This is a genomic window from Bdellovibrio sp. CKG001 (genome assembly GCF_055397465.1).
Genome location: NZ_AP029173.1, coordinates 170017 through 227687, shown reverse-complemented (window position 1 = coordinate 227687; position 57671 = coordinate 170017). Strand labels below are relative to the sequence as shown.

Here is a 57671-nt window from a genome sequence, read left to right as displayed (position 1 = left end):
AAGGCCTCTGATTCGACTTGAGCCCCCGCAAACGAGGAAAATGCAATAAGAATAACCGGAAGAAGACGCCACATATAAACAAGGTATGTTTCAAGTTGCGCCGTGGGCAAGGAAAACCGAGTTCATTTTAAATTTTTGCTATCGCGTTTAGCAGTGGTTTGTGATTGATTAGAGCCTGTGAGAAAAGTGTCTTTGGATGTCCGACAATTTGCCCTGCCCTGCCCCCGCCGAGGAAGTATTGAGCTGCACTCGGGTTATGGCGCGCCTCCGATGAGTGGTCAGGAAATTCATCAATCCATCCAACGCCGTCGCCAAAAAGAATTTGACGACTACACCCCGGAAAAACGCATGAGCTGCGTGTTCACAGCCGGCCCCTATGAGTTCCATGTCTCAGGTCGTGCGGATGGCATCACCGCCAACCCCGTTCAAATTGAAGAAATCAAAACTGCCTTCGACGTGGAAGAACTATGGCGCAAACTTCGCGCCGATGACAATCATCCTTATATCTGGCAGCTGCGCACCTACGGCTATTTCCACTATAAAGACACCGGCCACATTCCCTTTTTGAATCTGCATCTGGTTTCCTCACGCAATTTCAAATCCATGGATCTGCGTGTGACATTGGATATTGCGCACTACGAACTGTGGCTTGCACTGCGCCTGGAAGAACTGGTGGAAGAAACCAAGGTCAAAGAAAAACTTTTCAAATCCCGTCAGAAGATGGCGGAGGAAATGACCTTCCCGTTTGCCACCCCCCGTCCCGGGCAGCGCGAGCTGATTGAAAGCATCGAAGCTCAGGTGGCCAGCAAACATCCTTTATTGGTTCAGGCCCCCACAGGTTTGGGAAAAACCGTGGGCGTTCTTTATCCGAACTTAAAGGATTCCCTGGCGCGAGGACAGAAGACTGTCTATGTAACACCGAAAAACTCCCAGCACATCGTTGCGGAGGAGGCCGTTGAAAAGCTGCAAGAGCAAGGCAGCAAGCTGCGTTCGCTGACGTTAACGGCAAAAAGTAAGATGTGTCTGAAGGCCGAAACCCTGTGCAATCCCGGTTACTGTGAGTTTGCCCGGGGTTATTACACCAAACTGGCCGATCATGACCTGGTGAACAAGCTTAGCAAAAAACGCAAGCTGACCCAGGAAAAGCTGATCGAGATGGGGAAAGAATACGAAGTCTGTCCTTTTGAGCTTTCCGTGGAAGCCATCGAGCAGGCCGACGTGGTGATTGGTGATTACAATTATGCCTTTTCCCCCCGAAGTTTGCTGGGACGACTGTCAGAGCCTCTTTTAGAATCCGCAGAAAAACCCAACCTGGTGATCGATGAAGCTCACAACCTGCCCAGTCGCGCGCAGGACTATTTCTCGCCTTCGTTAAGCGTGCAGGATCTGGATATTCTGGAATCTGACTTTACTAAACTGCCGGCCACGTTTTCTTTGCAGGCCGGGACACTGATCCGCAGAGCCAAGTCGTTGATTCAGGAGTACGGTGAAGACGGTGGTTCCCGCAAGGTTGACATCGACATTGAGCCTTTCCTTGATCTGGAGAGATCCATCCGCGCCTTGACCACAGAATACCTGGACAGTGAGACCGAAATTATTCAGCGTGACCCGATGTTACGCATGATGAATATGTGGAGTGATTTCATCGCGGCCCTGGACTATCGCGGGCCCGAATTCTTCACGACCTATCAGAACACCCGCTTCAGTGAAATGCTGAAGGTCACTTGCTGTGATGCTTCTGAGCAATTAAAGTTGGCTTATAAAGAATTTAAAAATGTCGTGGCTTTTTCAGCGACACTCAAGCCCTTTGCCTATTATCAGGAACTGCTGGGCTTCCCGAAAGAAAGTCAGACTCTGGAATTCCAGTCCCCGTTTAAGGTTGAAAATCGCCAGCTGATGATCATCCCGCAGATTTCCACCAAGCTGAATGACCGCGCGCTGAACTCCGGCAAGGTCGCTGAGGTCATTGCCAGAGTCACGCGCGTGAAGGCCGGCAACTACATAGCTCTTTTCCCAAGTTTTGAATTTCTGGCCCAGGTAGAGAAGCTGTTACAGGTCCCGCATATGCGCGTTCTGCGCCAGGAACGTGACATGAAACAGCTGGATGTGCAGATCTACCTGGAAGAGTTGAAATCAGCCACCGAGCCAATTTTGCTTCTGGGAGTGCAGGGCGGAGTTTTCTCTGAAGGCGTGGATTTCCCTGGGGATATGTTGATTGGAGCCTTCGTTATCGGTCCGGCTCTGCCAAGTTTTGATTTTGAACGTGAACAGATCCGTTCTTATTTCGACAGTCGCTATGGGAAAGAACACGGTTTTAATTACACCTACGTGTATCCAGCCATGGCGAAAGCCATTCAATCGGCCGGCCGCGTGATCCGCTCTGAAACCGACAAAGGTGTGATTATCCTGATGGATTCACGCTTCTTAAATTCAGTCTATGCCGAGGCTATGCCCAGCGGCTGGTTCAAAGAAAGCCCGAAAGAGCTGGTGTCACAAAAGATCATTTCTGATCTGGAGTCTTTCTGGAAGAGCACGGAGGAAACTTCGTGCGATTAAAAGACCTGCCCGTTTTCTTTTTGGATCTGCAAACCACCGGAGCAAAACCAGGGGCCGCCAATATTCTGGAAATGGCCTGGGCCTTGTCGGATCTTTCCGAAGCTCGCAGTCACCTGGTGGCACAACCAGATGACCAGCCCGTGCCCAAAAGAATCCTGTCTCTGACCGGCATTCGCAGCGAAGAACTTGAAAGTGCCAAACCATTGCCGCAGGTCTTTGAGATTCTTTACAGTGAAATCTCTGATCGCCCGGCAGTCATTCACTTTGCTCAATTTGAAAAGCCGTTTCTGGCGGCCAGCTTTGAAGCCTTAAACCTTCGCGAGTTCCCGGTGATCTGCACCCATGCGATTGCCAAAAGGCTTTTTCCGAATCTTCCGGCAAAAGGTATCAAAGGGCTTGCGGGATACTTTGGTCATGCAGCGGGCGAGTTCAAGCGAGGCCATAGCCACGTGGAAGCCACCCAAGTTATCTGGAAACACTTGCTCGACGAACTTGAAAAACAACACATCATGACGCTGGAAGATCTGAATCTCTGGCTGAATCAGGAAGCTCCAAAGAAGACCAAGTACGAATATCCGATGCCCAAGGAAAAACGACTGAATCTTCCGAAAGTTCCCGGCGTCTATCGCTATCTTTCCCAGTGGGGTGAAATCCTTTATGTCGGCAAAGCCACATCCCTGCACGATCGGGTGAACAGCTATTTCCGCGGGCAAAAAGGCAGAGACTCTTTTAAGCTCGAGATGCTGACGCAGGCCTATGATTTGATTGTGACCCCTTGTCGTACGCCTTTGGAAGCTGCCCTGCTAGAAACAGATGAAATCAAAAGACACAACCCCCGCTACAACATCAGTTTAAAAGCCGGTGAACGCAGTTTGGTTTTCTTTAGCCGCGATTTTCTCTCTATGAGTCCTGAACAGGACGAACAACATTTTATCGGTCCTTTTTCAAACGCTTTAGTTTTTGATTCAATTTTAAAGTTGAATGCGTCTTTGCGCACGGAAGATCAAACATTTGATCCCAATATGTTCTATGAGCCTTTGGATTCCAATCTTCTTAAGGCCGGATTTGAAATATTCTGTGCACGCCATCAAGAATCCATGCAGACCTTTAAATCCATGCGGTCTATTTTTGCCCTGGGCTTATACTTTGTGAAGAATGCTGCGCCGGAAGAATCGACGGAAGAAGAAGACCTGTCGGAGCAGGATAAAGAGACTGACACCTCAGAGACAGAAGATATCGAGGTCGAACTGACTGCAGAAGATATCGCAGATAAGTTTGAGCGCCACTTCATGCGGGCCGCTCAGGCGTATTTGCGGGCACGCAAGCTGACGAAACTTCTGAACTCAGATATTGAATACGCTCTTTCAAGTAAAGGCCCCCGCTATGTTCTTCACTTCAGGAATGGACAGCTGATCGAAGACTCCCCGGCGGACGAAGTAACCTCTTCATCTCGACGCTGGCAGGACTCTTCAGTGTTGACATACGATCGTATGGCCGTTCTTTTGTCCGAGTTAGAACGTGTGCGCTCCAAAAAGGGATACTACATTCTTACTTAGACCCTCCTGACTCTTTCAGAAGGGTCCTGAGTGCTCAGTGTTTACATGGCATAGAAGAATTCTTCTTTGATAATCTTACCGTTATGAACGGTGTAAAGACCCACCTCATTCATCTTCATGCGCTTTTTAGTCTTCTTATCAGTGGCATCAACCTTAAAATAGACGGCAAAGCGATCTCCACAGGGAAAGGGACCATCCACTTCCATGGAATGAACATCCATGGTTTCTTCCCACTCTTTGTTTTTCTTACGGATGGCTTCAATTCCGTTCACCCCCTCAGGCATCCCCGGCATTGACATCGCTTCATGACTCTCGATTTTATCAGAATAAAGCTGTTCCACGGCTTTGAGGTTTTGACCTTTTTTACAGAGCTCCACCAGCTTCTGTCCGACTTGTAGGGTGTCCGATTGTCTTTCCATATCTCCTCCTTAAAGGTTAATGAAAACAATACTGAACCTACGACGGGACCGAGGGAATATGTTTGAATACAGGAACCGCCTCAATAAACAGGTTGCAACAAATTAGCCCGACGGAATCGGTCCAAATAGCTGTGCCCTTGATATTTGCCAATCTCCCGGGCCCAGAACTCCCCATTCTTCTGTTTACGGAATGTGGGATGACTGAGTTCAAGCATGTTCGCGATGTTAGTGGTCAGCCAGATGTTCTCGTCACGAGTAAACCGTCGCAGTTGCGACACCATCTCGGCTTTTTTTCCGGTCAGATCCTCCAACAGACTTAAAAGATCTTTGGCCTGGGCTTCCAGCGTATAAAGCTTTCCGAAGGTGGTCACCTCGCGGTCCATGGCCTTTAAAAGCTTCTGCGCCTTGTGACTGATGCCTTCACGCGGATCATTTCCGGCAGAATCATCACCGTAACGAGCCCCCGGCACGAGATAATCCAGGTTGTTGATATTCGTGGCCGCCGTCAGGATGTCCCGCAGAGCCTTCTTCGAGATCTGCCAGCGCATCGTGCCTACCAGTTCAGGATAAGCATCCAGTTCATCAGGCATTTGGAAACGAATGTAGCCGTCGATACCAGCCCTTTTGTTAAAAAACTTCTTAAAGGTTTTTTCAAATTCTTTGCGAGTGCAATAGTTGTCAAAAATTGATTGAGTCAAAGTCACTTCAATCTCAGCAAAACGCCTTGCTTTGTCATCCACAACGGCTTCCAAAGCCATGCCAATCTGAACGCCTTCGCCCCAAAAATCTGTCACAACATCCGTCGTCGGCTTGAAGAAGCCAATATCAAGCTTATCTTCCCACAGACGACTGAGCCCTCGATCATAAGATCGCGATTTATGCCCCAGCACCAGTCTTTGCCCATCTACCAGCAGATCACTGACACCGGTGTCAGAAGACCGCTTCCAGACCATAAAAGCCAGATTGAAGCTTTTGCTTTTCGCCGACTCAATCCACTCATGGGGTTTGACCATCTTGGCAAGGGCTGTAAAGTCGGTGTCCACCAGTGCTGACTCCACCGCATCCTGCAATTGCATCTGCTTTTCCAAAGACTCATTCAGCAGATCGACCCGGTACATGCGATAGACTTTCTTCGTTCGTTCTGCCCTCACGTTGGCGGCCAAACGCAGATAAGTCCTAATATCAATTCCACTATAGGCAGATGCCACGTCCACGTGATCCGTACTGATCTCAAAAAGCGTGGGATGAGGCTTGGAATAATAGATGGATTTAACCGAGGCATAGCCCAAGCCAAGCAAGGCCGCTTCGATCTGAACGTCCTCAATCACCTTCAACTTGGTCTTTCCGACCGAGGCACCAAACGAATGGCTGACACGCAGTTGTTCACCCACAGCCAAAGATCTTCGGATTTCGCGAATACTGAACGGATTCAGCAGACTGAAGAATCGGCTGGTGCCAACTTCCTTCATTGTCGAAACGCTGTGCAGGTACTCAAACGTGTAGGTATAATAAAGCCCCACCGGCGCTGTGACACGGTCGTTGAATATCCCGACCGGAAGACTGATGCTCAGTTTGTCGTTCAGAAGATACCGCTTCTGGCCGGGGCCCAGTTCCGGATTCACGCTGACGCCTCTGGAAGCTTCAAATCCAATCCCGCCCTCCAAAGTCCCGTTGCCCAAATCAACGACGAAGTCCGCCTTGCCGTAGTTTGCCGGATTAAACAGAGATAAAAATTTATTCTGAAGAGTGTTAATGGTGAGAACTATCGCCCCTTGAAACGGGGTAAAACGATTTCCCAGAATCGGCAGGGTATTGCCGGGATATTCTTGCGCGCCTTCCTTCAAAAAGCCGTGCTCATTGATATAGTCCGGATATGCTGACGCCAGGTCCTGCTTGGACTGCACCGGATGCGGTTGGAACCCCTCTTTAAGCAAATCAAAATCCACCATCATCTTGTTCAGTCGGGATTTCAGTTTTTCCGCATAAAGTCTTTGCACCGGCTCGGGGAATCCTGATGTCTGCATAATACCATCAATTTGATCTGTGCGAATCTGCGCCATACGACGGGCCATCCACTTCACATCGCTGTACGTGGTGTCCTTCCAAGTTCGCGAATTAAAGACCGAGAACCAGAACAGACGAACTTGCCCGTTGTTTCGTTTTGTGAACTCCCACGTAAACTCGTTCACAGCCCCTACGTTTCCAAGCATGGCCGGAAGCCCCAATGCAGAACTGGTGTCCGACAGGAAGAAGATCGGCAACCATCCCCGCCGCTCGTCGCGAACGGCGTCCACACGGGCCTGATATTCAAACTGGTCCTGCAACGAGATCAAAGCATTATAAAGAACCATGGCCCGGTACTCGCGGCGATTGCGCAATCCATTGTCCCCCATGCGGAACGGACCCATCCGGCGATAGTCGTCCTTGTCTGGGTAGGCCTCCAGGGTCACGTTCTTCATGATGACGGCATTTTCACCAGGAATTCGTTCAACATGCGTCATCGCTGAGCCCATTTCCAGTCCATGCACATTGCGCCACTGAGTCAGGAACTCTTCAAACGAGGTATCCCCCAGTTCCAGCTTGATCGCCGACCGAAATGTTGTCGGATTGGCCGGATATCCAATGATTCGTGCCAGATGGTTCACCACAGAGGCATTGTAGGCTTCAAAGCCCACACGCAAGGTGACGTCTTTCTTTTTGGGAAAGCCTTTTTTATTTAGCTCCTGATCGTCGAACCAGTGGGTCTTAAACTTGATCGTTCCATTCCCCATGCGCTCATAGTGAAAGACCGGCAGAGGGTTGTTCCTTGGAGGGAAAAACTTTCTTTTCCAATAAATCTCTAAATAAGGATCGTAAGCGGCGATGTCATTGTCCGTCCAAATCGCCGAGGAGGGAGGATCCAGCTTCGAAAGATCATTCCCTGCCTGCTGATAGGCTCGCAGTTCTTTTTGATTTGCGAAGTGTCCGTTTAGAAGTAAATTGCTAGCTTGGGTTTTGGCGGAATCATCAATGGAAAACTCAAAGAAATTTTCCGCAAGATTCTTCACTCTCTCTACCAAAGAAGTAAAGATCGTCATCGGATAAGGGGTGTAACCAGCAGCAATAAAAAGAAGAATCAATTCAACCTTTTCATGGATTTCATTGGGGCTCATTCGCGAATAGCGCGCCTGCAAGTCTCGCGTGTGCTCCAGGGCAAAGATCAAAGGTGCGATGGCTTCGGACTCGCTGCTTTGGGCTTCCAGGCCCTCTTTTTCGGCCTTATCGTTTTCATAGCCGTGCACCAGAATCAAATTGGTCTTGCGGTTCATCTTGGCCGAATCCATCAACAACGACTTTTGAAGCTCCAGAAACTGCACCAGAGACTCAAGCTTGCGCGGGGACAAGGTCCCTTCTGAATTGTAGAAGAACTTAGTGCGATAAAGCTGCAGGGCCGGGTCATGGCCTTTCTCAAGGACCCCCTCTGACGGAGAGTACGGGCTTGTCGCCAGGACGGACAGAGGAACAGAAAGGACAAGGATCAAAAGGGACAAAAAGCGATTCATGGCATTCACCTGCGACTTGTTAAAGGTCACTTTCTAGTGAATTCCACTGCCGAACGCCAGTTGCGAAGAGTTCAGGTCTGTTACTTATCAGAAAGGCAGGCCCCTCAAGGCCCTAACTGGACGAAGGATTGTTTGTGGCGTCTTATGGCAGGCGGAATGAGGACAAAACCCCCGTTTAGCCTTTAAGATAGACTTACGGAGATCCCACAGCATGAGCAAATCAGGTGCAACATCCAAAGCTTCCCGTAAAAACCAAACCACCATCCCCGCCCGCGTCCGCCAAGCCCTAGGAATCGCCAAAGGCGACACCTTGTTGTGGACCGTGAATGGGAACGAGGTCTCTATCCGCATCATCAACCGCAAACAGGTTGATTGGTCCAAAACCTCAGAATTGTCGTTATTGGAGTGGTCCCCAGAAACTGAGAAGCCTACAGAACCCGACGCGGGTCTGTAGTTAGACCCTCACTAATGATCTGATAAATCTAGAATATAGATCTCATAAAGAACATCATCTTTAGTATCATCCGAGTACTCTTCCATGTGCTGCCCCATATGTACAAAAGAGTTTCTCTTTAAGCCTTTTACAGAAGCAACATTGCTTGCTCTTGTCACAGCCCTTAATTCACGAATCCCGGAGAAGGTCGACCGACATGCACTTGCGTGCGATTGCAGATTGTCGGATGACTGCTATTTGTCCGAAGGTTTCTACAAATGAGTTGTAGAATGGAAGTCCGCGAGACACCATTTTGGCTTCTGGATTCAGCTTTAGGTAGGCATCTAAAAACTGCTTAGTCGGCAGATGTGAATACCCGGTCATCACGTCCGTAATAAACTGAGCATGAATCTTTAGTTTAAAATCATTGGCCTCATTCAGCATCTTAAACTTATTGCGAATCCGTTTCTTACTAAATGGATTCAGATAAGAAGCCTGGTAGCCTCCGTTCTTTAGCTTATAAATTGAAACTTCAACCTCTTCTCTCATAATACCCTCCAAGGCTAGCATCGTCGCACCATTGCTCCGTTTTTGTTGTCCCATATTCTGCATGTACCTTTTTTCGAGGAAACTCCGCAATATGCAAAAGTTTGACAGTGGCCTGATACAAATTCGAATGAAAAGCGCAAGAGTAAAAGAGAGATGTTCTTTAAGGGAGAGATTGAAAAACGGTCGTGCCTAATTTTGAGACTTATTATTTTTGCCTTCGATTTTTAAAAACAAAAACCCAGAACTTTTTTAGAATTCTGGGTTCGTTTTAGGCACGGGGTTTATGATGGCTATTTTCGACCAGGCACGTTTTCAAATTAAACTACACACTAGAGCTTGAAATCAGGAAACCATCCAAGCCGTGCCCCAACCGAATAGGCCAATGTAAAAAGCAAAAAAACACAACAGAAGACTCCGAGGCCCAGCCAGAAAAGAACAAACTTGCGCATTCCAGGCGTGGTCTTGGGGTTAATGCGGTCCTTCAGAACAATTTTAAAGGTATTTAAAATTGGCTTGAATCCTAAGATACAAGCCAACATTAAAATGACTACTATAACTATGTCTTTCGTACTCATAAAGCTATCCTACCTGCAAGCTCCGGCCCCCTCAATCGTCGTTCCAATTGCAGTTCCAGTCAAGAGCGACGCCCAGAACTCATTTGTTCGCGCAAGACCAACCCCAATACTTCTTCCAATAACCGGCGTACCGTAAAATACAGCAGTCCCAGCTCCCAATCCGACACCGGCCCCAATTCCACCAGCGAGAGCGCCAATGCCAATTTGGGAATAATTTAGGGCGCTAATCGAAGTTCCTGTGGCTACCTGAGTAGCAACACTGGTGCTACCTCCTATAACGGCGTTCGCCGCAATAATACCTGTGGCTGATGAAGTAAATGCACTTACCCCCATAGATGCAGCGCCAGCAACAGCACCAACCGCAGCAGAAACAGCTACAGTCCGAGCGTCTCCCCCTGCCAAATATGCCGAAACCCCTGAGGCAACTCCGCCCACAACTGCACCTATACACCAAGGACAGTTCCCAGTTGGGTCAATTAAATTCACGGGGTCATTTTGCACGTATCCGAAGAGGTTAGTATCTCCCCCATTGAATAAAATAGGGTCTTTAGAGGTCCATCTACCAGTTTCTGGGTCGTAGTCGCGTGCTCCGAACCGAACCAGCTGTGTGTGGTTGTCATAATGGCCCCCAGCAAACCCAAAAGGAAGATAACCAGGATTTGTATCCTCAGTCACTCGCCCGAACTCATCGTGATTCATTCTTTGAATCACGGTACCGTCAGATTGCTTTACCACTAGTCTCGGAGAGCCAAGATGATCGGAAATGATTCGATACTTCACACCAGAAGCGATCAAATAGTCCGGAACATTTGCTTTTGATCCCCAAACAAATCTCTTCGTAATTGCCCCTGAAGAATTTAGTTCGGCCGCAATTCTGTAGCGGTCCATATAGACCCAACGCTTTTGAACTGTCCCATTTACTTTTTTCGCAATTCTACGGTTCAAACCGTCGATCTCATAGGTGATAGCGGTTGACGGTGGCACATTTACCTGACGAAGATTCCCAAAAACATCGTAACTGTAAGTCGTTGTTTGCGATGTCGTATTGTTTGTCTTGCATCGGAAGTCTCCCCAGATTAGATGATAGAGAGTGGAAAGGTGCAGCCCTAGAAACAGAGAGAGATGTCGAAGTGAACTTCTTAGAACCTCTATTGTTAGAATTAGGGTTCACCGAAACCGACTGGGAACGCCAAGTAAAGTTACGTATTGGGAGATCAGAAAAAGTCATTCCCGACTACTTACTTCATGTATGTAGAAACCCACAAACCAAAACAATTAACGCCTCATGGGTTTGGGAAGCAAAGCTAAGTATCTCAACAAATGAACAACTAGGGAAAGATTTCGGGCAAGTTTCCTCCTATGCGAAACTCGTTAATGCCGAAGGCATTGGACTTATCAGCAGAGAAGGTGTTTGGATTAGCTTTCGCAGGGATAACTACAGCCTCACCAAAGCGCTGTATTGGCCTGCATCGCAACTATCAGAAAGAGATCGACTCAATGAGCTTCGTGCTCGCATCGGAAGTGCAGCATTCAATATGAAGAAATCCGCCAACAAATAGTCAGTTAGTAGCTACTGACTATTTGTTGGCGACAAGGTTTCATCTACAGACTCACGATCCAGGTTAGCATAATCAATCAACTTTTTTAGAATGGGAGTGAACTCGAAGGTGTCCCCACTATCGTCCATAAAGCCTTGTGCTCTTTGGACCAAGCCTGTTCTTTGCATTCTAATGAAAAGTGCGACCATCTCTATAGGAGGGATTTCTGGAAATCTCGCATGAAGTTCAGTCCAAGTTTTTATGTCTGGAGCAACTAAAGAATCTTTTCGCTCTTTACCAATAGAATCTTTCTTGTCGTATAGTTCATATGCAGTCATGAGTAAATTAAGCTCTGGCTCGTTGAGTTCACTAACCATATCAATAAAGTCCAGAACAGAGTATGCATAAACAGATTGCACCATTCCCGAGGCAGTCAGCTTCGCGATCATGTTGTTTCGCCTTGATCCCTGTTTTTTAAGACTAGCTTGAATCGAAAACTTTAACAGATGCTGCCCCTCATCGGATTGAAAGAACTGTTCAACCGAAGGCTTTTTCTTGAGTGAGTTAATTTCACGCATTAGTCTTAAAACAAGCTCCATGGCATTGTCTTGCTCAACCTTAGAGAGCGACGCCAAATAATACTTCATAGTGCTGCGGAGATGCCTGTGGCTATGCCCGCAAACTCAGGGTTCATTGCAAAGATACTTGTAACCGTTTCGACAGCAGGAAGAGTTGCTTCGACGACCTCTTTAAACTTTGAACTCATGTATAACCCTCAATTTCTATGGGACGCCCATTCTTTGCCTCAACGAAAGTGACGGTGATATGATTATCTCCGGCTGTCTCTCGCTGCGACGACTCGACAGATTTACGTTTCGGATAAATATAATCCATAAGGCTCAAAAGAATGGTGGCTTGCTTATCAGGGGACAGCTTTGGTAAGAGGCTAATTAACTGTTCTGGAACATTAAAGTTATTCGAGGCAAAAATATCCTCAAGAAGCTGACTCTTCTTATTGGGAGTACCTTTTTTCCGACCGCTACCTGAAGGCTTTTCCTGTCCACATTTAAACTGTGCCATATTACTATCTTAGCTTAACATCTAATTTTATTGAATAATAATTACCCAATTCTATTCTTAACAAAAATTTCACACTAAAACACATTATTATTTATCTCAAAATGCCGATAATTTTGCCTATAGAATCACAGCAGAACTAAAAGGAGAAGTCCAATAGTTCGGCGCAAGCGAATAGGCTGACTGATTTCTCATTTGTACTTGAAGGGACAACTATGAATTATACTGATTTTAAAAGACACATTTATGGTTCCTCCGCCTCCGACTGGCTTTACGACGATGACAAAGGTATTTATACATTTAAAAATGATTTGAATATTACCATCCGAGCCGATCGAAGCGACATCGACAGGTCTTTCACTGAGCCGTGGCACCAGGGACTTCCAGATCCCACTGCATATCGAACAATTTATGAGCTTTATTACGGCTCATCTTATGTTGACTACGAACTAGTGGTAAATGTTGATGGCGGAAGAGCAAGCATTCCATTGCCAGAAGAAGGATACGGCAACCCTTGGATTACAACAGATCAGAAGGCATTCGGTGAAATTATAGATCGTCTCAACACTCTGAGTGAGTATTTAAGACGCTGTAATGTGTCCGTGCGTTGAGCGCTCAAAGGTATTATATGGATAATCTAACCTTCGTAGCCGAAATGACAAAGGCACTCGCTTGGCCTGCAGTGTTTTTGATCGTGATGATTCTATTCAAGAAACAATTACTCAATCTATTGAATGGAATAAAACTGAGGAGAATTGAGAAAGGTGAATTCAAAGCTGAGTTTGAAGCTGTAGCGCAAGAAATTCGGGGAGAAATTCCTTCTACTAGCAAAGGGCAAACCACTAAGGCAATCCCCTCAGGTATACAGAAAAAGATTGAGGTCTTAGTCAGTACATCTCCCACTCAAGCTATTCTTGAAGCTTGGAATCAAGTCGAGGGCCTAGTCAACTCTGTCGCAATAAGGTCTGGAGTAAAAAGAGGTACGGTTCAGACACTGCTCGATATGCTAGTAAAAAAGGGGGTAATAGAAAGTGCAAGCCGTGATTCGGTTCTTGGGCTGTATAGGCTTCGTAATTTAGCCGCACATGGCCCCCCTAGTAAAATATCACCCAAACAAGCTCGTGACTTCGTAGTTATGTCAGAAGCGATTTTATGGACTCTCGAGCAAGAAAATAAAAAGTTCATTTAATATCTTTGGGGGGGACCGATCTCAAAACATTAGCAGTCGCTCCCCCGTCAAATCCTCGCCTCTATTAAGCACTACTTTAACGGGTCATCCGCCCACAGCTGTAGAGGACTCTGTCAGAGTTTTTAACGTTCTGACCATGACTCTGACAGGACTCTAGCAACTCCCGTTATTTACTATGATTTTGAGTGATTTGACTGAGCGGCTATCAGCATCAGTTACTCTTACTTAATTTATTGTTTTTATTACTTCTTTTAAAAAGAAAGGCCACCTTCCGGCGGCCATCTTGATCCCAATGTTATTTTTGGTAGGGGGCGAGGGACTTGAACCCCCGATCCCAGTGTTATGAGCACCGTGCTTTAACCAACTAAGCTAGCCCCCCACGAACTGGAATGAAAAGAGCCTATCAAACTAAAAAAGACTTGGCAAAACCACAGTGCATCAGCCTAAACGAAAAAAGGCTCCCGAAAGGGAGCCTTTTGAGCAATCTAGCTATCAACAAACGCTTTAAGTTTATTAGACCGGGATGGATGACGAAGCTTGCGCAACGCCTTCGCCTCGATCTGACGGATACGCTCACGGGTGACGTTGAAGTCCTGACCCACTTCTTCCAAAGTATGATCTGACTCTTCCCCGATACCGAAACGCATACGCAGGACTTTTTCTTCTCTTGGAGTCAAAGTCGACAGCACACGGCGGGTTTGTTCAGCAAGGTTCAGGTTCACAATCGCTTCTGCAGGATTGATGACCTTTTTGTCCTCGATAAAGTCGCCCAGGTGTGAATCTTCCTCTTCACCCACTGGAGTTTCCAAAGAGATAGGTTCTTTCGCAATTTTCAGAACTTTACGAACCTTATCAACCGGCATGTCCATTTTATCCGCGATCTCTTCCGGGGTCGGCTCACGGCCAAGTTCCTGGATCAGGTAACGGGATGTACGAACAAGTTTGTTGATGGTTTCGATCATGTGCACAGGGATACGGATCGTGCGCGCCTGATCGGCAATAGCACGAGTGATCGCCTGACGGATCCACCAAGTCGCATAAGTCGAGAATTTGTAACCACGACGGTATTCGAACTTATCAACGGCTTTCATCAAACCGATGTTACCTTCCTGGATCAGATCCAGGAATTGCAGACCGCGGTTGGTGTACTTCTTCGCGATGGATACAACCAGACGAAGATTGGCTTCAACCAACTCGGATTTCGCCGCATCGGCCTCACGCTCACCTTTCCAGATGGCCGTGTAGGTTTCTTTCACCCAGTTGTGATTCATTTCGGTTTCTGAATCCAAACGGCTGATACGCTTTTCCGCTTCCTGAGCCTGCAATACGTAGGATTTGAACTTCTGATAGTTCAAACCAGTATCACGGGTCATGCGGGTCAGTTCTTTTTCATTCGCATCGATCAGCTTCATACGCTCAGCCATGGCTGCAACGTCTTTGGAGAACGTACGCTCCACACCGTCTTTGATACGACGGCGAAGAGTTCCGATACGGTTTACCAAGTTTTTAAACTTGATCACAATACGGTTGATCGTCTTACGGTTGAAGTTCACGGATTCAAAGTTCGCCATCAGCTTGTCATTCATGACAACAAGCTCTTTCATGGCAGCCTGGCGAGCTGGCGTGTTGGTTTCTTCTTTACGAAGAACCACGAACAGCTTTTCTGCGGCCTTCTGATACTCTGTGACCTTACCGATCAATTCGTGAATTTTGTCGATGTATTCCTTTTCGTCGTACTGAGTGTCCTCGTCCTCAAGACCACGGAAGATCGATTTAACTTTGATACGGCCTTCATCAAGGCGCTTACCAAGCTGGATGATCTCGTAGGTGCCCAGTGGGGACAAAAGGATCGCACGAACGATCTCGCGTTCCCCTTTTTCAATACGACGGGCAATTTCCACTTCCCCTTCACGGGTCAGTAGGGAAACGCTACCCATTTTGCGCAGGTAAAGGCGTACAGGGTCATTGCCCTTAACGTCTTCACTTTCGGCCAATTCTTCTTCATCAACTTCTTCGTCTTCAGAATCGACATTTTCAAGGAAGGAACCTTCGCCTTCCTCCGCTTTCGAACTTTCAGACAAGTCTGAAATAACTACACCACCGCCCTCAAGGCCATGCATGAACATGTCCAGGACTGACGGAGCGATAATTTCAGGGGGAAGGAGCTCATTGATCTCTTCGATCGTGAGCGCACCCTTCTCCTTCGCAAGCTTCAGGAATCTCTGGATTTCTTCTTTAATCAGAGACTCTTGTTCTTGCAAAGAAAGCACCTTTACAGGCTCTTTCTCTTGTTTGTTTGGTAGGTTCGGTTTCATCAATACCCCGCCTTTTACCCTTTATTCAGAGAGATTCGGTTTCTCTGAATATTCATAATCTGTTCCAACTTTTCCGAACTAGGTTCGTTTTTAAGATCTCGTGCCAGGCGCTTTGCTTGTTCGCGCAGGAAATTTTCTTTTACGCGCTTAAAGCAATCGCGCAGGAGTTTCAGTTCTGCCTCTTCGTCAAACCCTGGATCGCCCTCATTCGCTGGGCTCACTTGGAATAAATATTCAGGCTGATCGACGTAAGAGACAAGGAGACTGGTCAATTTATCAAACTTACTAAGATCTTGTCTATACACATCCGTGGCTTTTTCGAGGATCTTCTTCACTCCTTCATGGGCCGTGCTCTCGAGAAGATTTTCATTCACAAACGACTCGAAATTGGCACGACTTTTGAGTACCAACCCCAAGAGCATCAGCTCCGCTTTAGAGGCTCCCTGGAGGCTGATTTTGCCCCCATCCACTGACTGGGACACCTCCGAAGAGGCTTTTGGGTTAGCTGCGCCCACAGAAGGGCTTGGCTGCACCGTCCTAGTCATTCCTGGGCGACTTTGTGAACTTACAGGACCACTGCCCTGTATTCCCACAGCCTGACGCAACCAGGGAAGGCCTACGCCCATTTTCTGAGCGGCCTCTGCCAAGTACAAATCCCGCAATCGAAGGTCGGGAATGGACTCAAACAGTGGCTTTAGCTTATCGGCTAATTTTACTTTTTCCGAAGCCTCGCCACGGTATCCTTCCATCCAACGCGACAGAATCATCACAAATAGATCCGGAGCGCGATCCAGCTCGATTTTCAAGGCTTCAGATCCGTATTTTTTCACATAATCGTCCGGATCCATTCCATTCGGCAATGTGAGACCTTTTGGATATAAATCCGCCGCCAGCAAAATCGGCAAACTGCGCTCGGCCGCTTCCATTCCCGCGGAATCCCCGTCAAACAGGGCCACCACGTTCTTGGTCATTCGCTTTAGCATCTTGCCGTGATCCGGCGTCAAAGCCGTGCCCATGGTGGCCACGACGTTGCGAATGCCCGCCTGATACAAGGACACCAGGTCCATGTATCCTTCCACAATCAAAGCCAGATCTTCACTGCGAATGTAGCGCGCCGTCTGCGACAGACCGTACAACACACGGCCTTTCACGAACACCGGCGTCTCTGGAGAGTTCAGATATTTCGGCTCGTTTTCTTTTTTCTCTAAATAACGTCCACCGAACGCAATGGGCTCCCCCATCGCCGAGAGAATCGGGAACATCAAACGATCACGGAAAATATCAAAATGCCCGGACTTGTTGTTGCGAGCCTTCACCAAGCGCGCCTCTTCCGCCAAGGCCATCGGCACGTTTTTACTGAGCAGGTACTGCTCCAGCCCGTCCCACTCTGGCAGGGCATAACCCACACCAAAAGCCTCGATCACCTCTTGCGACAAACCACGACTGGCGATGTAGCGTTTCACCGGGTGATCGTGAGGAACGCGCTTAAGTTGCTCTGAAAAATAATCAGCCGCGAGCTTATTTACTTTTAACAACAACTTCTTTTTGTCGTGCGCCTGGTCTCTTTGGGCGTCTTCTTTTTCCGGCGCTGGCATGGGGATGCTGGCGCGATCGGCAAGGTATTCCACCGCTTCAGGGAAACTCATCCCCTGATAGTCGCGCAAAAACGAAAACAGGTTGCCGGATTTATGACAACCGAAACAGTGATAGACCTGTTTTGTTTCAGAAACGGAAAAAGACGCCGTTTTTTCGGCGTGATCAGGAAACGGACAGCGGCCCATAAGGCCGCTACCGCTAGGTTTCAATTGAGTGTATTGGGAGATGATGTCTACGAGGTTATTGGCCTCTGACACCTTCTCGATAAAGTCTTGAGAAAATCGCATGCCTCTCCAACAAATTAAGAAAGCTTAGATTTAATAACTTCGCTCACTACTTTGTTGTCGGCGGCGCCACCGGATTTCGCGATGACTTCTTTCATCACAGGACCCATGTCCTTCACGGATTTAGCACCCAATGCTGCAATTACTTCTGTAACAAGAGCTTCGATTTGTTCACGGCTCATTTGCGCTGGCAAATAAACTTCCAGAACTTTCAGTTCGGCAGTTTCCTGCTCGACCAGATCCGTGCGGCCTGCGGCCTGGAACTGTTCGATGGATTCTTTGCGTTGCTTAACAAGCTTTTTAACCACATTCATCACTTCTTCCGGAGTGATGGGATCTGGTCTCATGTCGATTTCGCGGTTTTTGATCGCAGACTGGAGCATACGAAGAGCTCCCAACTTTGCAGATTCTTTTGCGATCATGGCAGCTTTAACATCTGCGGCGATTTTATCTCTGAGTTCCATAGTGCCTCCAAAGGGACTTAAGAAGAGATTTGGTCATAAAACAGAGGCGACCAGTGGTCGCCTCTTGAAAAAACAAACTTTCAAAAAGGGAACTAGTCGTTCCAACCTTTTCTGGATTTTTTTACAGCGCGTTTACGAGCTGAAAGAGACTTCTTTTTAAGTCTTACAGAAGGTTTTTCAAAGTGTTCGCGTTTTTTAACTTCAGAAAGAATACCTGCTTTTTCGCAAGACTTTTTGAATTTTCTGAACGCTGATTCAAAAGACTCACCGTCTTTGATCTTAACCATTGCCACGACAATCACCTTCCCTTCTGATGTGGAATTAGAATTTGAGAGAAAGAGTGTATAACAAAGCGGCAGAAAAGGGGCAAGTCTCGGGGTCCTGACGCGACGAATTATTCACGCCTTTGCACAATTTGATTGAAACACCCCCCAAGGAATGCGGAAATTGCAACAGAGGGGACCCTATGAAATTACTTATCTATTTGATATCACTAATATTCGTCGGAACTAACCACGCCCATGCCTGGGAGGATTTTTATATCCTGCAACCAGGCCAACTGCGCTTTGAGCGCGCCGCTACTCAAAAGTTCACTCACTTTTCCCAGTCCGACTGCCGTGCGCGCATACAACAGATCACCTGCATCGTGAATCCGTCTCAGAATCCTCAAGAGCCCCGAACGTGCCAAGAGGACAGCCCCACAGCCGCCCCGGCCCTCGAAAAGATCTACGATATTCTGCCCCCGAAACTGCAAAAGGTCTTCTGCGGACTGGATGTCATTTACATCGAAAATCAATTGGAGGCTTTGGCCTATGCCGGAGTCATCCAGGCTGATGCCCAAGGCCATGTGCAAGGCTCTTTCATGGGCATCCGCCGCACCCTGATTGAACAAAACTACGACGCCACCTCTGTCTTTGGCTGGAAGGAACAAAAAGCCTTCGGGATTAAGGCACCTCCGTTTGTTCATCTGCCAGAAGGACCTCGCGTGGACGTGACCCTGCCCGTTTCCCTTTCCGCCCTTCATTATATTGTCGTGCATGAATTCGCGCATATTCTGGATTTCGCGAACTCTGCCAACAACTTTGTCTGCCCGGAGGGGGAAACCTGCAACCTTTCCCAAGGCCAGATGGAAGAGTTCAAAAAACTCATACCCAAAGAAGGCTCCTGGGGCACTTTGAGCTGGAAAAGCCTGATGGAACCGCTGCCAGAGCAAAGCTTTCCCCTGTGGAATAAACTCTGCTTCTATGGCTGCACCGAGCAGCTGGGACTGCAGGATATCGAGGCCTTCTACCACCAGCTGAATCCGACCAACTTTGTATCCACTTATGCCGCCATCAGTCCGTATGAAGACTTCGCCGAAAGCCTGACTTTTGCGGTGATGGCTGAACACGAAGACTTCCAGTACCGGATCCAAACCCCCTATGCGTCTTACTCCCTGGATGCCAAGTGGCGAAGTATCGGGCCGAAAAAAATCTGGATGCAGGACTTCCTGAACCGCGATCTGAAATACCCAAGCCCGATGAAGTAGTTTATAAAAAAGAGAACGACTTAACAGGAGTTCTCTTTTTTTATGACCGAAATGCTTGCGAACCCACAAATCTGGATCGCCTTTTTCACCCTTTTTGCCCTGGAACTTGTTCTGGGAATCGACAACGTCATCTTCATCTCCATTCTGGCTGGAAAGCTCCCCAAAGAGCAGCAAAGCAAAGCGCGCATGATGGGCTTGGGATTGGCCGTGATCACTCGTGTGATTCTGCTATTCTCCTTGTCCTGGATCATCGGACTGACCGAGCCTTTGTTTGAAGTTCTGGGTCAGAAGATCTCAGGACGGGATCTCATTCTGCTGCTGGGCGGTTTATTCCTGATCGTCAAAAGCACAATGGAAATCCATCACAAGCTGGAGGGTGTTGAGGGCAGTCAATCCAATGCGGTGGCCCACTCCTTCAATGCCGTGATTGTGCAGATTTTGCTTTTGGATGTGGTGTTCTCTTTGGATTCTGTCATCACCGCCGTGGGCATGGTGAATGAAATTGCCGTGATGATTGCTGCCGTCGTTTTGTCAGCTGTCGTCATGATTGTATCCGCGAAGACCATCAGCGACTTTGTGGACTCACATCCTTCCTTGAAGATCCTTGCCTTAAGCTTCCTATTGATGATCGGCTTTACGTTGATCGTTGAGTCTTTGGAAGTTCACATACCGAAAGGATATGTTTACTTTGCGATGGCCTTCTCTGTCGGTGTGGAAATGTTAAACATTCGCATGCGTCGCAAAAAGCCAGTTGAACCGGTCAAACTTCGCGAAAGAATTGCTGAGGAAGCGTAATGAGCACCACGTCCCACGACGAAAAATGGATGAAGAAGGCTTTGCAATTAGCACGCAAAGCCGCCGCCCGGGATGAAGTTCCCGTAGCCGCCATTGTCGTGGGTCCCGAGGGGCTGATTTCCTATGCGATCAACACGCGCGAACGCCAGCAAACTCCACTGGGACATGCGGAAATGCTGGCCCTGCACAAGGCCTCGCAAAAACGCGGAAGCTGGCGACTGAGTGACTGCACTTTGTACGTCACACTTGAACCCTGCATCATGTGTGCAGGAGCTATTCAGCAATCCCGTGTGGCGCGCGTGGTGTATGGCGCCACCGACCCCAAAGCTGGCGGGGTCGGCAGTTTGTATCAAATCCTGAACGACCCACGCCTGAACCATCAGGTGGAGGTCACCAGTGGCATCCTGGAAGACGAATGCAGCGATCTGCTGCAAAGTTTCTTTAAGGACCGCCGTGATGAAAAAAAAATCGACAAGGCTCTAAAAATTTACCGTGAAAGATCTTCTGTCGTGGTTCTGCATAAGAATCAGGTCCTTGGTTTTCACGCTGTTGACCCCACTTCAGAGGTGCCTTACTTCTTCCTGCCTGGAGGGGCGATCGAAGAGGGTGAAACACCGGCCGAATCAGCGGCGCGTGAATGTCTGGAGGAAACCGGCTATCGCGTGCGCATTCTGGAAGAAACTGCTTTTGAACGAAAGTATGACTTCCCCTGGGATGGAAAAGTTCACGCCTGCAAGACCACCTTCTTTGTCGGCGTCTTGGATCAAGAGTGGGTCGCACCGACACAAGTTGAGGATGCCTCTTATCACCGGGGTGTGGAGTGGATTGACGCCAAGACCGCCTCCACGGCGTTTGCCTATAGCAAAGATATCCTGTGGGCCGTGCAAAAACTTCTGAAAACAGCCCAAAAGAAAAATCAATCCAGACGATAACCCCTCGAAACCAGAATTAAATTTACAGGAAGCAGGGCCCCTGTTAGAAGTCTGATCCAATGACGACTACAAAATTTACTGATCTCCCCCTTATTGCCCCTCTTCAATTTTCCTTAAAAGAAGCAGGTTACGAAACTCCAACTCCCATTCAGTTGGCAGCCATCCCTGTGATTCTTGAGGGGCATGACCTGCTGGGAATCGCCCAAACAGGCACCGGAAAGACGGCAGCCTTTTCACTGCCTATTTTGCAGAATCTGGCAAAACACACACGCAAGATTGAACCCAAGTCTCCACGCTGCCTGATTCTGACCCCCACACGTGAGCTGGCGATTCAGATCCACGAAAACATCGAGGCCTACAGCAAGCATCTGAAGATGAAACACACTGTGATCTTTGGTGGTGTTGGACAAAGCCCGCAAGTGCGCGCCCTGCAAGGAGGCGTGGATGTTCTGGTGGCAACACCAGGTCGCCTGCTGGATCTGCACGAACAAAAACATCTGAAGCTGGATCGCGTGGAAATCTTCGTCCTGGATGAAGCCGACCGCATGCTGGACATGGGCTTCATGCAGGATATTAAAAAGATCCTCCCTCTGCTGCCGCAGAAACGTCACAACCTGTTCTTCTCTGCGACGATGCCGCACGAGATTCAGACTCTTGCCAATCGTATTTTGGTGAATCCTAGGAAAGTGGAAGTGACTCCGGTTTCCTCCACCGCCGAAAAAGTCGAGCAGCGTGTGATGTTTGTTGAAAAACCGCAGAAGCTGGATCTATTGCTGCACCTTTTGAAGGACCCGGCTCTTCACAAAGTTCTGGTGTTCTCGGCGATGAAATTTGGCGCTAATAAAGTTGTGGATAAACTGACCAAGGCTGGCGTCAAGGCGGCAGGCATTCACGGTGACAAATCACAAAATGCCCGTCAACGCGCCCTGGAAGATTTCAAAAGCGGTGATGTGCGTGTTCTGGTTGCCACAGATATCGCCGCTCGTGGTATCGACATTGACGGCATCACACATGTTATCAACATGGAACTGCCACACATTCCTGAAAGCTATGTGCATCGTATTGGAAGAACAGCCCGCGCTGGCGCTGAGGGCATTTCCATTTCCTTCTGCACCGCCGAAGAAAAGTCTTTCCTTTTCGCAATTGAAAAAGTCACGCGCACAAAAGTCACCGTGATCGAGGACCAACCGTTCCATTCTGTTGAAGCTGCCAATGCGGCCGTTATGACTGTTGGAAAAGCCAAAGCGATTTTGGAAGGTCAGCGTTTGCAAAACAAGGCAAAACACAGACCTTCTGGCGGGAATAAACGCCCAGTTGCCAAAGGCGAAGGCGGTCGCGTAAAATCGACTCCATGGCACAAAAGGAAGCGATCCAAAAACTAGATGACGTATTGAAACAATGGACCAGCACCCCGATGGGGCGAAGAACCTTCTTGGCTTCGCTCCCACTTCTGATGGCGGCGTGTGCAACAGAACAGCATCGCCAACGCGAGGGCAACCTACGCGGGGATGAAACCTCTCTGACTGTGGCCGATGAAAAGCGTATGACTTCGGAAGTTCTTCCGCAAATGCGCAAAGACTATCCGGCCATTCAAAATCCCCAACTTCAATCTTATATCAGCCAACTGGGCCGCAAGATCGTGACGGCCAACGGTTTGGAAGGTCAACCCTACAATTACAACTTCACAGCCGTCGATGTGGGCTATGTGAATGCCTTTGCGCTGCCGGCAGGAACTGTGTTTGTCACTGCTCCACTGATTGCCATGGCTGATTCTGAAGCTGAACTGGCGGGCGTGATCGGGCATGAAGTCGGCCACATCAAAGCCCGGCATACGGCCATTCGCATGGATGCCGCGAAGAAAGCCGAAAGCAAGTCCTGGATCTATGCTGCTGGCGGGGGCCTGCTTGGAGGCGCCTTGGGTTACGGACTTGGTAAAATGCTGTGCAAACAAGGCGACGATGAATGTATGCAGAAGGCGACTCTGTACGGAGCTGCCGCCGGAGCTGGTGGTGGTCTTCTGATTCAAAAGTATGCCTTTATGGCCAATTCCCGCGAAGACGAGATGGAAGCAGATCGTATCGGTTTCAGAACCTCGGTGGCGGCGGGTTATGACAAAGACAAAGTCGGTCTTTTCTATGACAAACTTCTAAAAATGGAAGAGCAGAACAAAGGTCAGCAGAACCCCCTGATGATTTCACTGGCTGATGCCATGAGCACTCACCCGCCAAGTCGCGAGCGCGTGACTCAGATGAATCAGATGGCGTCCGATCAACCTCGCAACCCAAGAGCCATCACTTCGACCAAGGAATTTGATCGCATGAAAGCCCTTTGCACCGAGCTTGCGAAAAAGAAGCAGCAAAAAAGCTAAAGATCGTAGGATTTTTCGACAGTTTTCGGGAGGCCCCGGCAGGCCTCCAGGAACTTTTTCACCAGAGGCTCCGACGACAAGAAACGAGCCTCATCATCAATATGAAATTCCGGGTGCCATTGCACTCCCACAAAAAAACCATCTTCCGTGGAACTGAAGGCTTCAACCAGACCATCGGGAGAGCGCGCTTCCACACGCAACCCATGCCCCAGCTTTTTCACCCCTTGATGGTGAATCGAAACAATCTCACCGCCGGATGAATACATGTCTTGCAACATTCCACCGGGCTCAATATCCACGGTGTGAGTCAGTTTTTCATAAAGTTCAGATTTGAAGTGCGAAAGATTGCTGGGAAGTTGAGTCGGCAGATCTTGGAACAAAGTGCCGCCTTTAAAAACGTTCATCAGCTGAAAACCCCGGCAGATTCCCAGAACCGGTTTGTTGCGAGTGACGAAAGCTTTCAGAAGTTTCAATTCATAGCGATCGCGAATGGGATCAATCTGGTGCTTTGCCATGATCTCGATGGGTTCTTCCCCATAGACGGTCGGGGAAATGTCCACCCCGCCTTGCAAGACCAAGCCATCCAGAATTTCCGCATATTGATGCACATTCAGATCATCTTTTTCCAGAAGACCGGAGGATTCCAAAGAAGGAACCATAAAGACAAGGCCGCCGTGCTTGGCAATCAAATGCGCCAGGCTTTGCTCAAGATACTGAATAGTTTTGCTCTTAATTTCAAAACCATCCGGCGTCCGGTGCAAAAGACGAGGAGAAAGTCCAATGAGTAAAGGTTTTACTGCGTCCACACTCTAAGTGTGGCCCCAAAACCAGTCGATGTCGATAGACTTTGTCTCTTCTCAAGAATTCACGACCCATCGCAAACACACCCTTTACCCAAACCCAAAGGTCGGTCAAAAGGGTTCAGCCGCGAGGCGGAGGGCTTTTTACGAAACGGAGGCGTGCTCCAAGCACGTCGGAGAGAAGTAAAAGGCCCAACAACGAAGTGGATGAGCCCTTTTCACCGACCGCGCCTAGTCTTGGGCTTCTAGGCGGTATCCTAGAGACGGCACAGCCACGATACGGCCGTTGAAATTCTGGATCTTGCGCTTCAGATAATTGATCTGAGAATCGACATTTCGGGACGTCACTTCTGTGTCACCCCAGATTTCAGACAAACACTTTTCACGAGTGACAAGGTTGTTTTTGCCAGCCACCAAAAGTTTCAGGATGTCGAATTGTTTTGGTGTCAGATTCACCTCATTGCCATCGACAAACACCTGGCGAGACAGAAGATTCATCTTCAGGTTCGCTGCGTTTAATTCAGACGCTGTTTCGGTCTCTTTTTCTGAAAGACGAGCTTTGATTCGCAAAATCAGTTCTTTGACATGGAATGGCTTGGAAATGAAGTCATCCGCACCAGTTTCAAAAGCCTTGATACGTTCATCAATAGTCGCTGCACCAGAAACAAAGATGATCGGTGTGTTCTTGGTTGTATCGCTTTCGCGAACCATGCGGCACACATCCACACCCATCACTCCAGGCATCTTATAATCTAATAAAATCAAATCGGGACGCTTTTCGTTGATTAAACGAAATGCTGAAGTGCTGTCCGATGTATAGGAGCACTCGTAGGTAGAGCTGAGAATCTCGGCAAGAAGCTTACAGCTCTCTTCATAGTCATCTACAATTACGATTTTTTTTGCGCCCAAGTCCGTTCCCCTTAAAGGAGTGGAAGTTGTAAACATATTCATATTTGAAGAATCCCCCGTTCAGGCGAAAAGTGCAAGCGGCAAGGGGTCTAGTTTTACATTCCCTTAAATTTGATGCGCTTACCTTCTAGGATTTTCTTCAATTGATCACGTTTGTCACCCTGAATTTCAATCATCCCGGACTTCTCACCCAGGATATGGGTTCCTCCCACCCCGCATTTGGCCTTTAGTTCCTTTGCCAGAGTCTTCAAATAAGTCTCATTCCTTGGAAACCCATCCAAGACCGTGACGATCTTACCGCCCCGTCCGCTTTTTTCCATTCGGAAAATCACTGTAAATTGTCCGTCCTGCACCGCTTCTTCAGGCTGGCAGCGACATTCGGCCTTTAATTCTTTGCAATCGGGACAAGTGACATTGTCCCGAGGGTCTGTACTAAAAACTAAGCGAGTATTTTTCACGAACCTGAGCTCTCTTGATTGGATGGATTGGGGCTGGGCTGCTCTCCCAGCTTGTGCTGAGTATACTCTTTTCCATCGAATCTAAAAAGCTGCGGGGTTTCATCCATCACCGTGGCGATGTTGACCGGTCTCTTCCAAATCTTGAAAACGTTCTTCAACGTTTCGCTCATAAAATCCGGCTGCATATCAATGCCCTCATGCAGGTGGGTCAAAAGCAACTCGCCCCGGTTTTCAAAGTTGGCATCCTCAATCCGAATAATCGGCTGACCGAAGTTCGTCATGTGGAACAACAACTGAGCTTTGATAGCCTTAAAGTCCTTGGTATCCACCTCAAACTTCTGGGTCTTTTTATTGAACTTATAAACGAACATTTTATTACGAACACAGAAGTCCTCGGTCAGGAACTGATCGATAAAGGTCACATCGTTGCAGACCTTTCTGACTTCAAAGATCTTCTCGCGCCCCAGGCCCAGCTTACGGTCCCAGTGCTTTCTTTCGCGAACGTCATCACATTCTTCCCATTCGCGACCGAACTGACCTTTGTTCCACCGGTCTTCGATATCGCGCATAAGCTCGATACCAACTTTGTATGGGTTGTAACCGTTCGGGGCCATCGCCATCGTGCCGGCGTGATGATCCGCAAAATCGATAATTTCGGAATCATTCAAAATCTTGGTCGTCATCAGCTTGGAATGCCAGTAAGACGCCCACCCTTCATTCATGGTCTTCGTCATACCCTGCGGAGAGAAGTAGTAAGCCTCATCCCGGATGATCGACAGCACGTCCTGCTGCCAATCCGTCAGCGGTGCATAGTGAATGAAGAAATTCAGCACATCCTTTTCAGGTTCACTGGGGAATCTCTGAGCCTTGGCCTGTGCTTCTTCATCCGCCTTGCGGCGTTGTTCTTCAACAAAAGAGGGCGGATTGATATAGTCGCGCATGTAAGAGCGATCCACTCTTAACAAATAGTTTGGTTCCTGCTGTGGGCGCGGCTCTTGTGCTTTAACCACAGACTTTTCCACATAGGGACTGTATCGGTCGATCAGATTTTCCAAAGACAAACAGACGTCGATAAAGTTTTCCACCACATCCTGACCATAGCGATCCATATAACGGCGGATGCGAGTCGCATGGTTGGCCATCTGATCCATCATTTTACGATTGGTCTTTGAGAACCAGATATTATTCTTAAAGAAATCACAGTGACCGTACACATGCGCCATGACCAGCTTCTGGTCCATCATGGCATTACCTTCCATCAGGTAAGCGTAACAAGGGTCCGTGTTGATCACCATTTCATAGATCTTGGAAAGGCCGTATTCATAGCTCTTCGACAGATGTTCGTATTCCATCCCGAACTTCCAGTGCGGGTAGCGCACCGGGAATCCACCATAAGCGGCAAACTGATTGATCTGATCGTAGGTAATCAACTCAAAGATTGTTTCAAAGAAGTCCAGACCCGCATCTTTGGCGATTTGGCAGATTCTTTTTCGTTCGGCTTCAAGTTCGGGTGTCAGATTAGCCATGTTCGCTCCGCTTCGCTACTTCCCTTTCCCAAGGAAGTCTTTAATGGAATCCAGGATCTTGTCGCGGTTCTCAATCTGACTGAGCGTCAGTCGTTCGTCCTCGCCAAATTCCTTTTGCAGATCTTTTAGGAACTGCCCGCTGCCATATTTACTTTCCACCTGGCCGTAACTAAAGACGTTACAGTTTGGCAGGAAGAATTCCTGCAACATCTTAATACATAGACGCGTATCTTCGCCGGACCAGTTATCGCCATCTGAAAAATGAAATGGATAAATATTCCATTCATTCACCGGATAGTCCGTCTGAATGATTTCCTGGCAAAGCTTATAAGCCGAACTGATCAGCGTTCCCCCGGATTCACTGGTACGGAAGAACGTGTCTTCATCCACCTCTTTTGCCGCGGCATCGTGAATAATGAATCGCGTTTCAAGGCCCTTGTAGTGTTTTCGCAACCACGTGTTGATCCAGAAGCTTTCCAAACGAACGATTTCTTTTTGTTCGTCACCCATACTTCCGGAAACGTCCATCATGTAAATAACCACCGCTTGAGTTTGCGGCTGTTCCACACGCTTGAAGGACTTGTACTGCATGTCCCGGCGAATCGGCAGAACCAACGGTTCTTCGGAATCATAGGTTCCGGAACCCACCATGCGCTTTAAAGCCCGCTTATACGACGACTTAAAGTGGCGAAGTCCTTCCGGACCTACCGGCGCCAAGCCCGTGAACTTTGTCTTTAAAGAATCTATATTTTTCGCACCCTTAGGCTGGATCAAAGGAAGTTCCAGTTTTTCACCCAGAATGTTGGCCAGCTCCTCCATCGACATCTCGATTTCTACAAGATGTTCGCCAGGAGCCTCCCCCGCCTGTCCCTGTCCGCCCTCACCAGGGTCACCGACATCCTGACCAGGCTGACCTTCCCCCTGACCGACGCCCCCTTGCTGTTTGGGGCCGTAGCGGAAGTTGGGGATATCGATACGAGGAAGCGGAATTTTCACAAATTCATCTTCACGCTTCCCGATCATCTCACCCTGAGAGACGTACTTGCGCAGATCCTCTTTGACCTTACCCTTAACAATCTCTCTGAATCTGTTATGGTCTTCACGTATCGACATTATTTATTCTTTACGTCCCCTCGGGCGAAGATACTTGCCACGTAATGCAAAACATCCGTAGCAGAGATTTCATCGTATCCGAAGTCCTTGATGAGACGGGTTTTAACAATATCAATTTTCTCTTGTGTGTCCTTGTCAGCAACATTGCTCACCAAAGTGGTCAGCTTGATGCTGTCCTTCTGATCCTCAAAGAGCTTCAGTTCGATGGCTTTGTGCAGACGTTCGTTCATCTTGTAATTGAACTTCTTGCCTTCCAAAGCCAGGGCCCCGATATAGTTCATAATCTCGCGACGGAAATCGTCCTTGCGGGACTCTGGAATCTCGATCTTCTCCTCGATGGATCTCATCAGACGCTCATCGGGCTCTTCGTCGTTTCCAGTGAACTGATTGCGAACTCGTTCTCTCTGCGTATAGGCTTTGACGTTATCTATATAATTAGCACACAGGCGCTGCATCGCACTTTCATCCGCGCTGATGGCTCTTTGCACTTCAGCTTTGATGATTTCTTCGTACTCTTGCATGACCACACCCAAAAGCTCTTTGAATTCGGTCTTTAGCTCCTCGTTGGCAATCAACGAGTGATTCTTCAGACCCGATTCCAGCTCCTTAAAGACCATGAACGGATTCACAGATCCTTTATTGGACTGCTGTGCCGCCACCAGGGCATTGGAAAGTTTGTCCTGAATATAACGGGCCGAAATCCCCTCAAGACCCTCGCGCACAGTTTCTTTGCGAAGCTCGCGCACGTTGTCTTCGGTATAGTTCGGCAACGTCTTACCGTTATACAGTTTTAGTTTCTGCAAGCGGGTCAAGTTGGCTTTCTTCGGCTTTTCCAGTCGGGTCAGAATCGCCCACATCGCCGCCATTTCCACAGTGTGAGGAGCAATACTGATTCCACGCACTTTCTGAGAATTGAAATCACGCTTGTAAATATTGATCTCATCTCTCCAGCGCGTGATGTATGGAATGTCAATTTTCACAGTACGGTCACGAAGAGCTTCCATGAACTCGTTGTCCTGCAGACGACGGTACTCCGGTTCATTCGTGTGACCGATAATGACCTCATCAATATGGGTCTGTGCGAACTTCTTGGGTTTCACACGGTGTTCCTGCGAAGCACCCAACAGATCATACAAGAAGGCCACATCCAGCTTCAGAACCTCGACAAATTCAATCATTCCGCGATTGGCAACGTTGAATTCTCCATCGAAGTTGAACGCCCGCGGATCTGAGTCCGATCCATATTCGGCGATCTTACGATAGTTGATATCCCCGGTAAGCTCCGTGGAGTCCTGATTCTTTTCATCCTTCGGCTGGAAGGTGCCGATCCCCACGCGGTCGGCTTCTGAAATGAACAGTCTTTTCACACGCACATGTGACAGAACCTTCATCAGATTGCCATCATATCTTTCCATCAGGGCTTTAAAGATAAAGCGTGACGGCGGACTGAGTTCCCCATCCACATGCACACGGAAGCTGCCCTCTTGTCCTTTATTGATGGAATCATAAACTGCACCACGCAGTTCTTCCGGAATCAAAAGCAGAGGCTCTTCATTCATCGGCGAGTGGAACACTTTCACACCCTTACCCAGAAGACCATCCAGCTCAAGCTTTTCATCGATCCATTCAAAGGTGTAAAGTGCGCCTTGCTTTGAGTGAGAGTAGCGCTCAAGGCCCTTCTTCAGCATGCGGCAGATGGTGGATTTCGCACTTCCCACCGGGCCGTGCAGCAGGATCACACGCTTTTCTGTTCCGTATCCCAGAGCCGCTGCCTTTAAGACGTTCACCAATTTCATCAACTGCACATCCAAACCGAAGACAGCATCTTTGCCGTTGTTATGGACATCGTCGAAGAACTTATAGCGAATCACTTCTTTTTTGAAGTCGATGTAAGTTTCCGTGCCTTCTTCAACGATCATGTCATACATTCGCTGATAGGCATTTCTTGTGATTTTCGGATTTTGTTTTACCAGGTCGAGATATTCCTCGAAGGTACCACTCCAATGCTCTTTGGCATGAGTGCTTGAGTTTTGCCAGTTGGCGACCAGTGATTGCAGATCAAACTTCGAGGCCATATTCTCTCCCCAAGGTGATTGGTGACACACCTACTCTGTTAGAGTATGCCTCATTACTAGACGGTTAACGAGTTTTTTAATTTAGTTGTATTGCTTTGAACCCCTGAGGCTGTCTCAAGGTGAAAAGATCTGATTTGAACTGGACCTCAGTCTTGGGCGCAGAGAAAAGCCACTGCATTTCAAATTGCGGTGCCGTAATCACAACCTTCTTCTGTCCCTCTTTTCGATCCAGCCACTCGACACGGGTCCTCTTGGTCAAATTCTCACATTGATAAATCAGGCCTGCCGGATCCAGTCCGCATTTCCAACCAGGCCCACGCACGGGCTCATCAAATGCGATATTTGTCAGATTCATGGGATGCAGGGGCATGCCCACCACATTCAGGAAGGCGCGCTCAGAATTGCGACCGTAATAAAAGGCCTTCTGAGGATAAACAGCATAAGAGATCTCAGACGGACTCATCACGAGACTTGCAACCTGAAACCCCAGCAAAGCTGTGATTTCAAAACGCGCTCTTTCGTTCTTTATCGCAAAGATATCTATATTCAGAGATTGGGTTTTGTTTTCTTTCTGATTCTTGATCAACGCCTTGGTTTCCCACTGCGCTTTCTGAAAAGAACCCTCCTTCACCATCTTCGTGACACATCCGGAAAGGAAAAGGGTTAATACGATCATGAAAAAAGCATTGAACCTGTTCATCATTGCCTTAGCATAGAGAAATGAATTCCCTTAAACAAGCCTTGATTCAATTAAAAGAAGACTGGCGCAACAGCCTTCTTTTAGGGTGTATTGCCACTATATTCGTTCTGCTGGTGCGTTTTGTGCCTTATGTAAGCGCTTTCCTGATCTCCTTGGGTTTGCTCTTTCTTCAGGAAGTCAGCAATCAGTACTCTCAAACCCGGAAGTGGCCTCAGAACTTTTCTTTCCTTAAACAGCATCTGCTGTCGTTTGTGGTCACTGCGCTGATCCTTTTGCCCACCAGCGCCCTTCTGGGGTCCGCGATGGGACTATTGCAAAGCCCTCAGAACTTTTTGCAGACGGTCCCACTATCATTAGGCCTTCTGATCCTGGCATTATACTTCTATCTGATACTGAATCACGCCTTGCGCTTAAGTATGGAAAGCGGCACCTCGCTGGCCAAGTCGATTGATGTGGCGGCTCTGGCCTCTGTCAAAAAATTCAAAGACTACTTTCTAGTCAGCTTCTATCTTGGTGTCGCTGTCCTGCTTGCAGGACTGCTCTGGGGCCTTGGCTTTATCATCGCCCTGCCCTTTGTCTTTTTTGCCACCAACTATATCTATGCCCACATCAAAAGTTCAGGCGTCTTAAATAAAAATCCCGCATAAATGCGGGATTTTTCATCTGAATTTTCGCTTTAATTATTTTTCGGTGTGTTCTGCGATTGGCTTATCAACAGATGCTGGCAGGCGAGGCGCGCCGTTCAGCTCTTGCTTTTCAATCGCAGTGATTTTGCTGCGGATCTCTTGAACCTTTTTCGTGTCGGTTTCAAGGTCAGCGGCCTTCTTGTACATTTTCTTGGCTTTATCCACCATGGACTGCTTGTAGTAAGCATCACCCAAGTGTTCTGCAATAATGCTCACCGTGGACTGATGTTTGTGAGCGGCTTCCAGGAACTTCACCGATTCGGAATACTTGGATTGTTTGTACAAGATCCATCCCAGTGTATCCAGGATGTAGCCGTCCGTAGGCTCTAGCTCCAAAGCCCGACGAGCCAGCTTTTCTGCCTCTGGAAGTTTGACGCCCATTTCAGCCCAGGTGAACGCCAGATAGTTCATACCCTGAACATGATTTGGATCCAATTCCAGCACCTTTTGCATTTCCTCCACGACCACATCTTTGTTGCCCATGCGATCGTTGATTGTTCCATAGTAGAATCGCAACTGCGCATTATCCGGGAACTTCTGCAGACCTTGCTCCAAAGTTTTGGATGCATTCTTGTAATCACCTTTTTCATCCAGCAAAGAAGCATACATCGCAAAGACCTGCGGCTGATCCTGGCGAGATTTCAAGCCTGCCGCCGCCACCTCGATACCTTCATCCAAGCGACCCAAACCTTTTAGAAGGTAAGCAGCATGAACAACGGATTCACCGTAATAGGTGCTGGACATCGGGATCTTGCGATATTCTTTTACAGCCTTTTCATGCTGACGAGTTTCCTCATACACTGCCGCCAGATAGAAGCGAACCTTGTCAGACTCTGGAGCATCCTTCAGAATTTCTTCCAGTTTCTGCACGGCTGTATCGTAGCGCTTTTGTTCAATCAGGATCAAAGCCATCTTCATGCGCACATTCAGTGGCTCATCAGAATCGCTTTCCATCACTTCCAATTGGGCATAGGCATTTTCATAGTCGCCGCGCTCAATATAGATTTGCGCCAAAACCTCGGCCACACGCGGGCTGGGGGTGTTTTCCTTTTGGAAAGAACGATAAAGGCTGACCGCCTTGTCTTCATTTTTCTGTTTTGAATAAAGCACACCCAAAGACAATACGGCGTCGGCAAAATCAGGCTTTAGCTCCAAAGCCTTCTTGAAAGAGGCTTCGGCCACTTTAGCGAACTTTGCCTCAGACTGTTCCATACGAACGCGGCCGATGTAGTAGTGCGCCAGATACGGAGTTGTGTATTCCGGATTCTTCAGCAAGGTTTCGAAATACTTTACGGCCTTGTCTGATTGTTTTTGCTCAGAATACAGCGCCCCAATGTACAACGGAGCTTCCGTGTTATCCGGTTGAAGCTTCATCACCGTGTGATATTGCTCCATCGCCTTTGGATAGACTTTCAGGGACGAATATAAACCACCCAACAACAGGTGGGCGTCCACATTCTTCGGATCCTTCTTCACGGCCTCTTCCGCCTGCGCCAAGGATTCCGTGATCATACCCTGCTTCAGGTATTCCGCAGCCAGACGCATATTCACCGCAGGAGAATTGGTGTCATAAACCAAAACCATCTTGAAGGATTCAATAGCCTTCTGGGAGTTGCCTTCCAGTGCGTAAGCCTCACCCATCGCGAAGTAGTAATCGGCCTGAGTGCGCATATAGAGCGGATCTAATGTGCTGCCGCCATCCAAGGAAAGCACTGCGGGAGCAAAGGAAGCCGGAGCCCGGTTTTTATCGTCAAAAGACGCCTCAAAATACGGAGCCTTGTCTGAGTCATTCGAAGTGAATGTCGCACAAGCCGTGAGGGAAAGAAGAAGCGGAGCGATTATCGCGGTCCTAGTGTATGGAAACATTAGATCTCCTTGGTCACTAGGCTGATCGGCTTTTTATGAGATTTGCTTGATGCAACTTAAACGGGCAGAATGGAATCACGACCAAGATCGCGCTCCACCGGCAGTCTAGTTATGAGACACACTCAACAGGACCCCGATGTCGTCCCCTTCATAAAGGGGCTGGTTGTCCAGGGGCTTGTCTTCATCATCCAACGACGCAGTTTCGATTCTCTGATTTGGCCCGGTGGACCAGACCAGGATGCGGATCTTTCCCGTCTTGGCTTCGGTCGACAAAATGCGATAACGATACGGCTGGCCCCATGGGTCGGTGCCCATTGTGCCCGTGCTTCTCAGGTTTTCCGGGGAAAGACCTGCTTCCTCGGAAAGTGAAGCTGGAAGCCGTCCTGAAGGCTGCTCCCCCATATTTTGGGTTTTTGCTGCTTCGCGGTAAATTTGTACAACTTGATAGCCCACAACCTCTGCTTTTTGACGAGCTTTCTCAGTTCGAGCGTCCTGAACCTGACGATTCCAAGGAGTTGCGATTATCGCCGTGGAAAAGCCCACAAGGCCCAGTAGGGCCAAGACTCCAGAGGACTTAAACTCTTGTTTTTGCTCGTTTTTCATCAATTTTCTTTCCGAAAATAAGGGACGTCATTTAACATTTCGGCGGCCTTTGGAAAAAACTTTAGACAAAGGTCTGTAAAATCTTAGAAAACTAATGGCTATTTGCAGAAAAAATAACGCCTAGAGTCTTTTCTTTTGATTTTAGGACCCCTTGACAAGGGGTGGCGGCAGGGATAGGTTGCGCCCATCTGCAAGGGGACGCCGAATCATAAGGCACCGTTAACCCCTTGGGACTTTGGGGAAATTTCAAATTGGGAGGCACTTTTGATCAACCAAAACGAAACTATGACATCTAAGCCAAATTCTAAAGTTAAAATCATCAAGCGCTATCAGAACCGCAAACTCTACGACACTCAACAAAGCTGCTATGTGACTTTGGACGATATCGCTAAGATGATCCGCACTAACGAAGAAGTGATGGTTATCGACAACAAGTCTAAAAATGACATCACTGCTGCGACTCTGACTCAGATCATCTTCGAAGCTGAAAAGAAAGCATCTCAATACGCTCCTCTTTTCACACTGCGTGAGATCATCCAGAACGGTAACGGCAGCATCTCTGGTTACTTGGCTAAACTTGGCGCGTTCCCTCAGGACTACATGACCAAGCAACAAGTAAACACAGTTGTTGAAAACGCTTCTACTGACAGCGTTAAACAAAACTTGGAAAACCGCGTTGCAACTGCAGCGACTCGCTACAACACAGACACTACTGCTAAAGTAGCTGCTGAAAAAGCGACTGTACTTCCAGGTCTTCAGCAAGACGACGAAACTCCAAACCTGCCAGGCACTTCTTTGTTGAACAACTAAGAAGACCTTCCAGCAAGGGTTTCAAAAAAGGCTCCGCAAAGCGGGGCCTTTTTTATTTTTCTTAACAGAATTAACGAGAACAGCTGAAAGACTGTGTTCTACCGTAGCTATTTCAGCGATCGCCAGATCACGAATTTCTTCTGACCGGCTTTGATTTCCACGTCACGGGAATCAAGACCTTCCCCGGTGGCTGTGTTGCTGTAGTCCACACCTTCCAGGCGGAACTTGTAGGTTCCCGCGCGCAACGGCACACGGATGATTTGAATAGTCTGTGGCAGGAAAGACCACTGTCGCACATCCGCGCGATCGGCCACCAACAACGCGATGTAAGCCAAATCCCCCAAGGCCTGATTCTGCTGACGGATCTGATCTGATAGAACCGCTTTGGTCGCAATCCCGCCCATCCGTTTGGCAAACAAGATTCCGTAGTCCTCTTCCAGGGTTTTCATTGCGGCGGACTGCACATCATAAACCTCGCGGCTTAACAGCGGCTCGATTTGGCTTGATAGATACAGCCGTGCCCTTTGAGTCTGACTGCGCACCGGCACCAGCGTCGGCAAAGTGTGCCCGTTGTTTTTACCCGCGGATTTTCTCGGTCCCCAACCCTGTTGATAAATGATCACGAGCTCTCCATTGGAGCGGTCATACCAAGAGTCTGATTCCACAACGTCAGGGAATTTCTTTTTCCAGTCTTTGTAACTGTCCATGCGACGGGCCAGCTTCGCCGAACGAATCAGGTCCTCGCGGATCGTGGAAATGGACGGGTCAATTTTGTAGGCTTCCGCGTAAGCGATATAAGCATCATCATAACTGCGGCTGGCTTCCCAGATCACGGCAGACAGATACTTACTAAACGAGTTCAGTTCAAACGCCTGCTTTTCGTCGGCGCGGTATTTCAGATATTTTTCATTAATACGACGAGCTTCAACCAAAGCATCATCCAACTGTCCCATCTGCAGGAAGTTCATCGCCAGATACGCATTGATAAAGATCTTTTCGAAGGTGTCGCCCTTGTACTGAACCATTTCCTCACTCAACGCCAAAGATCCGGCGATGCGCGACACCGACTGATAGTCGACCAGTTCAGCCAGGCGATCCGCCTGCATGAAAACCTGATTGCTTTCTTTTAGTTTTCCCGCCACCTGCAAAGTCACAGCATAATCCAACAAATACACCAACTGATCATCACTGGATTTTTCGGCCAATGACTTAAGATCCTCGATGGCTTTTGAGTATTCGTGACGAACCAATGCTTCGCGCGCTGGTTGCACCTTAACCTGATAAGTGGCGCAACCCAAAAGAGGCAAAACTAAAAAAAGACCCATGACAGGCATGAGTCTTTGAGCAATCCGCTTCATCAATTATAGACCAATGGATTTCTTTTTGAAGGTTTTACGAATCTGCTTCTGGTCAGACCAGGTGATCATGCTGCTTTTCAGGTTCGTCAGATTCAAAGTCAGTTTGTAGTAGACAGACTTGTCTTTGCCTACTTCTTGAACGATGGAATCCAAACGTCCGTTGATGATGAAGTCAGCACCCACTTGGCCACCTGGACCTTTTTTGCTGGTTTCTTCCACCATGCCGGAATTCTGATAGTTGTATTCATCGGCGATATCCTGACGCGCTTCTTTGTCGATAAAGCCCACCTTGCCGGATTTCATCAGCTCAACACGAACCATATCCATGATGCTTTGAGTATCGATGTGTTCGCTGGTTTTGTTCTGCAAGTTTGTCACCATAACCACCGGCATTTTCTTAGCGCTATTGATGGCTGGAGAACTCATCAAGCTGGCAACCAGATCTTGAACGGCTTTTTGCATATCTGTTTCGGACCATTGGTCATTCAGCAGATTTTCACGGTTTACGTCATCGTACTGGCCTTTAACAAAGGCTTTCGGACCACAACTGGTCATCGCCAAGAAAGAAAGAGCCACAGCTGCGAAAGTCAGATTCTTTTTCATATTACCTTCCTGTCCCTTTGGACACTTCCAAAGTCTATGCTCGGGGACTTTCAGACGCAAGTCATGCCCCCCCGTTTCAGGACGGCTGTCCAAAATCCGACCATCAGCTTGCTCCTACTTACGCCCTGCTTCCCTTATATATTGCAATACAGACCTTCATGAAAGAAGTCGCCACAAGTCTCCAAGCCTATGAATCCCTTCGCCCCCACATCAATCCTTATGCCGAGGAACTTTGGCTTCTGGCTTTGGACTCACAAATGAATTTGATCCGAAAAGAGATGGTGTTTCGAGGAACCGCTGACTATTGCCTTATTCATCCCCGGGACATTTTTCGGATTCTGATTGCCTCTAATGCCAGCTCTTTTATCCTGGCCCACAATCATCCCAGCAACAGCGCGCTGCCGTCCGAACAGGATTTGGTCCTCACACGAAAAATTCACCAACTGTCTTTGTTATTTGAAATTCCCCTGAATGATCATCTGGTCCTCTGCACAAGCAGCTACTTCAGCATGGCTGATCATGGATACTTTAAGAAATGGAAGCGAACAAGGAGCTCTCAGGTTCTTTACTGAATCGCTTCCAAAGTGCTTTGATACTGATTGTTGCTCGGGTTGCGAATCGGCGTCACCGACAGAACGCGGGACAAGTCCTCACTCAGAATGATTTTATAACCACCACGACGGGCATTTTCAACGAACTGTCGTGCGTATTCTTCCTTATAAGCCTGCGAGTACTCTTGCGCTTGCTCCGCATTGAACAGTTCTTTCTGAACGATGTCGTGAGGTGAAAGGGCCTCTTCATGACGAGCTCCGCGCCCCAGCTCTTCTGCCAGCTCTTGCGCACGAGTATCCATGGAAAGATCCAAACGACGGTCGTTTTCGTAAGCAGCCTGTGCTTTGGTTTGACTGAAGTCACTATTCATCAGTTGTGCATTTTCCACCTGCATGCGCTGACGGGCCATTTCCATCTTTTCATTGGTCAGCATCAAATGTCTGTTGACTGACTTCTCGAATTTTTCAGATTTTACTGCGGCTGGTGTCCCGGCAACTTTTTGGGGCGCATCAGATGTACCCAAATAGACAAAAACCATCGCGGCTGCCCCAACAAAGAGCAACAAAGCCAACCACATGGAGTTTTCTTTTTCAGTCTTTTGCGAATCCATAAAAACCTTATCGGAGTTCCCTAAACAAATCTAAAGAGCTCCATCTCTCACTTTGAAACGCTCCGTCGCTAACCGTTCCGGTATCTTCCGGCTTCTAATGATCAAGACTTGGTAAAAATATGAGTCTGATTTCTATAATAATGTTCAGGACCAGCTCAACACTAGGTCTAACCCGAAGAGGTGATCGGAATTTACGGCACAAACGTCAAAGTTTTAGACAGCATTTAGGTCTTATTAATCAAATTACAGTGAATCCATGTCGGGCACAAAACGTGAAGTAAAGAAACTGTCAATGATGACAACCTCCCCCCTCCACTTAGTGAAAGGAACTCTTGTATGAAAATGTTCAAAACTCTAGCTGCTGTGAGTGCTCTTGTTGTATCCACAAATGCGTTTGCCGCAAGCTCCGGTCAGCTCCTGATTACCGGAACTGTTGCTGAAACAACTTATCTGTCTTTGACAGCCACGGGAACCGATCCCCTTGAAAATGTGGATCAGACCCTGAACGTTGACGACATCGTTAACGGTGCAGCGACTCAGTTGTCGTTCGCAAACATCATGCACGAAATTTCCAACTCGACAGCGGGTTACAAAATCACATTGTCATCGGTGAACGCTGGTGAATTGCAAGGTCCGGGCACCAGTAAAGTAAAGTACTCCTTGGACTATAACTCGGCAAAAATCGGCATTTCCAACTGCGCTCTTACCAGCTCCTGCACAGCCTCTTCCGGTGCGCTGACTGCGAAAACAAGCAGTGCCGTTTCTGTCAATGTTAAGGCAACCTCCACTGCGGCTGAAATCGCGGCTTTACAGTCTGGTGTTTACTCAGACACAGTCACTGTAACCATTGAAGCTCTTTAAGAAGTTCTGAATAGGCTGAGTAGGCAAAAGCCGGTCTTTTGAGGCCGGCTTTTTTATTGATTGGATTGAATAGTCAGATTGATCGTATCCTGATAAGAACCCTGGGACTTGCCGGTGGTATTCCCGATAATGATCTCAACCGGATTGACCAGTCCGCTCGCGGGTGAAGCCCCTGAACCCGAGGCAATCAGTGTCCACCAAGGAATGGCGATGACATTTCCGTTGATCTTGAAAGTATAATCAATCGTATCTGTGCCCCCGACCTTCTTCAACTTTCCGCCATTGTCTGTCCAGGCATACAAAGAAAATCCAGCATTGTACTTCAAAATAATATCCGCCGTTCCCTTCGCCCCGGTGACAAGTCCATTAGCAAAGTTCATTGTGTGTGTGGTTTTGTTGATATCAAAAGAGCCGCCAGAGGAAACCACGGAAATATCGGCCTTGCGATGAGACCCAAAAGTTAACGTTTGTGAGTGTGACGCCACCAGGGTGGCATTATTCACGGGCCCTTGATATAACCTGACCGTCAACGTATCGACATAGGTGCCCGCCGCTCTCCAGTCATTGCTTGTATCGATGGAAATTGTGTATGAATGCGTTTGCGTATTATACGAATTATTCCCCTGAAGTTTATCACAGATAAAATCACCGCAAGAAACCCCTTCGGGAAACTTCTTCAGAATCTGCATGCCAGAGGCATCCTTTGAAACCTGATAAGGCCACGTGTTAGAAGCGAATTTCAAGGAACGTGTCGTATAAGAAGTTGAAGAACCATAATCAAACGTCAAAAAATAGTTGCAGGCCCCTTTGGTGGTGTCGCCATTGACGACCACTCCGAAGGTTTCCTTCATGCTGCCACCGGTCTGAAAGTAAGGCGCTGGCTGGGTCAGATAAAATCCCATATCAGAGCAGGCCTCGACCAACTCTGCGAAGAACAAGGGTAACGCCAGGAAAAGAATCCACTTTTTCATTATCGCGTCTCCTGAGGTTTCAGCTTAACGGTTTCAACTATCAGCATTTTTTCCGCCTGCTTAGGCACTTCGAACATAAAGCCTTCCAATCCGGCCCGATCCGTCACAACCTTGTAGGTGCCAGGCTCAAGCCCCTCAATAAGGAAGCGGCCTTCTTTGTTGGTGAAGAACGAGTTATCCACCAACGTTCCCCGGGAATCAAATACGTCTCCCGCCGCATAGGACAGGGGTTCGCCTGACGGAAGAAGAACCTGTCCCTTCACCATGACCTTCTTAGTAATCTTCACATCCAGCAGCAAGCCACTTCGATAAGTTAACTGAGTTCCATAGAACTCCTGATCCATCAAATACCCCACAGGCAGCGATGTCGAATCCACATTAAGAGTGTTTCGGTAATAGGCTGATTGATCGCGCAGCACCACGGTCTTTCGCGGACCTAACTGAGCCTGACCACGATCTCCCGTCGGATTGATTATCAGCGATTGATCCTGATCCAGCTGATCTGAATGAATCAACACAAAGCTGTCACTGATAGGCTGAGTAAAGGCCGCTCGATTCCCCACCCAGGCTATCCCGGTATTTAAGCCCACGGATGAAACATTCGACTGCTGACCATCTTGATCAAAGTTGATGTGATCCAATCTTATACTGGCTGGTTGAGTCAGATATTCGGCAGAGAGGCTGCGTGAATTCTTATTGTCACTATTTTGCAAAGAGGCATTCCAACGATAGTCATCGTACTGGTAGCGATTATGACGATGAACCGCCAGATTGGTCGTCTTCTCAAGCGAATCATGATAAGCGCTGGCACTATGCAGGCCCTGGGATTCATTCCAGAAGAAAGATAGCAGTAACCGGTCTTCTTCTTTGTTTTGCATCGTCTTGTTATAGGCGATTTCAAGACGCATCTGTCGGCGTACAGGGATTGTCAAATTTCCACGATAAATCCGCTGATCTTCCTGGTTGGCAAACTGCAAAGCTCCGGCTCCGACTCCCAACAACCACGACGAGTCAAAGCGATAGTTCAGTTGCGTGTCATAGCGTCTGAGGTACTTCTGCGTATCCAGGGACGAGATCCCTGCGACGACGGGGCTGAAATCGCGATCTTGATTTTCAGCTTCTAGCATAAATAACACGGGCATCTGATGCCCCATAATCTTATCCAGGGACCGATAGGTCAGGCGTTGCGCAAATCCCGTCTTCTGCGAAGACTCTGAACCTTGCGCCATCTGCATTGACAGATATCCCCAAGGACTCACTCCAGAAACCTCTCCACCCAGCAACAGTTGCGAAAAATAGCTTTGATAGTTCATGCCGACCGTCAACTGATCGGTGATACCTCGCCGATGAAACAGACTGACAAAGACCGCTGAATTATCATAGGCCCGATCACCACCTGACACCTGCCACGGCATGCCTGCCGCATAAGAAAACTCTTGAATGTCCTTAGCCAGAAGACTGTTTTCATAAAGTAGCGAGAAGTCATAAACTTCCTCTTGCCCAAGGTCGTCTTTGACCTTGATCCGCACACTGCTTTGGCCGCTTGCCAAAGGAAAGTCGCGAATATTAAAGACTCCGGGGCTTAGACGCAATTGACTGAACAACAGTCCATTCACGTAAATTTCAACGATTGAGGATCGCTTGATAATAATCTCTGTGCTGCTTAAAGGAGTCAGAGTTTTGTACGGCTGAATGGAAAACTCTCGGCTTGCCGCCACACCGGCCAATGATGGTGAAATCTGAAATCCCACCGAGCGAAGAGTGAGGTCTCCCAGAGTATAACGGACCATATTCGCTTCGTCGTCATGACGAATTCGCGTGTCCTGACGACGCCATTTGTCCGTTCCGTCTTCTTGGAAATCCGCGCTGGACTCCAGGACAACGCCCCTGACATTTTCCACCAATTCCACATTACCGGTCATTCCACGTCGCTTGTTTTCGATCTCACTTCCATATTGCCAGGATTGCTGAGTCCTCAGATTCAGATATCCACTGTGTTCGGACGGTCGCAGATACTTTTTATTTTCAAACTCAATGAAATTCAGATCCACCGTCTGTGGCTTGCGATGCTTCGAAGGAAGATCCAAACGCAATTCCAGACTTGGAGGATCAAATGACACTGAAAAGCCCGCAGCCTCGAGATCCTTTAATGTCAAAACGCCCTGCGGACGCACACTTTGCTGCAATTTCAAAAATAATTCATCTTTCAGGACAGGCTGGATGGCCATAAGCAGTGGTGCTGCTTCGACCGAAAACTGGTCCGCATCCTCACGGGGGAAAAGCCAAGCCTCCGCAAGTGATCTTCCATCCAGCACCAAAGGAGCCATCAAAAAAGGCTTCTCAAGATTGGGGCGAGCTTGTGCCAAGTTAGCGAGCGGGCCCAGGATCAGAAAAATAAGAACGTACCAGAACTTCTTCAATTATCAGATTCCTTCAACGTCAGTTCAGCTTTCAATTCCTGATTTGCAGGGACTTCTTTTACAGTATCCAGCTCAACAGAAGCCACATCCCCCGGCAAAAGATTGATGGATTCAATTTCCTTTTTGCTGGTTAGATCCAGCAGAACTGTCTCTGCAGCCTTGATCTTAAGACCTTTAAAAAGCAGTACCCGATGAGCATTACCTTCATTGGCAAAAGTCACGGTCACCTTCTTGGGTCCTGACTTCTTTACTTGTTTGACGACCACCTGGGCCTGCGCGCCCTCAGGAGTCACGTAAGCAGAGGCTACATACTGCAATAAAAACTTCAGATTGACTGATGTCTTCTTCGGAGCAGAGTTCTTTTCACGAAAATCCACTGGCAACTGGGAGGCCACCAAGCGATAGGCCTTTTCCTTTCCATCCGTGATCTGTCCTGCCCATGACACGCGAACATTTCTTTTTTCTTTCGGAAGAAGAACCACCTGCTCTGGATAAATGGCAAAGTCTTCCGTTTTTGTTCGGACTTCTTCGCCTTTTTTGTTGGTGGATCGCGCAAAGGCTTCAATCTGCACCGGCAGCTTTTCGTCACCGGGATTTTCTATGACAAGCACTTGTGTGGAGCGCGGGCCCGACGGAGTAAACTCCACCACCATCGGCGAAAAACGAAAGGCCCATGCTGAAAATGACGGAAGGAAAAGTAAGATAGCAATCGACTGAAGAATGATTTTTGTCATACCTCTTAATAATAAGAGGTGTTTTAAGAGCGATGAAGAACTCATCAATCAAATTTTAACAACTGGCCTTAAGGCGCTTCAACACGCACGACGGAAGCGGGCGCGCGTTTATCCACTACGACTTTCAGGTGAGGAGAGTTTTTGGATATGTGCAACTTTCCATTTTCTGCCTTGATGTCGACCTTCTCCGGAACTTTTCCGCTAAGGTGAATTTTTCCATCTCCGGCCATGGCCAGTGAACAGAACAAAGTCAGAATTGCAGTTGCGACAAGAAGTCTCATGCATTTCTTGTCGGCGTTGCTGGACCAAAGCTTTAGGACAATGGTTGAGGATTTTTTTCCTGAATCGGAGGATAAACCGGAATGACCAATATAAATTCAGTTCCCACACCCACCTCGGAGCGAGCCTGAATTTCCCCACCGTGGTTCTGTACAATCCCATAGGAAATACTCAAACCCAGACCGGTTCCCTGCCCCACACCCTTGGTGGTGAAGAACGGATCAAATATTTTTTCCAGAACATCGGCCGACATCCCTTTGCCGCTGTCTTGAATTGAGACTTGCACCCAACCTCGCTTGTCCTTGGAGCCCTTAAAGTCCTTCAAGGCCGTGGTGGAAATCCAGATGTGGCCATTCCCCTCAATAGCCTGCACGGCATTTGAAAGTATGTTCATAAACACCTGATTGATCTGACTGGCATAACAGTGAACCAAAGGCGTCGGCTCATATTGCCTGTGAATCTCGATGCGGTTTTTGATTTCGCCCTGCAACAGATTCAAAGTTGTATCCAGGCTTTGATGTACATCGATCTCTTGAAGCTTGGCCTCTTCCAGACGAGAGAAGTTGCGCAAACCCAGGACGATATCGCGCGTACGACGAGCCCCATCCTGACAGGACGCCACCAGCTTCGGCAGATCCTTCACGATATAGTCAAACTCGTATTCTTCTTTCAAAGCAGGAAGCTTCGGTGGATCTTTTTCAGCCACTTCCGCTAGCTCGATCAGCTTTTCTGAATACTCTTTCAGGTGAGTCATATTGCTGTAAATAAATCCAATGGGGTTATTCAGCTCGTGGGCAACCCCTGCAACCAACTGACCCAAGCTGACCATTTTGGCAGAGTGAACCAACTTGGTTTGTGTGTCCTTGAGCTCTTTGTTGGCAGCCTCAAGTTCAGTGATTTTTTTGCGCAAATCAGAACGCGCAACCCAGATTTTCTTACTCATTTCATTGAACGACTCTGTCAGAAGACCGATTTCGGTGTCATTTTTTACCGGAATGGTCACTGCCTGCTCTTGGGATTCAAAAGACTGCAAGGCCTCTACCAGATCATACAAGGGCTTTAGCACCCAGCTGGAAGTCACCAGAATTGTCAAAATCAAAAGAATGATAACGGCGCCAACGACACTGATAAAGGCATAGTTCACGTTCTTCAAGACGGCTTTGGCTTCAATCTTGGAAGCCCCCAACGCCACATAGAACTTTGTGATGCCCCAATCAATGGGATAGATCAGGAAGCCGTAAGGATTGCTGCGCACATTCAGATCGAAGAAGGGCTCTACTCCGGGCCGGAAATAGGGTCTGAAGAAGTCTTTTTTATAAAGATAGAAATCGGGATGGCTAGCCACCACCACCTGACCGTTGTCAGAGAAAAAGATCAGCTCCAGTTTCAGACGACTTTTTATTTTAGCGACAAACGCCCTGTTCAGATCCACGATCTGTTCCATGTAACCCACCAGACGCCCCCCGGCGCCTGTTACCTTGGAAATCAGGATCAGATTGACCTTTTGTTTGTCTCCGAATTCAGCCAGTGCGATCTCTTTTTGATCTTTGAGCTGCGCCATGTATTTCGCGGACAGAAAGACTGCATCCTGAACCGGCACAAAGCTTCGCACGTTGTCTTTTTCATCTTTAAACACAGAAGCCAGCATGCGCCCTTCCCGATTGAAGAACGTCAAACTGGAAAGACTGTCTGATTTGATCCATTGAGATGAGATATTGCGAATAGTCCCGCTGTCCCCTTCGGACATATGATAGATCAGACTGGGATCACGAACATAACGATCCCGCTTTTGCCCCAGGCTTGAGCGCAGATCGTTGAGCATCAAATCGATTTCCCGAGCGTTGCCGCTAAGACGCTGCGACAGCTCGTGGTCGATGGCTTTTTCGTACTTGATCATTGAGTAGCCCGTGACAAAAGCCAAGGGCACAACGGAAAACAGAACAAACCAGACAATCAAGATCGTGCGCAATGATCGTTTGGGTTTCTTTCTGAGTGTTTTCACTTTTTCGATTCATCCAATGTGAAGATCAGTCGAATGATTCCATCAGGCATCACGCGCGGATGTTTTTCCTTCGAGAACTTCGGTTTGCCATAAGCCGACATGAAATTCATCAGGTCCTGATATTTCGCCTCTGGGATTGTGAAGTGATAATACATGGAGGTTGGTGTTTTCTTCCAACCCAGTTCCACGGAGCCGGCTTTACGACCACCCAGTTCAATAATTTTATCTGAAAACTTGGGACCGATGGTTTCAATGTTTGTGGCTGAAATTTCACCCCGATAAAGATAGCCTCCACCGCCACTGGCAGCAGGAACATCCGTCGCTTTTTCCGGAGCTTTAGCCACGGCCGTCGGGGCCGGTGTGGCTGACGGCGATGCTTTCAGTTCCGCCGCAGTCGGAACTTTTTCCGGCGACTTCGCCACCACCGCCGGAGATGGAGCCTCTTTCACACCCTCATCCACAAACTCGGGTTTTTCTTCCACCACCGTCTTTGTTTCTGTCTTCGAAACTTCGGCCAGTATCACTTCCTTGGAGCCCATCATGCTTCCAAGCTGCATCACCTTCTGCCAAGGCGTTACCGACAGCAAGGTGACAATCACACCAACCACCACCAAAGCTTCCAATCCCCACTTCAGGCCCTGGGGCCATTTATCGAAGTTGGACTTTTGCATCAGAACCGTCAGATAACTCGACGGAGCGTTGATTTGTTCGATAATGGGCTCTGAGACCCGCGTGTCTGCCAGGAGTTCAGCGTATTTCTGACCATTTTCAATTTTGTTCAGATCCAGCTGGGCATCCCGTGAAAACTTCACGTGGTCCGCCACTGCTGCACGACGCTCGGGATCCAGACTGTCAGTCAGGAAATCATACAAGAGTTCATGCCCGATGAACGGGGACATTTCTCTTTTGTTCTTTTTTGAAAGAGGAATCTTATTTTCCTGCTGAGCCATGCTTTATTTTACTCACACCTTGGGTCATACTTCCCAGCTTGCGTAGCGCCCGGCCCAATCGATAGCGAATGGTGCCTTCGGTAATTCCCAAACCAGCGGAAATATCGTCATCATGAATCTTTAAAATCTTAGACCAGATCACAGTCAAAAGCTCGTCCTCAGAGGCGGTCTTTTGAAATTCGCGCCATGGGCCCAGATCAACGGATTCAGGGATCAGCCAGCCGGATTCAACTGTGGTATTGGGACGCCCGCGCGAAACCCGCACCTTGTACTTGTCCCATACCGATTTGGTGGCCGCCACGATCGCAACAGAGTTTTTTAATTCAGGATTTCTATTTTTGCGGCCCCGACAAAGGACCAGAGCTTGCGATGAAGCCTCTACCGCCTTTTGATCATCCAGCAAAGCAAAGTAAAAGAATAGAGCGATAGATTGTACGTCGGCCTCTGTCATCGCAGTCATACTATCAGGTAATTCGGAAACAATCTAACAGGCTGTTGAAAAAGTCCAGTCAGACCGGAATGCCAGGATGGCACTTCGGCCTGATCGATGAAATGCAATTAGTCGACAGTCAGCTGTCTTAGAAGGTCGAGTTGGTCAAGCACCTTGCCAGAGCCCATAACCACACAACTCAATGGATCTTCTGCGATAGAAACCGGAAGTCCAGTTCTCTCTCTCAAAAGTACGTCCAGGTTTGCCAGCAAGGCGCCCCCGCCGGTCAGAACAATGCCGTTATCCACGATATCGGAAGCCAATTCAGGCGGAGTCTTTTCCAAAGCCGTGCGAACTGCATCGACAACTTCAGACAAAGGATCCATCAAGGCATCGTTAACCTGGGAAGAAGTGATTTCGATGGTCTTCGGAGCGCCCGCAACCAGGTCACGGCCTTTGATCTCCATGGATTTTTCTTCTTCGAAGGGATATGCGTTACCGATTTGGATTTTGATGTTTTCAGCTGTTCTTTCACCGATCAAAAGATTGAACTGACGACGAACGTAATTCACGATCGCTTCATCAAACTTATCACCGGCCACTTTGATGGATTTGCAGTAAACAATACCGCCCAAAGAAATAACTGCAACACCTGTGGTACCACCGCCCATATCGACAACCATATTGCCGGAAGGTTCAGTGATCGGAAGGCCCGCACCGATAGCCGCCGCCATTGGTTCCTCAATCAAATACACCTCACGAGCCCCTGCTGACTGAGCGGCCTCTTTCACCGCGCGTTTTTCAACTTGAGTGATTCCGTAAGGTACGCAGATGATGATGCGTGGACGGATGAAGGATTTTTTCTCTCCCAAAGATTTGCCGATGAAGTATCTCAACATGGATTGAGTGACTTCAAAATCCGCAATAACGCCGTCTTTGATTGGGCGGATGGCCACGATGCTGCCCGGTGTACGTCCCAACATGTCTTTGGCTTCTTTACCCACCGCCAGAACGCGATTCTGCATTCCACGATAGTTCTTTTGAACTGCAACAACAGAAGGCTCATCTAGGATAATTCCGCGGCCTTTTACATAAACAAGGGTGTTAGCAGTGCCGAGGTCAATGGCGATATCATTTGAAAAATAGTCTTGAACTTTGTCAAAAAAACTCATGCTGAATCTCACTTCAGGAAATATTCATCGGGCCTAAAACATCTCAAGTCTAGGTTCTATAAAAACCGGAGTCAATGCAGATATTTAGGCCTTTTTTGAGTTATTTTGACGCAGGCGCACAACTCAGAGTCATCTCACGACCCGCAAGCTTTGCACGGAAACGAACCTCCAAGCCACCCGTCAAAGACGTTTCGGCCTGCATAGTTTTATCGACATCAAGATCTTGAGCCACCACCTGAATGCGCTCTTCCTGCCCGCCTTGCGCCGGTTTCAAACGAAGAAGAATTCTTTCTGAAGCACGCCCACGGAAAACTTCCTTTTCCACGGTGTTTTTCACGTCCCAAACAATTTCTTCCGCACGCTCGGTGCTGCGACGACCCACCTCGTTGTTGGCAAAGCTGCATCTAATGCGGCTTAAATCCGCTTTCGCACGTTTAAAGGAGCTGTGGGAAATACATGTCGCTGACACTTCCTTTTCGGTTTCTTCATTGGTGACTTTCAACTGAATCGGATACCCCAAAGCCGATCGCACAGAGAAGCGGTATTCCCCCTTCTGCTGGGACAGATCAATTTCACCCTGAGCTGCTGTCTGGGCTTGGGCCGGAGTCATGACAAAACGGGCCCGACCGTAGGTATCAATCAGGCTCCCCAAAATCTCGTATGAATTTTCAGACTTCGCATTCCAGAACATGTCACGATAAATTTGGCGACGTTGTGGATTGAACGGGTTCATGTTCTGAATAATAGAGCGGTCGCGCAGATCCATGCCGTTCACTTCACAGCGCGCCGTGCTCATACCCTGCAAGCCGCCTGTCGGAGACACCGTGGTCCCGTTGGCACACATACGATTGAAAGTTTCCACACGCATCTCGCGCGCGCAGTTATTGTTAAGGGCATCATTCAGCAAAGCATCACAGTAGGCCGCCTTCGAAGTCAGGCGCTGTTTCCCAGTCGTACAGCCATTCTGATGGTATTCATAGGTGAACTCTGATGTCGCACCCGGCACCTGTGGAGTTGGACTTGTCGGATTCACCACAACAGGAGGAGTTGCACCACCACCGCCGCCGCCGCCTCCACCATTGGAGCAAGCCGCCACTGACAGGGAAAGAACCGATAGAACTATGTGCAATTGAGAACGCATAGGCACCTCCAAAACAGGAAACCACCTCTGATGTATCAAAGAGCCTGCCAGCCTCTGGTCCATACAGATTCCATAATGAGACAACAGAGCTGTTAAAGTTTTGTCATCGGTGACATTTTGAGACACCAGGACGTGAGCGTGAAGGATCCTCGCCTAAACATAAGAACCCTTACATCCGATAAGGCTAGTATGAACGTAATGGGTCTTGGAGTTATTCTCCTGTTTTTCGTGGCTTTTTCCACGGGATGCACTATCAATGGGCATCTATGGGACTTCACTGCCCTGACGCCACCGTTCTTAACCGATCCGCAGGGTAACAAGTTAGACTCTCTGACCATCAACTCCCAGGCACCACTGAATCAGTATCCCCTGAAGGGAGAATGCTTTTACGAAGGTCAACGCATTGACGTCATCATCGCACCGATCACAACGACGCTTTCGGATTCTGAAGTCAAAAAGTTTTCTGCCCTTTGCAGTAAAGGAAGTTTTGAACTCACCATCGACACTCAAGGATGGCCGGACACAGAATACAAGGTAAAACTGGAAGTGACCTCTCAAGCCGGGGTCAAGTCCTCTAATGAAACGGCTGTCGTTAAAGACATCCTTGCCCCCTCAGTCGGTTTTTCCACACCACTCCCCACAGAAGTCGGCAACTCTTTGGTCACACAACTGCCCGTGGACGGGACGTGTGAAAGCAATGACGGACCCGTCAGTATTTCGGCAGCTGGAACAGTCCTGGCCACCTGGCCTTGCAACAATGGCACATTCGCCGGAATACTGACCACCGCCGTGCTTAGCGATGGTGCGACTCAATTAACAGTGGAACAAACCGATGCTGCGGGCAACAAAGGAACTTCTTTAAGTTCCTTCTTTAACAAGGACACCCAAGCACCGCTGTTCCCGATCGCCCTGGGACCCCTGGGCCCCAGTCTTTCCAATAACAACTCCGACCGCTCAATTGCTGTCACACTGCCTTCCGACGGTGCCACCGAATATCGCTATATCGTCGTGAAAGATACTGACTGTACAGGGCAGTGGGCCGCACTGATGAACACAACACCGGTGCCAGCAGGAACTGATGCCACGATGACATTTAGCGGAGATGGTCAGTATCGACTTTGCCTGATCGCCGGTGACCAGGCTGGAAACTGGCAACCGGAGGCGGGCCTCATTGAATCAGCCATCATCACGCTCGATACCACGGCGCCAGCCCTTGCCGTGTTGTCACCTGCTGACAACAGCAAACACAAGTCTGCGGTCACGGTTTCTGGCTCCTGTGAGGCCGGCACAACAGTTTCCGCCTCAGGAGGATTCACCCCCTCCCCGACCAGCACAACCTGTTCAGTTACGGGAACTTTCTCGTTGAATCTGACACTTTCCGGGACCGATGGGAATAAGACTTTGCTTCTTTCCTCCACAGATGCCGCCGGAAACACAACAAATCATCCTGCTTGGAATCTGATTCGCGACAATGCTATTTCAGCTCCGTCCATAACCCTTAACACGGCCTCAGTGACCAACAATCCCATCGCCCAGTTCACAGCCAACGACTGCAGCGATGCGACTTTCATTTTACTCAAAGAGGTGAACTCGCCTCCGGCGTTGGGCGATGCCGGATGGATCGCCTGCTCAACGGCGGCGCAAAATTACCAGTTCGATCTCAGTGCCAACGGAGATCAACAAGGTCTGCGCAACGTCCGCTTCTATGCACGTGATGAGGCCGGAAATATTTCAACCGCAACTGTTGTCACCATCACCTATGACAGCAAGGCCCCGATCCTGACATTCGATCCGGTGCCCACGCTGGCTATCAACGTCAACTATCCATTTGTCGTCTATGTTACGGAGGCCACGATCTCTGCCGCTGCGACTCTTTATCTTGATTATTCCACCGATGGTGGCACCAGCTGGAATGTAGCGACCAGCAGAACTTTGGGTCTTGCAGGCCCCATGAACAACAAGTCCTTCACCGTAAACTGGACACCCAACGCTTACAACACTGGAGTCCTTGTGCGCGCGCGCCTGACCGACTCCCATGGGCTGACCGGAACAGGAACCAGCAACGCCTTTGACGTCATTCTTGACACCATCAAACCTGTCGTGACCGCTGGTGAGATGAAAATCAATGGCCAACTTGACCCGGATGACACCGTTCGATCTTATGTGACCGTCAGCCTGAAAGCTGCTGATGCTGAGACAGCCATCACCAAGTTCTGCCTTAAAACAGTCAACAGCGCACCCGCGGCCTCGGACAGCTGCTGGATCAGCGTCAAAGCCCCCAAGCCCGGCTTGGAAGAACTTCCAGATTTAAATCTTGTGGATTTTGATTTCTTTCTGGGAATCAACTTTGGAACTTATAGTATCTATGCCTGGGTGATGGATGTCGGGGGCAACATCAGCACCAACTCCGCCGTTCTGAAAAAAGACTATAACATCGTGAACTATATTAACGATCCACCACCAGAGGTGACCAAGTTCCTGACAGTGAACTCAACATCGCCAGCAAACCCACCCAACACCTTTGATATGAACTTCGCCAACGGCGCCCCGGTTTATATCAGCTGGCAAGCCAGTGACAACGGCACCATCACAAAAGTGGAGCTGTTTTACGCTGAAGATGGTCAGCCCTTCACTTTAATCACTGATTCACTGTCAAACAATTCCAGCAACTCCTCCGGTTGTTCTTACTCTGCTCCGCGCACTGGCTGCTATCTGTGGAATTCAATCATCCCGAACGACACTTTCTTCAAGCTGCAGATCCGAGTCACAGATAACAACGGTCAGACCTCGCAGGTCACAAGTCCTCCGCTGAACAGTGGTGCCTACAATCTGCTTGCGGGGAACCAAGACCCCGGCCACAACGGCAACGCCAAAAGTACGGTCTTCAACACCAGTGTCGGCAATGATACGGCCCCGGGCACACTTCTGGTGGCAACTGACGGAAAGATCTTCTTTAACGACTCTTCTTTCGGGATCCTCTATATTGATCCGAAGACCAACAATTCCAAAGTTCTTTTGCGCCTGGCAAAAGACGGCGAGGACTCTTACGGCGACGGCATTCCTGTAGAGCAAGCCCGGGCCAAAGCCATCCTGCGCACCGCCTTGGACTATCAAAACCGCATTCTGGTGTACGACCGTTACATGATCCGACGAATTGACACCAACGTCACACCGATGACCATCGAAACCCTGATCGGAGCCGACCCCGCAGGAAATCTGGGAACTGACACTTCAGACACAGTGGCGGATCCACGGGACTTAAAAATTAATCTGATACAAACTTCCTCCACAGATGAGACCTGGTCGATTCGCAAACGGGCACCCTTCATTCCTATGCCCAATGGCGACTTGTATTTCGTCTCTGACAAACCTGGTGCTGCTCCCAACAATGGCGGGCGCATTCGTCTTTATAAAGGCTCCCTTGCTGTCCCACGCGTAGAAACAATTCGTTTCTCTGGAACCGGAGTCACTGGACAGCCTTCGTGGGATCTGAGTTCAAATTCTTATTCATTCTTCAGTCTGCGCTACGACCCGACCACCAGTGCACTGATCAAAGCTTACGTGCAGGCCGTCTATTCAGTTCCGGGCAATTCCTACGGGCCCTCGACAGAACTTGATACCACAACATTTGTTGGCACAGGAGTTTTCCCTTCCCACCCGTTTACCAATTCCTCACTGGTGTACTATGATGTGCATTCCATGGATGGCCGGGTTTATCGCGCCAATCGTTACACCGATAACAGCGTGAACCAGCTGCAGGACGACGGCAGTTGGGTGCGCGTTCTTGGCACCGGGGCTTCCGGAGAATGTGTGGATGGCACTGATGCCACATCCTGCCCCGTAGCCTTGGATGACGTGTTTGTCGATCGATATGGAAGGATCTTCTTCTCCACCCGCGGCATCATTAAAACGGTGGTCGCGGGAAAGGTCTACACCCTGTTCGGCCAAAGAAAAGATGCCGGCGACGGCGGATCCGGATTTGACATGCGTATGGCCTCCTTGTTCTACATCGATCATGGCGTCGGCGACAGTGTCGTCCTTTTGGACCACCAACAGAATAAATTGCGTGAAGTTTCCCCGGGCGCCTCTCCAGAGGTTCGTCTGCTTGCCGGTAACGGCACCAACACCAGCGTCAACTTTGGTGTCGCCGCCAACGCTCAAGGCATTAAACTGGGGAACTGGGCCGAACCAAATGCCTTTGCCACCAATCCCGCCAACGGCGATATCTACATGAACTGTGCGCAGAACGATGTCCTTGTCACTCCGCCCAGCACCTACACGGCTTATCACAGATTGTGTCGTCTGAATCGCTCCACAGGTCTTTGGGAACAGCTTATGAACGGTGAAGGAGGAACTCCCGCTTACACCCAATCTGACGTCGCTTATGGTGATCTGCTGATGACTGGATATGCTCCATCAGTCATGGCTTATAAAGCAGGAAACTTCCTTGTGAACTTCATGTACTGGAATGGCAGCGCTCACAATAACTCAACCCTGCGCCTTGTGACTCCGGCAACAACATCCTATGTGGGGGGACGCATTGGTGTGGATTCTGATCTGGATGACTGTCCCGATGGTGCGGCCACGAACTGTTCTCTGGGGCCTCGCGGAACGCACAACACGGGAACGCCCACTTACTTTGATCCATTGGGTGGCTGGCTGTACAAGCCCAACACCAACGCCGCCATAGTGACGGCAAATCTTCATGTTCTTTATTCAGGGAATGTTAAGACACTTCTGACTTTACCACAGCAACCGGCCAGCTTTGTGTATGACAGTGCCGGAGCACTTTACTATTGCGGCGCCAAAGACAAAAAACTCTATAAGGTGGCTGTTCACAACTTCGCAGATCTTTCCAACACCGCCGTCTGGCCGCTGACAGAAGGCGTTCATTACACGACGACAGAACTGCCTTTCCCAGCAAGCTCGATCGCGTGCCAAGGGCGTCGTATTCTGATCAAACCGGCCTCCGGCCCCAAACCCAAACGGCTGGTCTTTATGGCCATGCAAAACGGGCTTCCGGCCATTTCAGAATACTTCCTGCCTTAAAGCTTTAGACGTGCTTCTTCCATTCCAATTCATGCGCCATGTATTCAGTCAGCATGTGCTTTTCATCTTTCAAGCGGCTGTCACTCCAACCCAGTTTGTCCTGGAAGACCTGCCCGATCTCTTCAAGATATTTGACTCCATGATTGCGATCCGCAAGGAACAACGGCACACGGCGGGCGTAAAAATCACGCATATGAAGACACATCGTGGAATCAATTGCCTGGGCCGCTTCCAACTGCCAGTAAGTCATGTCAGAGGAGTACTTGTTAAGAATCTCCTCACCCTCCATACCATAGCGTTCTGCCAGAAGTCTCATTTCTTCATAAGGGCGACCGGTCTCTTGAGACCACACATCGGCCTGAACCTTGGCCTGAAGGAAGGCGTCCACACTGGTATAGGCGTTCAGCGGCTTGGTTGTATCAGATTTGCTCCAGGCCACTCGCTCTTCGAAAGAAAACGACTGCAAAGCTGCATCAACGGTTTGTTCACACATCAAACGATACGTCGTGTACTTCCCACCCGCTACAAAAGTCACACCACGATCATCATGAATGATTGTATGTTCGCGGCTGGTCTTGCCTTCGCTGGAGGAGCCATCATTCACCAGAGGGCGTACCCCGGCATAACTGGCGATGATGTCGTGAGCTGTCAGGTTGGCACCCGGGAAGTAGTAGTCGGTGACTGACAGAAGATATTTTACATCTTCCGGTGTGGCTGAAACATTTTCCGGCGCATCCTTAAAATCAGTGTCCGTGGTTCCAATGATAATCATTTCGTGACGGGGAATGCCGAACACAATACGGTCACTTTTTTCCGCCGCCATCACCACAGCACTGCTTAAAGGCAGACGGTGCTTTGGCAGCGTCAGGTGAATACCCTTGGTCGGGCGCAGGATGTTTTTCCAGTCTTTAAATATCTTTTCACCCAGACTGTCAGTCCATGGGCCAACGCTGCTGATGATATGTCGGCCTTTGATTGCAAACTTTTCTTGCGAATGCTGATCTTCACACAGAACTGACTCAATCTTTCCGTCAGATCCGAACTGCACGCCCGTGGCTTTCACATAGTTCGCACAGAGCGCCCCATTTTCATTTGCCGAGCGCAAGGTTTCATGAACCAAGCGATCATCATCCATATAAGCGTCGGAATAAATATAAGAGCCCAGCAGCTGCTGATGGCGCAGTGCCGGCATACGATCCATGGATTCTTCGGCATTCAGTCGCTCGTGAATTTCCGGAGCCTGAAACAAGGAAAGAGCATCATAAAGCCACATGCCCAACCCCATCTTGAACATTCCGACCCGGCTTTCCTCATAAAGAGGAATCATGAAGCGCAGTGGATGCACCAGGTGAGGCGCCATATCAAACAAACGTGTGCGTTCGTTCAATGCCTCAAAGACAAGTTTAAATTCCATGTTTTCCAGGTAGCGAATACCACCGTGAATTAATTTGCTGGATTTGGATGACGTGCCCGATGCAAAATCCCGGGCTTCGATCAAAGCCACCTTCATGCCACGGGCGGAAGCATCACGCGCCACACCCGCGCCATTGATTCCTCCCCCGATAATAATCAGATCAAATTCCTGAGATTTCATTTTATTGATGTTCTGAATTCGATTTGCGAAGGAGAAATTTTTCATGTTTTATCCTTTTGTCGTCTTCACAGAAAGTGTTCCCGGCTGCCATGATTCGGGCCTGAAGGCCTTCACAGAATTGGGCACTCCATTTTCGTTCGGGAAATAAACTCTTTGCAGATGTTTTTCTCTTCCCAGTTTATAGGCAAGCTCACATAGTTCATCGCGGGCCTGCAAAGATGTGTATTGAACGTGCTCAACCCAAAGGGACTGTGTCTGGCCGTCCAGGAACAGCAGTGGCTGGGCGATGAAGTATCCCATCAACTTGTTTGTGTCCTGCTCCAGCGCCAGAAAGCTCCAGCCCAAAGCAATATAATGATTCAAGGCTTCCACTCGAAATTTCGAGTTCCAGCCGGCCATCATTCTTTCCATCTCATCCGGATAAGCTTCCGCAAGCTTTCTGCTTTCCAGATCCAAAATTTGCTGCAAATCTTCCGACTGAATCACTCGACAATAAAGGCTCATGGCCTCAGGTCTCCTTGTCATTTTTCATTTCATATTTCATACTAAGAGCCTATGAAATACAAAGATTATTCCACCGACATTTGGAAGCGCATAGATACGATACTGGACCTCGTTCTGAAAGAAGATTCTGCACCAGTGGCAGCTTTTGATGCGGATGGAACATTGTGGGATACCGATCTGGGCGAAACCTTCTTCCACCATCAAATTGACAATCGCCTGGTACAACTTCCGCCAGATCCTTGGGAACACTATCAAACCATGAAAGCGGCTGATCCGACAAAGGCCTACCTTTGGCTAGCTCAGATCTGCCGGGGGCAAAAATTGGAGCAGGTTCATCAATGGGCTATTGACGCCGTTAAAGGACACTTCCCGGTTCCCGTCTTCACAGAGCAGAAGAGACTGATCGATCTGTTTCTTTCCAAAGGCGTACGTATCTATGTCGTCACCGCATCCGTTAAATGGGCGATCGAACCCGGCGCAGAAATGCTGGGTCTTAGCAAGGATGATGTCATCGGAGTTGAAACCGTTGTTGAAAATGGAACCATCACAGATATTCAAAAGGGTCTGATCACCTACAAACAAGGCAAAGTGGATGCATTGCTGGAAAGAACCGGCGGAAAAAAGCCGTTCTTCGCTTCCGGAAATACCATGGGTGACTATCAGCTTTTACAATCAGCCACCCACCTGGGACTGGCAGTTAGCGCCGCTGCACGCGACGATAAATTATTTAAGACAGAAAAAGAGCTGCAAGAATACGCAGAAAAGCATTCTTGGCTGTCCCACAGATTTATATAACTCAAGGAATGTTTATATAACTCAAGAAATATCTCCACCGAGCCGGTGGATTGTTTCGGGGACTTCCTCATATTTGTTGATGTGATTTGCGGCTTGAGGCTATAGCAGTGTCTCTTTGAGGAGACACTGGTGCTTAATCTTGAAGCCGACTTTGCATTACACGAATTATTCTTTTCAAAAACCGATTTCAAAGGCCTGATTCAAACCGGAAACAAGGTCTTTCTTCGGGTGAGCGAATATCAAGAAGAGGAAATTCTACGTCGTCCTCATAATATCATCCGCCATCCCGATATGCCCCGATGCGTTTTTAAACTTTTCTGGAGTTTTCTCAAGGAAGGAAAGCCGATCTGTGCCTACGTAAAAAATCGCAGCAAGAACGGCCGG

The 57671-nt window shown here is 48.6% G+C and carries 54 protein-coding genes and 1 tRNA gene (2 of these 55 only partly in view); 18 read left to right on the top strand and 37 right to left on the bottom strand.

Annotation, left to right across the window (positions count from 1 at the left end; translation table 11 throughout):
- Positions 1-74: the 5' portion of a hypothetical protein gene (locus tag ACZ50P_RS01145; RefSeq protein WP_464132863.1), read on the bottom strand. It extends 865 nt beyond the left edge of the window; only the first 74 of its 939 coding nucleotides appear in the window; the start codon lies at positions 72-74; its stop codon lies off the left edge, out of view.
- 103 nt (positions 75-177) lie between these two features.
- On the opposite strand from ACZ50P_RS01145, the gene ACZ50P_RS01140 reads away from it, so the two are divergent.
- Together ACZ50P_RS01140 and ACZ50P_RS01135 are read left to right on the top strand one after the other, a co-directional pair.
- Positions 178-2556 carry an ATP-dependent DNA helicase gene (locus ACZ50P_RS01140; protein ID WP_464132861.1) on the top strand — a complete coding sequence of 793 codons (2379 nt, stop codon included), beginning with the start codon at positions 178-180 and terminating at the stop codon, positions 2554-2556.
- Positions 2547-4112 carry a GIY-YIG nuclease family protein gene (locus ACZ50P_RS01135; RefSeq protein ID WP_464132859.1) on the top strand — a complete coding sequence of 522 codons (1566 nt, stop codon included), beginning with the start codon at positions 2547-2549 and terminating at the stop codon, positions 4110-4112. Before ACZ50P_RS01140 ends, ACZ50P_RS01135 begins: the two co-directional genes overlap by 10 nt.
- Before the next feature lie 41 nt (positions 4113-4153).
- Here the strand turns inward: ACZ50P_RS01135 and ACZ50P_RS01130 are convergent, their stop codons facing one another.
- A complete protein-coding gene (locus ACZ50P_RS01130) occupies positions 4154-4531 on the bottom strand; it encodes a SnoaL-like domain-containing protein (RefSeq protein WP_464119674.1) in 378 nt (125 codons plus the stop codon).
- An 80-nt stretch (positions 4532-4611) separates the two neighbouring features.
- Positions 4612-8073: a hypothetical protein gene (locus ACZ50P_RS01125; RefSeq protein WP_464132856.1), complete on the bottom strand. Its 3462-nt coding sequence runs from the start codon at positions 8071-8073 to the stop codon at positions 4612-4614.
- Positions 8074-8284: 211 nt separating this feature from the next.
- Between ACZ50P_RS01125 and ACZ50P_RS01120 the strand changes: the two genes are divergently transcribed.
- Positions 8285-8527 (top strand): AbrB/MazE/SpoVT family DNA-binding domain-containing protein, encoded by a 243-nt coding sequence (locus ACZ50P_RS01120; protein ID WP_464132855.1) that lies wholly within the window; start codon positions 8285-8287, stop codon positions 8525-8527.
- Between the two features lie 168 nt (positions 8528-8695).
- Here the strand turns inward: ACZ50P_RS01120 and ACZ50P_RS01115 are convergent, their stop codons facing one another.
- The 3 genes from ACZ50P_RS01115 to ACZ50P_RS01105 form a co-directional block, all read right to left on the bottom strand.
- Entirely contained in the window at positions 8696-9055 is a 360-nt protein-coding gene (locus tag ACZ50P_RS01115; RefSeq protein WP_464132853.1) for a hypothetical protein, read from the bottom strand.
- Between the two features lie 329 nt (positions 9056-9384).
- A complete protein-coding gene (locus ACZ50P_RS01110; RefSeq protein WP_464132850.1) occupies positions 9385-9630 on the bottom strand; it encodes a hypothetical protein in 246 nt (81 codons plus the stop codon).
- Positions 9631-9639: 9 nt separating this feature from the next.
- Complete coding sequence (locus tag ACZ50P_RS01105) at positions 9640-10614, bottom strand: RHS repeat-associated core domain-containing protein (RefSeq protein ID WP_464132849.1); 975 nt, start codon at positions 10612-10614, stop codon at positions 9640-9642.
- On the opposite strand from ACZ50P_RS01105, the gene ACZ50P_RS01100 reads away from it, so the two are divergent.
- On the top strand, positions 10608-11189 hold the full coding sequence (locus ACZ50P_RS01100) for a hypothetical protein (protein WP_464132847.1): 582 nt from the start codon (positions 10608-10610) through the stop codon (positions 11187-11189). The genes ACZ50P_RS01105 and ACZ50P_RS01100 overlap by 7 nt on opposite strands.
- 11 nt (positions 11190-11200) lie before the next feature.
- Here the strand turns inward: ACZ50P_RS01100 and ACZ50P_RS01095 are convergent, their stop codons facing one another.
- The 3 genes from ACZ50P_RS01095 to ACZ50P_RS01085 are packed head-to-tail and all read right to left on the bottom strand — an operon-like array spanning position 11201 to position 12248.
- Positions 11201-11815 carry a hypothetical protein gene (locus tag ACZ50P_RS01095; protein WP_464132845.1) on the bottom strand — a complete coding sequence of 205 codons (615 nt, stop codon included), beginning with the start codon at positions 11813-11815 and terminating at the stop codon, positions 11201-11203.
- Complete coding sequence (locus ACZ50P_RS01090) at positions 11812-11934, bottom strand: hypothetical protein (protein ID WP_464132843.1); 123 nt, start codon at positions 11932-11934, stop codon at positions 11812-11814. Before ACZ50P_RS01090 ends, ACZ50P_RS01095 begins: the two co-directional genes overlap by 4 nt.
- Positions 11931-12248: a hypothetical protein gene (locus ACZ50P_RS01085; protein WP_464132842.1), complete on the bottom strand. Its 318-nt coding sequence runs from the start codon at positions 12246-12248 to the stop codon at positions 11931-11933. Before ACZ50P_RS01085 ends, ACZ50P_RS01090 begins: the two co-directional genes overlap by 4 nt.
- Positions 12249-12460: 212 nt before the next feature.
- Here ACZ50P_RS01085 and ACZ50P_RS01080 point away from each other — a divergent pair, with 212 nt between their 5' ends.
- Together ACZ50P_RS01080 and ACZ50P_RS01075 are read left to right on the top strand one after the other, a co-directional pair.
- On the top strand, positions 12461-12856 hold the full coding sequence (locus tag ACZ50P_RS01080; protein ID WP_464132840.1) for a hypothetical protein: 396 nt from the start codon (positions 12461-12463) through the stop codon (positions 12854-12856).
- Positions 12857-12873: 17 nt separating this feature from the next.
- On the top strand, positions 12874-13434 hold the full coding sequence (locus ACZ50P_RS01075) for a hypothetical protein (protein ID WP_464132838.1): 561 nt from the start codon (positions 12874-12876) through the stop codon (positions 13432-13434).
- Between the two features lie 302 nt (positions 13435-13736).
- Here ACZ50P_RS01075 and ACZ50P_RS01070 read toward each other — a convergent pair.
- From ACZ50P_RS01070 to rpsU, 5 genes are all read right to left on the bottom strand, one after another.
- A tRNA-Met gene (locus tag ACZ50P_RS01070) sits at positions 13737-13813 on the bottom strand.
- 106 nt (positions 13814-13919) lie between these two features.
- The gene (gene rpoD / locus ACZ50P_RS01065) at positions 13920-15749 is read right to left on the bottom strand and encodes an RNA polymerase sigma factor RpoD (RefSeq protein ID WP_464119567.1); all 1830 of its coding nucleotides are present in this window, start codon (positions 15747-15749) and stop codon (positions 13920-13922) included.
- Positions 15750-15763: 14 nt separating this feature from the next.
- A complete protein-coding gene (gene dnaG / locus ACZ50P_RS01060) occupies positions 15764-17632 on the bottom strand; it encodes a DNA primase (protein WP_464132836.1) in 1869 nt (622 codons plus the stop codon).
- A gap of 14 nt (positions 17633-17646) precedes the next feature.
- Positions 17647-18093, bottom strand: a complete 447-nt coding sequence (locus ACZ50P_RS01055; protein ID WP_464119563.1) for a GatB/YqeY domain-containing protein — start codon at positions 18091-18093, stop codon at positions 17647-17649.
- A gap of 92 nt (positions 18094-18185) precedes the next feature.
- Complete coding sequence (gene rpsU, locus ACZ50P_RS01050) at positions 18186-18380, bottom strand: 30S ribosomal protein S21 (protein WP_464121377.1); 195 nt, start codon at positions 18378-18380, stop codon at positions 18186-18188.
- Between the two features lie 179 nt (positions 18381-18559).
- Between rpsU and ACZ50P_RS01045 the strand changes: the two genes are divergently transcribed.
- The 5 genes from ACZ50P_RS01045 to ACZ50P_RS01025 are packed head-to-tail and all read left to right on the top strand — an operon-like array spanning position 18560 to position 23716.
- Positions 18560-19621, top strand: coding sequence for a hypothetical protein (locus tag ACZ50P_RS01045; protein ID WP_464132835.1), 1062 nt, complete (start codon positions 18560-18562; stop codon positions 19619-19621).
- A 42-nt stretch (positions 19622-19663) separates the two neighbouring features.
- Entirely contained in the window at positions 19664-20416 is a 753-nt protein-coding gene (locus ACZ50P_RS01040; protein WP_464132832.1) for a TerC family protein, read from the top strand.
- On the top strand, positions 20416-21348 hold the full coding sequence (gene tadA, locus ACZ50P_RS01035) for a tRNA adenosine(34) deaminase TadA (protein ID WP_464132830.1): 933 nt from the start codon (positions 20416-20418) through the stop codon (positions 21346-21348). Before ACZ50P_RS01040 ends, tadA begins: the two co-directional genes overlap by 1 nt.
- Before the next feature lie 59 nt (positions 21349-21407).
- Positions 21408-22730 (top strand): DEAD/DEAH box helicase, encoded by a 1323-nt coding sequence (locus ACZ50P_RS01030; RefSeq protein WP_464132827.1) that lies wholly within the window; start codon positions 21408-21410, stop codon positions 22728-22730.
- Positions 22700-23716, top strand: a complete 1017-nt coding sequence (locus tag ACZ50P_RS01025; RefSeq protein ID WP_464132824.1) for a M48 family metalloprotease — start codon at positions 22700-22702, stop codon at positions 23714-23716. Before ACZ50P_RS01030 ends, ACZ50P_RS01025 begins: the two co-directional genes overlap by 31 nt.
- On the opposite strand, the gene ACZ50P_RS01020 is transcribed toward ACZ50P_RS01025, so the two are convergent.
- The 7 genes from ACZ50P_RS01020 to ACZ50P_RS00990 all read right to left on the bottom strand — a co-directional run bounded on the left by ACZ50P_RS01020 (position 23713) and on the right by ACZ50P_RS00990 (position 31273).
- On the bottom strand, positions 23713-24522 hold the full coding sequence (locus tag ACZ50P_RS01020) for a gamma-glutamyl-gamma-aminobutyrate hydrolase family protein (protein ID WP_464132822.1): 810 nt from the start codon (positions 24520-24522) through the stop codon (positions 23713-23715). The two genes, ACZ50P_RS01025 and ACZ50P_RS01020, sit on opposite strands and share 4 nt — an antisense overlap.
- A 225-nt stretch (positions 24523-24747) precedes the next feature.
- On the bottom strand, positions 24748-25467 hold the full coding sequence (locus ACZ50P_RS01015) for a response regulator transcription factor (protein WP_464132820.1): 720 nt from the start codon (positions 25465-25467) through the stop codon (positions 24748-24750).
- A 53-nt stretch (positions 25468-25520) separates the two neighbouring features.
- Positions 25521-25745, bottom strand: coding sequence for a hypothetical protein (locus ACZ50P_RS01010; protein WP_464119547.1), 225 nt, complete (start codon positions 25743-25745; stop codon positions 25521-25523).
- 134 nt (positions 25746-25879) lie between these two features.
- Entirely contained in the window at positions 25880-27409 is a 1530-nt protein-coding gene (locus ACZ50P_RS01005) for a SpoVR family protein (RefSeq protein ID WP_464119545.1), read from the bottom strand.
- Positions 27410-27424: 15 nt separating this feature from the next.
- Positions 27425-28522: a DUF444 family protein gene (locus tag ACZ50P_RS01000; RefSeq protein WP_464119543.1), complete on the bottom strand. Its 1098-nt coding sequence runs from the start codon at positions 28520-28522 to the stop codon at positions 27425-27427.
- Positions 28522-30597, bottom strand: coding sequence for a PrkA family serine protein kinase (locus ACZ50P_RS00995; RefSeq protein ID WP_464119541.1), 2076 nt, complete (start codon positions 30595-30597; stop codon positions 28522-28524). The genes ACZ50P_RS01000 and ACZ50P_RS00995 overlap by 1 nt, the downstream gene beginning before the upstream one ends.
- A gap of 76 nt (positions 30598-30673) precedes the next feature.
- Complete coding sequence (locus ACZ50P_RS00990) at positions 30674-31273, bottom strand: hypothetical protein (RefSeq protein WP_464132819.1); 600 nt, start codon at positions 31271-31273, stop codon at positions 30674-30676.
- A 44-nt stretch (positions 31274-31317) separates the two neighbouring features.
- On the opposite strand from ACZ50P_RS00990, the gene ACZ50P_RS00985 reads away from it, so the two are divergent.
- Positions 31318-31944, top strand: coding sequence for a hypothetical protein (locus tag ACZ50P_RS00985; RefSeq protein WP_464119537.1), 627 nt, complete (start codon positions 31318-31320; stop codon positions 31942-31944).
- A 33-nt stretch (positions 31945-31977) separates the two neighbouring features.
- Here ACZ50P_RS00985 and ACZ50P_RS00980 read toward each other — a convergent pair whose 3' ends face one another.
- Both ACZ50P_RS00980 and ACZ50P_RS00975 read right to left on the bottom strand, forming a co-directional pair.
- A complete protein-coding gene (locus tag ACZ50P_RS00980) occupies positions 31978-33849 on the bottom strand; it encodes a tetratricopeptide repeat protein (RefSeq protein WP_464119535.1) in 1872 nt (623 codons plus the stop codon).
- A 105-nt stretch (positions 33850-33954) separates the two neighbouring features.
- Entirely contained in the window at positions 33955-34452 is a 498-nt protein-coding gene (locus ACZ50P_RS00975) for a hypothetical protein (protein ID WP_464132817.1), read from the bottom strand.
- Positions 34453-34737: 285 nt separating this feature from the next.
- Here ACZ50P_RS00975 and ACZ50P_RS00970 point away from each other — a divergent pair, with 285 nt between their 5' ends.
- The gene (locus ACZ50P_RS00970; protein ID WP_231839234.1) at positions 34738-35262 is read left to right on the top strand and encodes a polyhydroxyalkanoate synthesis regulator DNA-binding domain-containing protein; all 525 of its coding nucleotides are present in this window, start codon (positions 34738-34740) and stop codon (positions 35260-35262) included.
- Between the two features lie 107 nt (positions 35263-35369).
- On the opposite strand, the gene ACZ50P_RS00965 is transcribed toward ACZ50P_RS00970, so the two are convergent.
- Both ACZ50P_RS00965 and lpoB read right to left on the bottom strand, forming a co-directional pair.
- Positions 35370-36587 carry a COG3014 family protein gene (locus ACZ50P_RS00965; RefSeq protein WP_464132815.1) on the bottom strand — a complete coding sequence of 406 codons (1218 nt, stop codon included), beginning with the start codon at positions 36585-36587 and terminating at the stop codon, positions 35370-35372.
- Between the two features lie 36 nt (positions 36588-36623).
- A complete protein-coding gene (lpoB, locus tag ACZ50P_RS00960) occupies positions 36624-37223 on the bottom strand; it encodes a penicillin-binding protein activator LpoB (RefSeq protein ID WP_464119529.1) in 600 nt (199 codons plus the stop codon).
- A gap of 158 nt (positions 37224-37381) precedes the next feature.
- Between lpoB and ACZ50P_RS00955 the strand changes: the two genes are divergently transcribed.
- Complete coding sequence (locus ACZ50P_RS00955; protein ID WP_464132813.1) at positions 37382-37795, top strand: JAB domain-containing protein; 414 nt, start codon at positions 37382-37384, stop codon at positions 37793-37795.
- Here ACZ50P_RS00955 and ACZ50P_RS00950 read toward each other — a convergent pair.
- A complete protein-coding gene (locus ACZ50P_RS00950; RefSeq protein WP_464132812.1) occupies positions 37789-38385 on the bottom strand; it encodes a hypothetical protein in 597 nt (198 codons plus the stop codon). The two genes, ACZ50P_RS00955 and ACZ50P_RS00950, sit on opposite strands and share 7 nt — an antisense overlap.
- 336 nt (positions 38386-38721) lie before the next feature.
- Between ACZ50P_RS00950 and ACZ50P_RS00945 the strand changes: the two genes are divergently transcribed.
- Positions 38722-39246, top strand: coding sequence for a hypothetical protein (locus ACZ50P_RS00945; protein WP_464132811.1), 525 nt, complete (start codon positions 38722-38724; stop codon positions 39244-39246).
- Between the two features lie 53 nt (positions 39247-39299).
- On the opposite strand, the gene ACZ50P_RS00940 is transcribed toward ACZ50P_RS00945, so the two are convergent.
- The 9 genes from ACZ50P_RS00940 to ACZ50P_RS00900 all read right to left on the bottom strand — a co-directional run bounded on the left by ACZ50P_RS00940 (position 39300) and on the right by ACZ50P_RS00900 (position 49345).
- Positions 39300-40217 (bottom strand): hypothetical protein, encoded by a 918-nt coding sequence (locus ACZ50P_RS00940; RefSeq protein ID WP_464132809.1) that lies wholly within the window; start codon positions 40215-40217, stop codon positions 39300-39302.
- Entirely contained in the window at positions 40217-42637 is a 2421-nt protein-coding gene (locus ACZ50P_RS00935) for a fimbria/pilus outer membrane usher protein (protein WP_464132807.1), read from the bottom strand. The genes ACZ50P_RS00940 and ACZ50P_RS00935 overlap by 1 nt, the downstream gene beginning before the upstream one ends.
- A complete protein-coding gene (locus ACZ50P_RS00930) occupies positions 42634-43371 on the bottom strand; it encodes a fimbria/pilus periplasmic chaperone (RefSeq protein WP_464132805.1) in 738 nt (245 codons plus the stop codon). The genes ACZ50P_RS00935 and ACZ50P_RS00930 overlap by 4 nt, the downstream gene beginning before the upstream one ends.
- A gap of 68 nt (positions 43372-43439) precedes the next feature.
- On the bottom strand, positions 43440-43652 hold the full coding sequence (locus ACZ50P_RS00925; protein WP_464119515.1) for a hypothetical protein: 213 nt from the start codon (positions 43650-43652) through the stop codon (positions 43440-43442).
- 32 nt (positions 43653-43684) lie between these two features.
- A complete protein-coding gene (locus ACZ50P_RS00920; protein WP_464132802.1) occupies positions 43685-45652 on the bottom strand; it encodes a HAMP domain-containing sensor histidine kinase in 1968 nt (655 codons plus the stop codon).
- Positions 45649-46602, bottom strand: coding sequence for a hypothetical protein (locus ACZ50P_RS00915; RefSeq protein ID WP_464119511.1), 954 nt, complete (start codon positions 46600-46602; stop codon positions 45649-45651). Before ACZ50P_RS00915 ends, ACZ50P_RS00920 begins: the two co-directional genes overlap by 4 nt.
- The gene (locus tag ACZ50P_RS00910; protein WP_464119510.1) at positions 46583-47062 is read right to left on the bottom strand and encodes a hypothetical protein; all 480 of its coding nucleotides are present in this window, start codon (positions 47060-47062) and stop codon (positions 46583-46585) included. The genes ACZ50P_RS00915 and ACZ50P_RS00910 overlap by 20 nt, the downstream gene beginning before the upstream one ends.
- A 98-nt stretch (positions 47063-47160) precedes the next feature.
- Positions 47161-48204, bottom strand: a complete 1044-nt coding sequence (locus tag ACZ50P_RS00905; protein WP_464119508.1) for a rod shape-determining protein — start codon at positions 48202-48204, stop codon at positions 47161-47163.
- A gap of 100 nt (positions 48205-48304) precedes the next feature.
- Entirely contained in the window at positions 48305-49345 is a 1041-nt protein-coding gene (locus ACZ50P_RS00900) for a hypothetical protein (RefSeq protein ID WP_464132801.1), read from the bottom strand.
- 189 nt (positions 49346-49534) lie between these two features.
- Between ACZ50P_RS00900 and ACZ50P_RS00895 the strand changes: the two genes are divergently transcribed.
- A complete protein-coding gene (locus ACZ50P_RS00895) occupies positions 49535-54394 on the top strand; it encodes a hemagglutinin (RefSeq protein WP_464132799.1) in 4860 nt (1619 codons plus the stop codon).
- 4 nt (positions 54395-54398) lie between these two features.
- On the opposite strand, the gene ACZ50P_RS00890 is transcribed toward ACZ50P_RS00895, so the two are convergent.
- Together ACZ50P_RS00890 and ACZ50P_RS00885 are read right to left on the bottom strand one after the other, a co-directional pair.
- Complete coding sequence (locus tag ACZ50P_RS00890; protein ID WP_464132796.1) at positions 54399-56033, bottom strand: glycerol-3-phosphate dehydrogenase/oxidase; 1635 nt, start codon at positions 56031-56033, stop codon at positions 54399-54401.
- 3 nt (positions 56034-56036) lie between these two features.
- Positions 56037-56492, bottom strand: coding sequence for a hypothetical protein (locus tag ACZ50P_RS00885; protein ID WP_464119503.1), 456 nt, complete (start codon positions 56490-56492; stop codon positions 56037-56039).
- Between the two features lie 51 nt (positions 56493-56543).
- On the opposite strand from ACZ50P_RS00885, the gene ACZ50P_RS00880 reads away from it, so the two are divergent.
- Positions 56544-57287, top strand: a complete 744-nt coding sequence (locus ACZ50P_RS00880; protein WP_464132793.1) for an HAD family hydrolase — start codon at positions 56544-56546, stop codon at positions 57285-57287.
- A 129-nt stretch (positions 57288-57416) separates the two neighbouring features.
- Positions 57417-57671, top strand: the start of a protein-coding gene (locus ACZ50P_RS00875) for a PAS domain-containing protein (protein WP_464132791.1). Its footprint extends 1098 nt past the window's final position; the window shows 255 of its 1353 coding nt (coding positions 1-255); the start codon lies at positions 57417-57419; the stop codon falls past the right edge of the window.

Excerpts from the sequence above, each read along its gene's own strand:
- ACZ50P_RS01130 (WP_464119674.1), bottom strand. The coding sequence starts at position 4,531 with ATGGAAAGACAATCGGACACCCTACAAGTCGGACAGAAGCTGGTGGAG.
- ACZ50P_RS01125 (WP_464132856.1), bottom strand. The coding sequence starts at position 8,073 with ATGAATCGCTTTTTGTCCCTTTTGATCCTTGTCCTTTCTGTTCCTCTG.
- ACZ50P_RS01120 (WP_464132855.1), top strand. The coding sequence starts at position 8,285 with ATGAGCAAATCAGGTGCAACATCCAAAGCTTCCCGTAAAAACCAAACC.
- ACZ50P_RS01115 (WP_464132853.1), bottom strand. The coding sequence starts at position 9,055 with ATGAGAGAAGAGGTTGAAGTTTCAATTTATAAGCTAAAGAACGGAGGC.
- ACZ50P_RS01110 (WP_464132850.1), bottom strand. The coding sequence starts at position 9,630 with ATGAGTACGAAAGACATAGTTATAGTAGTCATTTTAATGTTGGCTTGT.
- ACZ50P_RS01095 (WP_464132845.1), bottom strand. The coding sequence starts at position 11,815 with ATGAAGTATTATTTGGCGTCGCTCTCTAAGGTTGAGCAAGACAATGCC.
- ACZ50P_RS01090 (WP_464132843.1), bottom strand. The coding sequence starts at position 11,934 with ATGAGTTCAAAGTTTAAAGAGGTCGTCGAAGCAACTCTTCCTGCTGTC.
- ACZ50P_RS01085 (WP_464132842.1), bottom strand. The coding sequence starts at position 12,248 with ATGGCACAGTTTAAATGTGGACAGGAAAAGCCTTCAGGTAGCGGTCGG.
- ACZ50P_RS01080 (WP_464132840.1), top strand. The coding sequence starts at position 12,461 with ATGAATTATACTGATTTTAAAAGACACATTTATGGTTCCTCCGCCTCC.
- ACZ50P_RS01075 (WP_464132838.1), top strand. The coding sequence starts at position 12,874 with ATGGATAATCTAACCTTCGTAGCCGAAATGACAAAGGCACTCGCTTGG.
- rpoD (WP_464119567.1), bottom strand. The coding sequence starts at position 15,749 with ATGAAACCGAACCTACCAAACAAACAAGAGAAAGAGCCTGTAAAGGTG.
- dnaG (WP_464132836.1), bottom strand. The coding sequence starts at position 17,632 with ATGCGATTTTCTCAAGACTTTATCGAGAAGGTGTCAGAGGCCAATAAC.
- ACZ50P_RS01055 (WP_464119563.1), bottom strand. The coding sequence starts at position 18,093 with ATGGAACTCAGAGATAAAATCGCCGCAGATGTTAAAGCTGCCATGATC.
- rpsU (WP_464121377.1), bottom strand. The coding sequence starts at position 18,380 with ATGGTTAAGATCAAAGACGGTGAGTCTTTTGAATCAGCGTTCAGAAAA.
- ACZ50P_RS01045 (WP_464132835.1), top strand. The coding sequence starts at position 18,560 with ATGAAATTACTTATCTATTTGATATCACTAATATTCGTCGGAACTAAC.
- ACZ50P_RS01040 (WP_464132832.1), top strand. The coding sequence starts at position 19,664 with ATGACCGAAATGCTTGCGAACCCACAAATCTGGATCGCCTTTTTCACC.
- tadA (WP_464132830.1), top strand. The coding sequence starts at position 20,416 with ATGAGCACCACGTCCCACGACGAAAAATGGATGAAGAAGGCTTTGCAA.
- ACZ50P_RS01030 (WP_464132827.1), top strand. The coding sequence starts at position 21,408 with ATGACGACTACAAAATTTACTGATCTCCCCCTTATTGCCCCTCTTCAA.
- ACZ50P_RS01025 (WP_464132824.1), top strand. The coding sequence starts at position 22,700 with ATGGCACAAAAGGAAGCGATCCAAAAACTAGATGACGTATTGAAACAA.
- ACZ50P_RS01015 (WP_464132820.1), bottom strand. The coding sequence starts at position 25,467 with ATGAATATGTTTACAACTTCCACTCCTTTAAGGGGAACGGACTTGGGC.
- ACZ50P_RS01010 (WP_464119547.1), bottom strand. The coding sequence starts at position 25,745 with ATGGAAAAAAGCGGACGGGGCGGTAAGATCGTCACGGTCTTGGATGGG.
- ACZ50P_RS01005 (WP_464119545.1), bottom strand. The coding sequence starts at position 27,409 with ATGGCTAATCTGACACCCGAACTTGAAGCCGAACGAAAAAGAATCTGC.
- ACZ50P_RS01000 (WP_464119543.1), bottom strand. The coding sequence starts at position 28,522 with ATGTCGATACGTGAAGACCATAACAGATTCAGAGAGATTGTTAAGGGT.
- ACZ50P_RS00995 (WP_464119541.1), bottom strand. The coding sequence starts at position 30,597 with ATGGCCTCGAAGTTTGATCTGCAATCACTGGTCGCCAACTGGCAAAAC.
- ACZ50P_RS00990 (WP_464132819.1), bottom strand. The coding sequence starts at position 31,273 with ATGATCGTATTAACCCTTTTCCTTTCCGGATGTGTCACGAAGATGGTG.
- ACZ50P_RS00985 (WP_464119537.1), top strand. The coding sequence starts at position 31,318 with ATGAATTCCCTTAAACAAGCCTTGATTCAATTAAAAGAAGACTGGCGC.
- ACZ50P_RS00980 (WP_464119535.1), bottom strand. The coding sequence starts at position 33,849 with ATGTTTCCATACACTAGGACCGCGATAATCGCTCCGCTTCTTCTTTCC.
- ACZ50P_RS00975 (WP_464132817.1), bottom strand. The coding sequence starts at position 34,452 with ATGAAAAACGAGCAAAAACAAGAGTTTAAGTCCTCTGGAGTCTTGGCC.
- ACZ50P_RS00970 (WP_231839234.1), top strand. The coding sequence starts at position 34,738 with ATGACATCTAAGCCAAATTCTAAAGTTAAAATCATCAAGCGCTATCAG.
- ACZ50P_RS00965 (WP_464132815.1), bottom strand. The coding sequence starts at position 36,587 with ATGGGTCTTTTTTTAGTTTTGCCTCTTTTGGGTTGCGCCACTTATCAG.
- lpoB (WP_464119529.1), bottom strand. The coding sequence starts at position 37,223 with ATGAAAAAGAATCTGACTTTCGCAGCTGTGGCTCTTTCTTTCTTGGCG.
- ACZ50P_RS00955 (WP_464132813.1), top strand. The coding sequence starts at position 37,382 with ATGAAAGAAGTCGCCACAAGTCTCCAAGCCTATGAATCCCTTCGCCCC.
- ACZ50P_RS00950 (WP_464132812.1), bottom strand. The coding sequence starts at position 38,385 with ATGGATTCGCAAAAGACTGAAAAAGAAAACTCCATGTGGTTGGCTTTG.
- ACZ50P_RS00945 (WP_464132811.1), top strand. The coding sequence starts at position 38,722 with ATGAAAATGTTCAAAACTCTAGCTGCTGTGAGTGCTCTTGTTGTATCC.
- ACZ50P_RS00940 (WP_464132809.1), bottom strand. The coding sequence starts at position 40,217 with ATGAAAAAGTGGATTCTTTTCCTGGCGTTACCCTTGTTCTTCGCAGAG.
- ACZ50P_RS00930 (WP_464132805.1), bottom strand. The coding sequence starts at position 43,371 with ATGACAAAAATCATTCTTCAGTCGATTGCTATCTTACTTTTCCTTCCG.
- ACZ50P_RS00925 (WP_464119515.1), bottom strand. The coding sequence starts at position 43,652 with ATGAGACTTCTTGTCGCAACTGCAATTCTGACTTTGTTCTGTTCACTG.
- ACZ50P_RS00915 (WP_464119511.1), bottom strand. The coding sequence starts at position 46,602 with ATGGCTCAGCAGGAAAATAAGATTCCTCTTTCAAAAAAGAACAAAAGA.
- ACZ50P_RS00910 (WP_464119510.1), bottom strand. The coding sequence starts at position 47,062 with ATGACTGCGATGACAGAGGCCGACGTACAATCTATCGCTCTATTCTTT.
- ACZ50P_RS00905 (WP_464119508.1), bottom strand. The coding sequence starts at position 48,204 with ATGAGTTTTTTTGACAAAGTTCAAGACTATTTTTCAAATGATATCGCC.
- ACZ50P_RS00900 (WP_464132801.1), bottom strand. The coding sequence starts at position 49,345 with ATGCGTTCTCAATTGCACATAGTTCTATCGGTTCTTTCCCTGTCAGTG.
- ACZ50P_RS00895 (WP_464132799.1), top strand. The coding sequence starts at position 49,535 with ATGAACGTAATGGGTCTTGGAGTTATTCTCCTGTTTTTCGTGGCTTTT.
- ACZ50P_RS00890 (WP_464132796.1), bottom strand. The coding sequence starts at position 56,033 with ATGAAAAATTTCTCCTTCGCAAATCGAATTCAGAACATCAATAAAATG.
- ACZ50P_RS00885 (WP_464119503.1), bottom strand. The coding sequence starts at position 56,492 with ATGAGCCTTTATTGTCGAGTGATTCAGTCGGAAGATTTGCAGCAAATT.
- ACZ50P_RS00880 (WP_464132793.1), top strand. The coding sequence starts at position 56,544 with ATGAAATACAAAGATTATTCCACCGACATTTGGAAGCGCATAGATACG.